The organism is Candidatus Margulisiibacteriota bacterium, assembly GCA_041650635.1.
In the GTDB taxonomy this organism is placed as follows: Bacteria; Margulisbacteria; WOR-1; order JAKLHX01; family JBAZKV01; genus JBAZKV01.
The window spans coordinates 1-51980 of sequence record JBAZKV010000012.1; the positions used below are offsets into that span (position 1 = coordinate 1).

Below are 51980 nucleotides of genomic sequence, written 5' to 3' on the forward strand. Positions count from 1 at the left end.
CGGTCTATCTTTTGAGGAGCGGAAATTTTGCGATCGGGATACTGGAGATCGAAAAACTTGCCAGAGGCCTTCTTGAAAACCTCTTTGCTGTCCGTCCCAGGACCAAGGAATTCCTCATAGGTTATCCCGCACTATTTCTCGGAGCAGCTTATTATCTTAAAGGCGGCAGGACCTGGCTGTGGCCGCTGCTCTTGATAGCAACTGTCGGGACCGTTTCAACTCTCAATACTTTCTGCCACGTCCATTCTCCTCTTTTGATCTCGCTTATCAGATCGGCATACGGGGTCATCCTGGGGATAGCTGTCGGACTTCTCTTCTATTTACTCTATCTGGCCTTTGTTAAAGTGTTCGGGCAAAAAGACACCCCTCTGCGCTCATAAGATGAAAGTTGTAATATCCGGTTATTACGGGTTTGGCAACACCGGGGACGAGGCTATACTGGAGAGCCTGATCAACGGTCTTAAAAAGGGCGATCCGGAAATAACCGTAACGGTCCTGTCCGCTGATCCTGCCAAGACCTCGAAGGCCCACAACGTCAATGCCATCGGCAGGCATGACATACCAAAGATCGTAAGGGCCCTGAAAGGGGCAAATGCCTTCATAAGCGGGGGGGGCGGGCTCCTTCAGGATTCAACAGGTCCTTTCAGTGTCATCTATTACCTTTCCCTGTTTTCTCTCGCAAAACTACTCGGATGCAGGTGCGCCTTTCTGGGACAGGGCTTTGGCCCGGTAAAAGGGGCTTTTAACCGTTTTCTTTCGGCCTTTGTATTGAACTCCGCAGATGTAATAACGGTAAGGGACGAGGCTTCGCTTGAAGAAATGATGCGGCTCGGAATAAGAAAGCCTCCGCTTCTGCTGGCGGCGGACCTGGCTTTCCTTTTCGAAAAGCCCGGACGGTCCGAACTTGAAGAGCTGATCAGGGGAGAGGGTTTCTCTCTTTCCGCAAAAAATATCGTGGGAGTCAGCATAAGAAAGCCCGTACATGCCGTTAAAGGGTTCCATGAAAAACTGGCCGCTTTCCTGGACTCAGTTTCAGACCAGCAAAACTGTCAGGTGCTGCTTATCCCGTTTGAGGCGGCCGGGGACGGCGAGGAATCGCTCAAAGTCCTAAAATTGATGAAAACCAAGGCAAGGCTTTTGACGGGCCTCTATCCCCCGGAAGTCCTGCTGAAGATCATCTCAAGGCTGGACTGTTTTATCGGGATGAGGTTCCACTCGCTTGTTTTTGCCGCGATCAGTCATGTACCGCTGATGGGGATCTCGTATGATCCTAAGGTCTCTTCTCTTCTTAAAGCCCTTGGATCTGCTGAACTTGACATGAACTTCTCCACCGAAGAAGCCTGTTCAAAACTGGGACATCTCATGAAGAACGGGCATGAGGAGATAAAGAGGCTCGAAATTATGACCACCTCTTTAAAGGAAAAAGCGAGGCTTAATTTTTCCGCATTCTCAGAGTATGCTAATCCTCTAAAAGAGATCTCTCTGTTCGGGATAAAGATCAACAATCTGACGATAAGTTCTGCGGTGTCGATGGTGGATTCATTTATCAAGGACAGCAGGCCCCATTTTATCGCGACCCCCAATCCGGAGATAATTACGGCCGCCCAAAAGGACCCTGAACTCAGGCGCATCATCAATTCCGCTGACCTGTGCCTGCCCGACGGCATGGGGGTCCTGGCCGCATCCAAACTTCTTGGGATGCCGCTCATCGAAAGGGTGACCGGGATAGACCTGATGCTGGCTATATTAAAAGATACAAAAGAAAAAGGTTACAGGGTTTTCTTTCTCGGCAGCGCAAGGGGAGTTGCCAAGGAAGCAGCTAACAGGCTGCCCGGAGTAAATGTGGTAGGCACCCACCACGGTTATTTTGGAGAACACGAAGAAAAAGAAGTGTTGGACAAGATAAAGCACAGCCGCCCGGACATCCTTTTTGTGGGACTTGGGGCCCCACGGCAGGAGCTGTGGGCAGGAAGACATTACAAGGGACTGGGAGTCCCTGCCACGATGGTGATAGGCGGCAGCCTGGATGTGCTCTCCGGCAGGGCAAAAAGGGCTCCCGATCTGGTACAAAAACTGGGGATAGAATGGCTCTACAGGCTTGCAAAGGAGCCAAAACGCGTAAAACGCCAGGCAAGACTAATGCAATTTGCTTGGATGGTTGCAAAAAGAAGGCTGTTGCTAAAATAGTGATATAATAGACCCAAATGATACCCCGCAAAAAGACAAAAGAGGTAAAAGCCGGCCATCTTACCATAGGAGGCAATGCGCCCGTCAGCGTTCAGTCCATGACCAAGACCCGCACAGCGGACATTAAAGCCACCGTATCGCAGATACTCAAGCTTGAGGAAGCAGGCTGCCAGCTGATAAGAGCCGCCGTAAAGGACGAAAAAGACGCCGAGGCGCTCAAAGAGATCAAGTCCCTGATAAACATCCCTCTGGCGGCGGACATCCATTTTGACCACCGGCTTGCACTAAAAGCGATAGACAGCGGAGTAGATAAGCTAAGGATCAATCCGGGCAATATCGGAGAAAAGGACAGGATAGAGGCCGTGGTAAAAGCCGCAAAAGCGCGCAGGATCCCGATAAGGATAGGGGTCAACAGCGGGTCACTGGAAAAAGAAGTCCTGAAGAAATACGGCCATCCCAGCGCCGAAGCCCTGGTGGAAAGCGCTTTGAACCACGCACATATATTGAAGAGGCTGGATTTTGAGGATATTGTGATATCCATAAAATCCACAGATGTGCCAAAAACCATCCGGGCCTATGAACTGCTTTCCTCAAAAGTGAACTATCCTCTGCATATAGGGATAACGGAATCCGGCCTACCGGGCAAAGGAACTATCAAGTCCGCTGTCGGGATAGGAGCCCTTCTTTCCAGGGGGATAGGGGACACCTTAAGAGTATCTCTCACAGGGGACCCGGCGGAAGAAGTGCGGGTCGGTCTTGATATCCTGAGGTCGCTTAACCTGTATTCAAAAGGGGTTACGATAATATCCTGCCCCACCTGCGGCCGCCTTTCTTACGACTTGGTAAAAGTCGCAAAAGAAGTTGAAGAAAGGACGCGGCATATAGAAGTGCCGCTCAAGATAGCCATCATGGGCTGTGCAGTTAACGGGCCGGGGGAGGCAGCCGAAGCCGATCTCGGTCTTGCAGGAGGGCAGGGTGAGGCGCTCCTGTTCAGAAAAGGCGAGATAATAAAAAAAGTCAAAGAAGCAGATATGGTGGAAGAACTCCTCAAAGAGATCGAATCGATGGCTTACAAATTATAAACTCTAAATTCTAAACCCTAAGCTCTAAACAAATTCAAATCATAAAATCTAAAGGTAAAAAGCATTTTGGATTTTGCTCATTTGAATTTTGAAATTGTTTAGGATTTAGATCTTGGGATTTAGGATTTTTTTGCGATTATGTTATAATTATCCTGCAAGGGGACAGAAATGCTAGACCGCTATACACTTCCAAAAATGGGCTCCATCTGGAGCGAAGAAGCCAAGTTCAAGAGCTGGCTGGATGTTGAACTGGCCGTCTGCGAAGTATGGTCCGAACTCGGGAAGATACCTTCAGCCTCTCTTAAGAACATAAAAGACAAGGCCTCTTTCACGGTCAAAAGGATAGAGGAGATCGAAAAAGAGGTGGAGCACGACCTTATCGCTTTTACAACGGCCGTGGCCGAATCGGTGGGGGAGGACTCGCGATTTATCCATATGGGGCTTACCTCATACGATGTGGAGGATACAGCCCTGTGCCTGAGGCTTAAGGCTTCTTCCGACATCCTTATAGATGACATAAAAACAGCTATTAAGGCCCTAAAAACACTGGCAAAGGGGCATAAGGATTCTATTATGATGGGCAGGACCCACGGCATGCATGCGGAACCCATAACTTTTGCCTTTAAGCTCTGTGTCTGGATAGCGGAGCTGGAAAGGGGCCTGGAGCGCCTCAAGGCGGCAAAAGAGGAGATCAGTGTCGGCAAGATCTCGGGGGCGGTGGGCTCCTATGCAAATGTGGACCCTGCAGTAGAAGAAAAGGTCTGCGCAAAACTTGGCTTAAAGCCCTCGCCTGCTTCAACGCAGGTGCTTCAAAGGGACAGGTTTGCCGCTTATCTTTCCTGCCTGGCCCTTATTGCAGGCTCGCTGGAAAAGTTCGCCACAGAAATAAGGAACCTTTCAAGGACAGAACTGCTGGAAGTTGAGGAACCTTTCAAGAAAGGACAGAAAGGCTCTTCCGCAATGCCTCATAAAAAGAACCCCATAATCTCGGAGAGGATAACGGGACTTTCCAGGGTTGTGCGCGCAAACGCGCTTGTTTCAATTGAGAACATCTCCCTGTGGCACGAAAGGGACCTTACCAACTCGGCAGCCGAAAGGGTAATCATTCCCGACAGCAATATTCTTTTGGATTATATGCTCAATAAGTTCATATATCTTATCGAAGGGCTTGTGGTGCATCCGGACAATATGAGGGCCAACATCGACAGGTCCGGCGGCATCGTCTTTGCCCAGAGGCTTCTGCATGCCCTTATAGAAAAGGGTCTTACAAGGGAAGCCGCCTACAAAATAGCTCAGCAGTGCGCTATGGACGCCAGGGAAAAAAAGATAGCTATGATCGAGGCTTCGCTGGCAAACACAGAGCTGCAAAAACACCTGTCAAAAGAAGACATCAAAAAGGCCTTTGATGCCGGTTATTTTGCCAGGAATCTTGAGGTTGTTTACAAGAGGTTTGGCATATAGACCGCACATAAAGGCACGCTATATGTAGCGCGGTTCCGATTGTCGCCATCAAGCAAAGAAGGAACGAATAAATGTCAGGAATTTTAGGCTCAAACAATAAAAAACTCATGTTATGGGTTACAATTGAAAGCTTAATCATAACCCCCTTCGGAACCGGTTGTTTTTACTCTAAAAAATAAAAGAAAGGATTTTATTATTTATGTATACGGCAAAAATTTTCGTCAGGCACAAGAAAGGCATCCTTGATCCTCAGGGAAAGACCATAAAGGACGCGCTGCATTCCATGAAGTATTCTAGCGTGGGCGAGGTAAAGATCGGGAAGCTCATCGACATAAGGTTTGACGCAAAAAATATGGACGAGGCAAAATCAAAGCTGAACGACATGTGCAAGCAGCTTCTGGCCAATCCGGTGGTCGAACAATATACTTTTGAAATAGAGGAGATCTGATGAAGGCGGGGGTAATAGTATTTCCGGGTTCCAATTGTGATTGGGACTGCCTACATATAATAAGGGATGTCCTAAAGCAAAAAGCGGAGTTCATCTGGCACCAGGAAGACAAGATAGGCAGGTTCGACCTTATAATTCTGCCGGGAGGATTCTCTTACGGTGATTACTTAAGGACAGGCGCTATCGCCAAGTTCTCTCCCGTTATGAACGCCCTGTTCGACTATGTAAAGAAAGACAGGGGGCTGGTCCTGGGGATCTGCAACGGCTTTCAGATCCTAACTGAGTCAGGCCTCCTTCCCGGAGCCCTGCAGAAGAACCGCCGCCTGAAGTTCCTTTGCAAGGATGTCTATATCAGGGTCGAGAACGAAAAGACCCCTTTCACCAATCTTTGCAAAAAGGAGCAGTCATTAAAGGTGCCGATCGCTCACTTTGAAGGCAACTACACAGCGGATAAGGCCACAATTGAAAGACTCAACAAAAAGAAGCAGGTGGTCTTTAGATACTGCAGCAAAGAAGGTTCCGTCTCAGACAAATACAACCCAAACGGCTCTATCGAGAATATCGCCGGCATCTGCAACGAAGCCCGCAATGTCCTTGGCATGATGCCCCACCCGGAAAGGGTCTCCGAAGCTGTCCTGGGAGGGGAGGACGGACTCTCGATATTCAGGTCTATTCTGAAGTCATAAGCTGTATTGCTTGTGCCATTTTATCCGCAAGATAAGCCGGCGGCCTGCCACTGAGCAGTTCAACTGCCAAGTCTATATCAATTACAGCGATCTTTATTGACGGGTCATGCAGATCTGCCCCTCCCGGATTCACGGATACTATGTCATGGAACCTGCCCTGCCAGACATCAAAAATCCTTCCTGCTGCGTCCGGAGCATTGTGGACATGCCCTGTGAGGTGCAGATATGGTGATTGCCAGAAAACCAAGTCGCGTATGCCAAAAGCACCTTGGTTCATTTCCTTATAAATGTCCATATGGCCATGTGCGGGCATATGGGTCAGCAGTATATGGCTTCCCGGGATATAGAATCCCTTTGAAGGATTTATTCCCCCATACCACGGGTTATTAGTTTTTATAAGGGATTCATCTCCTTCACCAAGAGGAATACCGACCATGCCTCTTACCGTCATATCCCTGTCAGTGCTTGTAATCCTAAAATTATCGTGCAGATCATCCATGAAAGTAAAATAAGGGGCAAATGCTGCCGCCATATACCTGTAGCCTATATAGTCAGCATTACCGGATATGGCTACGCGGGCTAATTCCGGATCAGCTTCTATGACCTGCGGGATCACTTCGTCAACCAGGCCCCTCGTATAATCAAACATCACCTTATACTCACCGGGTGTCACGTGACGGGTTTTTAGCACATCCCAAACACGTTCTCCTGCCTCATTTATTTGAAGGCTGCCGGTAAGACCGATAAGATCGCCGCCCATAAAAAGATGTCTTACGCCAAAGTCTTTTAATCTGGCCGTTGCATTCACAAGCCCTGCTATCCTTGGGGATCCATGCGTCAGATGCAGATCGGTAACATAAGCTATTTTTGACATAAAACTGCTCCTTCTGAGTATCTAACAATACATCGATATTGTTTCCAAAGGATTTCAAAAAAGTGAAATTCCGAGAAAAATCACCCGACAAATTGCAGAGATCAGAACAACAAAGGAGAAACAAATGGCAGAAATACTTATAGGCTCGAGCTATCCAAACTACAGGAAAGCGCTTCTGGCAGGAGATGAGGCCGGCAACAGGAACGGCAGGATCGACTCGCCTGCAGAGGCCAGATCCGCAGCGATCGCTTTCAATAGGGATATCCAGAAGCCTGAAGACAAGCCTTCCTATTCTCCTTCTCTACACTCTTTCCTGATATTTCTTGATGCTTCCGGGTTTAACCAAACCGAACTGGCAAAAGAAAATATTAACCGCCTTAAACAAACGCTTGAAACGGGAACTCCCGAAGAAAAAAGACTGGCAGCCGTCAGCATATCAGAAATAGCCAGGAACAGGCCCGACCTGATTGAGGACGGGATATTGGAATTGCTTGCGTCCTCCCTGGGAGATTGTGATTACTTTTGGGTCTACGGGCATGGAACCGCGGCAAGAGAAAGGTCTTTTGACAATAAATTTGCAACTGCCCTGTCAAAATTCGGAAGTAGAGCCGTTCCGTTCCTGAAAAAGGCGCTTGCTTTTGCGGCAAAAGGCGCTTTTGATGCGCTAAGGATAATGGACCCCGCGTTTTACGATGAAGAGATCCTTAAAGCAGCGGCAGAAGGGTCCTATCTTTACGGGACCTATGATACAAAGTCTGTAAATTATGCCATTGATATCCTTAGGCGGGCAGGGAAAAGGTCTCTGCCGTTTCTGCTGGAAGCTCTAAAAAGCGAGAGTGCCGAGGTTAGGTACGGAGCCGCGGGGGCTGTATATTCCCTGAATGTGCCTGCAGAAGAGTATAGCGAAGAACTGATCGAATTGCTCGCAAGAGATCTCGCTAACAGCAAGAGGGAATTGTGGCGGATTTCCAGAGGACTTCCAATGAGCTATCCAAGCGAATGGATGAGCTACTCTCAGTCGCGGAACAGGTATAGCGCCGCCGACGCGCTTTCCAGAATAGGAAAAAAAGCCGTTCCATACCTGTCAGAAGCTCTCAAAAGCAAAGACACGAAAACCTCAGGAGAAGCCGCTTTTGCTCTGCTCACAATAGCCAAAGGATCCCCCGAACTGATATCTGACGAGATGATATCTTTGCTAATCCCTTTTTGCGATGAGCTCAGATTGGACGGTTCTTTTGAAAAGATCGGAGGTCGTTCTATACCTTTCCTGCTAGAGGCGGCAAAAAACCATGTTTTAGGGGCTTATATCGGTCTTTGGTCGATCTGCAAAAATGATAAAACGCTCATAACAGACGAGATGGTATCGGTGCTGTTATCCGCGCTCAAAAACCCGCAGAGATCCGGATGGAGTTCTCTTTTGGGCGATAATGAAATACATCAGATATGCATAATTCTCGGGAACTCAGGAAAAGACCTTGTCGAGCATATAAGAACAATGCTGGTTTCAAACGATCCACAAATCAGGAATAAAGGCATTTATCTTTTGCACAGCTATACCTTTGGCTACACCGAAGGCAAGACGGAGAACCGCAGCTCGATCCCGGAAGAATTTATCCCGTTATTAATAGGCAATTTCTCCAATCCCTCTCTCATATTGAACGAACATATCTCTGATGTGGCGGCAAAAACTGTGGGACAGATAGGGGAGAAATCGATCCCTCATCTTCAGGAACTTGCAAGATCACTTCCATTTCTAGAAAAATATGCGGATACCAAGGGAAGATTCTTAAGCCGCGAAGAAGCGTTAAGAAGAAAGATAACGCTTGCCTTGAACGGGATACCCGGCGACAAGATCCCGGAAGATCTCATTCATTTCCTGCTGGAAGAGCTGTCGATAAATGAATCGTCTTACAATTACACGACAAGCGATGCATATAGAAGGACCGGGGAAAAAGGCTTCCTGAAAGCGATCGGCATACTTAAATTGCAGGAAAGCCCGTTAAGGCTGGCAGCGATTAAGGCCATTCATGCCTACAAATACCACTCGGATCTTTTTACTGAAAACATCATTAGAACGCTCGTAGAACTGCTTCCGGGGGAAGGCCTTTCGTATTATCTGAATTGGACACTGACCGAACTTGGCAAAAAAGCGGCGCCTTTTCTCGAAATTGCCGCAAAAGACCTTGATCAGAAAGTCGCAAAAGAAGCGCAAGCTATACTGGACAGAATAAAGAAATAGATCCAGGGATCGAATGCTTCGGGTCAATGTCCGGACAAAACCCCGATTATCTGAGCCTGCCTGGGATACAGCGCCACCAGAAGGCCGTTTGCATGCACTTCGCTTGCCCGAGGTTTTGCAAGTATTGAATTGGTGGCCATGTCCACAAGTGTAAACTGCCCGTTTCCCGGAATGCCAAGCCCTCGCACATCAAGATAACCCCAGGTCCTGTCGCTCATGTGGTCGGGGCCGCTTGCCAGGTTGGCCGCAATTACAGCCGTTTGATCTTCCCATTGCCTTGCAAAGGCCGAGATATTGGGGTTGCTTGAGCCAACGAACATAGATCGCCCCTGCCTGAACAATGGCAGCTTTGAAAGGTCCATCAGCTCAAGGTAGCGGTAGGCCATCTTTATATCGACCAGGTCCCAGTTGATCGGGACTACCCTGCCTCTAAGATAAGGGTATCCCAGAACCGCTTCGAATTCTCCGTTAAAGAAGGCCGGAACTCCAGGCATAGCCACCATCAGCGCTGCAGCAAGCAGGGATTCGCCTGCATCAAGATTTCTAGGTTTTCCAAGCCCGTCGCTTGAGTGCTCGGGGTCCCTGATATCGTGTCCGTCCTTAAAATGCACCGTCTGGTGGAGTAGGGGGCAGGACAGAGAGTCTCTGAGGTATTCCCCAAAGTCTCCCGGAGTTTTTCCGTTCTGCCCCAGCAAAACATCACAAAGCGTAAAGATAAAATTTCCGTCAAGCGCAAGGTCTATTCCGCAATCCCAAAACCTCTGGTGCTGGTCCAGGGCTTCTGCAAGAAATGCCGCCCCGGGATGCGCCTGCCTCATTGAAGCCGTGAATTCCTCCAGGAATTCGGAGGGGTACAAGAGGTCCAGGTCCCCGCGGCGCCCGTTGTACCAGTTGTATTCCATCCGGTCCTTAAAAAGGGCAAATGGCGCATCTATCCTGAGGCCGTCGAACCCGAAATCCAGCCAGTGCCTTCCCAGACGAAATAGATAGTCCCGCACCTCCGGGTTTAAAAAATCTAGCTGGTAGGTGTCATCAAAGCTCCATGCGCCTCTAAGGTCGGTTCCGGTGACAAGGCTGCCGCGCTCATCCCTTAAGAACCATCCCGGGTGCAGGTCCACATACGGGCTTTTTTGGGACAGATGATTGCCTATATAGTCGTTTATCACATAGATACCGTGGTCGTGAGCCGAATCTATCAGCCGCCTCAGCTCAGAAACGGTCCCATAAGCTTCTTCCACCGCAAAAGGATCGATTATACTGTAGGGAGTGGTCCCAAATGCCTCGTTTTTGGCGACCCCGCTTAGCCAGATGGTCTGGACGCTGGCTGCCTCACGCGCCTCAAGATGTCTTGCTATGAAGGCAAAATTTGAAAGCCTTCCTTTGGGGTCGACCCAATCCTTTGTCACGACCTGATAAAGAGGCCCGCGTTTTATCCAGGAAGATGAAGCTTGAACATTCATCATATGCTTAATATCGAATCAGTATGTTTGAGATTTCAGAATTAAAGTAAACCGGTGAAAATACATATGAATATCGCTCGCATTTCGTTATTTTCTGTCCACATATCCCCCTTCTTGGAACTTGACATAAGATATATTATGCGACATTGATAATAGGCAGTTGGGGATAAGTAATTAACCTTTTATATATTGGGATTATCTATGGAATTTTGAGGAATACGATAGAAACACAATACAAATTCTATTGAAATACATTGCCCGGAAATTTCTACAGTATTTCTACTGTATTTCAACGAATTTCAAATGTATTTAGGTCCCCTAGTCCCCTGCCGCTTTCACCCTTACGCCTATGGAGTAGTTGCCGCTGCCGCTGTTTATGAAGTCGTCGGCTTGAAGGATCATATTGACGAAATCAGAGACCCTGTAATAGGTCGTAAAGCGAAGCTTTGGATTGTTCGGCTTTGGGTTGTTAAAGTCGTAGATATCGCCGCTTAACAGCCAGTTGTTGTTTGGCCTAAAGTCGATGCCGCCGCCTAGATGGGTGTTTATCATGCCAATCCTTAGTGCTCCGGTCTTTGATACAGCACTGGATATTTGAAGGTCAAGCAGCGCAAGGTTGCGCGTAGGCCCTTCGCCAAGGGCTATCATCCAGGTATTGCGTTCGTTCTGGCTGATATCAAGATTACCCTTGATCTGGTTGGAACGCCCCCCAAAAAGCACATCCGCACTGGGTTTGAGCCTTATCTGACCAAAATTTTCAAAAAATTCATTGGCTGAAGTCAGGGTCTTGTTGGTAGAAGCTATCGTTCCTTTCACATTCTCCTGAAATCCTTTGTCGGCAACGATCTTGTTTATCCCGGCAGTTGCCATCTGAAGCTGTTCGGTGAGCCGGTTTATCTCGACCGTTGCTTTTTCCACATTAAAGACCGCGTTGGTAAAAGCCTCCCGTATCTTATTGTCCTCAACAAACTCCCTTATTGCCATAAAGATCCTTTTGGTCTCGACCAGGTTCTGTGCTCCAATATCGACAAAGTCAACTATGCCTGATGTTTTTTTGCCGTAAAGGACCTGGTCGGGGTTATAGACGGTTTCTGAAACTCCGGGGGTTATTTCCAGGTATTTGAGCCCCACAAGACCGTCAAAAGCCACCCTAAGCTCAGAATCCGCCGGAAATTTAATGTGCTTGTCTATGACCCCGTAGATGCGTATTTCCTGCGTTCCGGGATCGATCCGCATTACCTTGCCCACCTTAAAACCTCTGTACCTTATCTCGGAACCGACAGTCAGCCCCTCGATATTCTGGAACGATCCCGTCAATTCATAACCGCTAAACTTGAGGAATATAGCGCTTTTCCAGCTGACCAGCGCCGCCAAAAGGACAAGCGCCGTGACCAAAACCGCCCCGACCCTTGCTTGAGTTGACATTTACAGACCTCCTTTAATGAAATTGCTGACGACCGGATCAATGGAAGCTATCGTTTGCTTGACATTCCCGGTCTCGATAAATTTGCCTTCATGAAGCATAAGGACCCTGTCGCAGGTGCGGTACACAGTGGTCATCTGGTGGGTCACTATTATTGAGGTGGCTTTGAACCTTACCGCAAGCTTGTTTATAAGGTCTTCTATAACGGTGGAAGTGATCGGGTCCAGTCCCGTTGTAGGCTCGTCATATAGTATTATCTTGGGATCGGTCGCGATAGCCCTGGCCAGGCTGACCCTTTTTTGCATCCCTCCGGAAAGCTCGGAGGGCATGAGTTTTTCTGTGCCGCTGAGGTCGACCATCTCCAGCCTTTCTTTTACTATCTTTGAGATCCGGTCCTCTGTTAATTCATTCTGCTGGCGCAGCCCAAAAGCGACATTTTCGTAGACCGAAAGAGAATCAAAAAGGGCGGAAGTTTGGAACACAAAACCAAAGGCCTTTCTTGCCTTTATGAGAGGGTCCCCCTCAAGAAGCGTGACATCCCTGCCGTCCACAAAAATAGACCCCCTTGAAACACGCGAAAGCCTTACAAGAAGGCGAAGGAGGGTGCTTTTGCCGCAGCCGGAAGGGCCTATAACTGCAAGTTTTTGACCGTCCGGTATCTCCAGAAAAACATTGTCCAGCACTTTTTTTCCGGGGAACTCTTTTGTTACTCCTGAAAGTTTTATCATATTACTTAAAAAGCATCACCGACATGAAATAATTAAAGATAAAAACGGTTATGAGCGAAGACACGACCGCGCTGGTGGTAGACTCCCCTACCCCCTTGGCGCCGTTCTTTGCCTTAAGCCCCTTATAGCAGGAGATCGAGGCAATTATCATGCCAAAAACAAATGCTTTAAAGACCCCTCCCACCACATCTCCAGTTTTAAGAAAAGCCCCCGCGGTCTCAAGAAAACCGTAAGGATTTATACCTACCAGAAGTACCGACACCAGAAAGGAACCAAGAAACCCTATCACATCGGCAAACAGGGTCAGGACAGGCAGCATTACAGAAAGAGCTATCAGCCTCGGGATCACCAGATAGCGGACATGGTTGGTCCCCAGCATGTTTATAGCATCGACCTGTTGGGTCACTTTCATGGTCCCGAGTTCAGCCGCAATGGAAGCGCCAACCCTGCCCGCGATGACTACTGCGGTAAGCACCGGGGCTATCTCTCTTGCAACAGCAAGAGCCATAACGCCTCCGACCATCTTTCCCGCACCGAACTTAACAAATTCATTGGCTATCTGTACGGCAAAAACCATGCCGACAAATATAGCTGTAGTAAGCGCAACCGGGATAGAGTCAATTCCGATACGGCTCATCTGGTCAAAGGAGTTACGGACATCAGCCCTCTTGCTCAAAATGCCTGAGGCGGCTTCCCAAAACAGCAGAAAGACGCCTCCGATCTGTTCCATTGTTTTCAGATAGCCGTCTTTGAACACTTGCGACAAATTTTGTTTCATGCCGTCCCTGTCAATGAATTGATGACAAAAGGTAACGCATCAATTATATCAGAAGCTATAATTCCCCTATAACCTTTGTTAACTGCTACCGTGTCCGCGCACAGTCCATGGACAAAGACAGCGCATGCCGCAGCAAAAAAAGCCTCCATGCCCTGAGCAGCAAAGCTGCAGATCATGCCGGTAAGCACATCTCCCGTTCCCGCTGTCGCCAACCCGGGATTTCCTGTACGGTTTACCAAATGCTTACCGGAAGGGTCTGCTATCACGGTATTGGCGCCTTTTAGGACAACGACGGCATCCAGGTCCTTTGCAGTGCGAATGGCTGTGCCGCTACGGTCTTGCTGCACTTTTTCAACAGTGATCCCCAGAAGCCTGGCCATCTCTCCAGGATGCGGGGTCAAAATAATTGGGTTCTTTTTTTTGAGCAGAACAGCCGTATCGTCCGCTATAGAGTTCAGCCCGTCCGCATCTATTATCAGCGGGCAATTTAGGTCGGTCTTTATTAGGTCTTTTAGAAGGCGCTTTTTACCTTTACCTATGCCTGGCCCCACGCCTGCCGCTTTCAATTTATAGGATGCTGCTTTTTTGGGGGCAACATCCGCCAGTGTTATGATCTCCGGAACAGAGACATTTATGTAGTTCTGTATCTCGGCCGGGACAGAAAGATAAACAAGTCCGGCCCCGGAACGAAGCGCAGCCATGCCCGCCAGCATTGCAGCGCCGCTCATGCCTTTTGACCCCGCAAATATCATCACCCTTCCATTGTCGCCTTTATTGCAGTCGAACCTTCGCTCCGGAAGGCATCTCTTCACATATTCGACATCAATAACATTTGGTCCATTTTTTGATCGGGAATTGGAAATTTGACATTGGAAATTATCGTATGGTATTCCTATATCCGCGACCACAAGCTTGCCGATCTTTGATGGCGCAAAGTCCTTGACCATTCCAACTTTTGGCAGATGAAAGGTCACGGTCAGGTCAGCCTCAACACATAAACCCCTTGGGTTTCCGCTGTCGGCATCAAGGCCGGAGGGTATGTCGACCGCCACCACTTTGAATCCCTCAGTACGCTTTCCGCTATTGATCAAGGTTATAACCTCGGCATAAACACCTTCGGGATTCCTATCTAGGCCAATACCAAACAAGCCGTCTATAACCAACCTGCAGCCCTTAAGCATCTGAGGAAGCGCGCTTATGTTGTCTTTTTCGGCTTCAAACATCCTTACTTCCATACCGCTATTTTTAAGGTATCTTGCCGCGATCCTTGCATCCCCTCCGTTATTCCCTTTTCCGCAGACTACACAAACGCGTTCCGGGCTGCCGATATTGTCCTTTACCGCGTCAAAGACCTTTTTGCCCGCATTTTCCATAAGCACTGGCTGCGGAATGCCAAGCTCTTCTATGGCCCACCGGTCCAGGGCCTTCATTTCTTTGGAGGTTATTGGTTTGCAGTATTTGTTTAACACAATAATGCTTGGGTCAAGGGTGTAGGGGCAATGGTATAGTAGACGGGTTTCCGACTTGACCCTTGCCCCTTGACCCTTGGCTCTTTAATCAATATATATTCCGCACCTGTGTTTGTCAATAAGTTTTAATATGCTATTATAGTGATATCACAATGTAAGTGAAAGGAACATGAATGGAAGAAAGCAAGAAGGACCATCTTATCCAGAAACTCCGCGATAAGTGTGACGCGAACAACAATATAAGCCAGGACCTTTTTAAGAAATACAACGTCAAAAGAGGACTGAGGAACGAGGACGGCTCCGGCGTTCTTGTGGGCCTCACCAAGATCGCATCTGTTATCGGCTATGAAAAGATCGATGAGGACCTTATCCCGGTGGAAGGCCACCTTTCTTACAGGGGTATAGACCTTTTTGATATAGTCTCGGGTATCCAGCAGGAGGACCGATTCGGCTACGAAGAAGTGGCCTACCTTCTTCTGTTCGGCGAACTGCCAAAAAAAAGGGAGTTCAGGGACTTTCTTGACGAGTTCTCCCTCCAGCGCCATCTACCCGAGAATTTCACGCGGGATATAATCCTTAACTTCCGCTCAAGGAATATAATGAACAGCCTGGCAAGGGCTGTCCTGGCACTTTACAGCAGCGACGACAATGCTGACGACCTGTCGCTGGAAAACCAGATAAGGCAGGCCATTTCCCTTGTGGCCAAATTCCCGGTCATAATAGCCCATGCCTATCACGCAATGCATTCAAAGTTCAGCGGGGCCACTCTTTTCATCCAGCCGCCGAATAACGAACTGATGACCGCCGAGAACTTTTTCTACATGCTAAGAAAGGACCATGCCTTCACAAAAACGGAAGCAAGCGTTCTTGACATTGCGCTCATCCTGCACGCTGACCACGGCGGAGGCAACAATTCAACATTTGCCACAAGAGTCACCTCCTCCAGCGGAACGGATGCTTATTCGGCCATAGGAGGTGCTATTGCCTCGCTAAAAGGTCCTCTTCACGGAGCAGCCAACCTCTATGTCATGAACATGATGGACGACATAAAGAAGAACGTGAAAGACTGGAACGACAAGGACGAAATAAAGAATTACGTGTCTAAACTTATAAGATGCGAAGCCGGGGACAGGGCCGGGAAGATCTACGGGTTTGGGCACGCGGTATACACAAAGTCCGACCCGAGGGCTGTGATATTAAAGGAATACGCAAAGAAGCTCGCAAAAGAGAAAGGGATGGAAAAAGAGCTTGCTCTTTACCTCAATCTCGAAGAACTGGTACCCGCGACTTTTGCCGAAGTCAAGCAGTCAGCAAAGATAATCTCTCCGAATGTGGACTTTTTCTCCGGGTTCGTCTACACCTGCCTGGGGATCTCGCCTGACCTCTACACTCCCCTCTTTGCTATGGCGCGCATTTCCGGCTGGATGGCGCACAGGATTGAAGAACTGATGATCTCAAAGCGCATAATCCGCCCGGCCTACAAAAGCGTCGCTTCCAAAAAGAAGTATCAGACGATGGAAAAGAGAAGATAAAAGGAGCCGACCTTTTAAGGTCGGGCCTTCAGCCCTACTGTTTCCACTCCGTAAAATGCTCTTTCCTGCTGTAGGCAGCGTATTCGTGGTCGCTTAACATTGACAGTGTCTTTGTCGGGCACACATCAACGCACTGCCCGCAGCAGATGCAACGGTCAAGGTATATGTGGAGAGTGAACTTCTTTTCTGGGGTGTCCTGCTTAATGACCTTTATGGCATCCGCGGGGCAGTCCCGCGAACACATTTTGCAGCCTATACATTTTTTTATATCCGCCACCAGCTTGCCCCTAAAGTCCGCGGGAACAGGGAATTTTTCCGCGGGATAGAGATTAGTTGCCGGCTTATTAAAGAACTGCCTCAGCACTTCCGGGACCAAAGAACCTAGCATTGATCTCTCCTTACATCCAGATCTTGGCGGCCGCTATCAAAAGGTACTGCAGGACCGCAGCCGGCACCAGGTATTTCCAGCAAAAATCTATCATCTGGTCTATCCTTATCCTGCCAAAGGACGCCTTTACCACTGCCACAAACGCCACTACTGCAAAGGTCTTTACAAAGAACATAAGCGCGCTGAGGAAAATATTTCCGTATGAAAACCCGCCCAGATAAAAAAGGCTTATGAGGGAAGCCACAATAACGAGTTCTATATCGAACATCAAGCGGAAAATGGCCAGTTTTCTGCCGGTGTATTCGCAGAAAGGCCCGTCAACGATCTCTGTCTCGGCCTCCGGAATGTCAAAAGGTATCCTCTCCAGTTTTCCGACCAGTGCCACCAAAGCCACAATAAAACCTATCGGCTGGTAAACTGCTATCCAGACATGGCTTGCCTGAAAGGCCAGAATAGAAGAAACGCTCCAGCTCCCCGCAAGGATCGCCGGGCCCAGAAGCGACATAAGCAGCGGAACTTCGTAAGAAAAAAGAAGCAGTGTCGCTCTCATGGCACCTACCGAGGCAAAATAATTGACGCTGTACCAGCCTCCCAGAAAGATAGCAAAAGTGGGAACCGTTAGCAGGTAGGCAAGAACGACCAAATCCCCTTCAAAAGAGAAGAGCGCCGGCACTGTCAAAGGTAAAAAGATAACAGTGGTCAGAACTGCAGCAAGCGCTATTATCGGGGCGGCCGCGAACATGAAACGGTCAGCCTTTTCGGATGTAATGTCCTCTTTTGCGAACAATTTTATGAAATCGGCAAAAGGCTGCATCCAAGGCGGCCCTACCCTGTTCTGGAGCCTGGCAACTATCTTTCGGTCGGCCCACTCAAGGAGAAGTCCGTATATCACCAGGAATGCAAATCCCGGAAAGACAAGCAGATAGAATATCTTATATAGTTCGTTCATTTATCCTTATACCAGTTTATTCCATAGGCCCTTAACTGCTGCCAGTTCATTTCCCTGTTATTTCTGGCGCCTTCAATCCTTACCATCCTGTCCGCACACGAGAAGCATGGATCTATCGCGGCAAGGATTATAGGGATATCCGCAATGTTATAGCCCTCCAGCATATACTTGACAGGCAGCACATTTCCCAGAGACGGGGCCCGCACTTTTACTCTTTCCGGCTTTTCGGTGCCGTTGGATTTGATGTAGTGCACCAGTTCCCCCCTGGGTGTTTCGTACCTTGCAAAAACCTCGCCTTCAGGAACTTTTCTTGGAGCTTTTACCGCTATAGGGCCTTCCGGCAGATTGTCTATGGCATACTTTATGATCTTACAGCTCTCCAGAACTTCGCCGATCCTGACCAGGGTCCTGCCAAGGACATCGCATTTGTCGGAAGTGACCACCTCAAAAGGTATCTCCCCGTAGGCCGCATAAGGATCGTCCCTTCTTGCATCAAGCGGCACTCCCGAGCCTCTGGCAGTGGGTCCGCAGGCCGCCAGTTTTTCGGTCACATCTTTCGGTATGACACCCACATCTTTTACCCTCATCATGAAGGTTTTTTCCTGTATACCAACATTCAAATAATAGATGACCTTTTTTTCAAGCGCGTCTATACCTTCTTTGAGTTTCTGTCCCTGGTCCTTTGTAATGTCCCTTCTTACTCCTCCAATGGTATTCATCGAGTAGTTGACCCTGTTGCCCGTGGCAAGTTCCAGCAGGTCCATTACGATCTCCCTGTCCCTCCAGCTATACATGAACATTGTGTCGTAGCCGACTTCGTGGGCGGCAACGCCCAGCCAGAGGAGGTGTGAATGTATCCTCTCTAGTTCTCCGACAATGGTGCGTATATACAGAGACCTTTTGGGGACTTCCAGCCCCATGAGTTCTTCTACCCCCTGGCAAAAGACCGTTGCATGGGAATGCGAGCAAATACCGCAGATGCGCTCCACCAGATAAAGCGCCTGGATATAGGTCCTTTCCTCGCAGCCCTTTTCTATCCCCCTGTGGCTGTAGCCCAGCCGGATGTCCGCGCTAACCACCTTTTCACCGTCAACATCGAACGAAAAGAACTCGGGCTCCTTAAGCGCGGGATGCTGCGGGCCTACCGGAAAAGTTATGTCCCCTGTGTGATGCATGATATTTTTACTCTCTCCATTTTCTTAACAGGCCGTCATTGAATGATTCCGGCAGCATGCTTATATTCCAGTCTTTCCTTAACGGGTACTGGTCCTGCGGCCAATTCTCTGGGATTATGAGCCTTCTGCCGTCAGGTATATTGTTCACCTTTATTCCCATCATGTCCTGAATTTCCCTTTCGTGTACCAGGGCTCCCGGCACAATGTCCGTGATCGTATCTATGCGGGGATCGCTGCGGTCAACCTTGACCGCCATAGAAACACCCGTGTTCTTTCCAAAAAGATTATAGATCACTTCAAATTCTGTCCTGTTATCGATTGCGGTAAGAGTGCTTAAATGGCTGTAGCCAAGGTCCTTCATCAGGTAGACCAGAACATCCTTGAACTGGCCGCCTGTCAGCCTGAAATATATCCTTGCTTTACGCGGGCTCTTAAAGTCCGCTATCACTGCCGGGAACTTTGCTTCCAATTTTGCCAGAATATCTTCGTTCATCTATGCCCCCTGTATCTTTTTGAGCAGTTTTACCACTCCGTCAATTATCGCATCAGGCCTCGGAGGACAACCGGGTATATAAACATCCACCGGCACCACCGAGTCGATCCCCTGCAGGTTATTGTAGCAGCCGCGGAATACGCACCCGGAGCAGGCGCAGCTCCCTATTGCTACGACAAATTTCGGCTCCGGCATCTGGTCATAGACCCTTTTGAGCCTGCTTTTGCTGTGGTGGTTGACCGGTCCTGTTGCCAGCATCACATCAGCGTGCCTGGGGGTCCCTTTTAGCACTATCCCGAACCTCTCGACATCAAACCTCGGGGTCAGCGCCGATACTATCTCTATATCGCAGCCGTTGCAGGAGCCGGAGTTGAAATGGACCGCCCACGGAGATTTGATCCTTGCCCACTTTATCAGGTTCTTAAGCATTTATTTTAATTGAAGCGCCGCAACAGCCAGCGCCACTCCTCCTATATAAAAGAATACGGGCAGCGGAGAGACCCCATGCGAAAGCGTAGCTATCGTCAGGGCCGCGACATCTATTATCGTAAAATAGAGCGCGATATGAAAGAACATAGCCGCGTTCGGATTGTGCTTTTTCTGCGGGAGGTCTTCGCCGCAGGCATACATTTTTATTTTACCACTTTGGCCCCCCGGTTTTGGAGCGATAAGTCCCGCACCTTTATAAATGAGCCAGGAAAGACCAAGAAAAAAAACAAAGATCCCTACAGGAGAAAAGACTGTCTCCATCATTTAAGCACCCCCATAAGACCGTAGGCATTGCCGACCGCTCCGTTAACAACGAACAAACCCAGGTCCGGCCACAGACCAAGAGCTAGGACAGAAAGTGCAAGCAGCACCAGCGGCGCCATTACGGATACCGGCGGGTGTTTTGCCGATGCCACGAACTCGCTCTGCCTGCTGCTGTACATTCTGTTTATCGCGGGCAGATAATACCCCAAAGAAAGAACGGAATTAAAGATAGCGAACGCCGAAAGAAGATAGCCTTTGCCTCCCGCCGAAATTCCGGACAAATATATCATCCATTTGCTCATAAAACCTGAAAGCGGAGGAACACCCGCAAGGCCAAGGCACGCCACAGCAAACGCCAGGGCCAGAACTGGCATCTTTTTTGAGAGTCCGCTCAGGTCATCAAGATAGACGGTCCCGCAATAATGGATAGCGGCTCCGGCCGCAAGAAAGGCCAGCCCCTTCATTCCCGCATGTGTTATTACATGGAACAGCCCGCCCTCCATCCCGGCAACCGACAGGTAATGCATCCCTATCCCGATACCAAGAACAATGTAGCCCATTTGCGCTATAGAGGAATAAGCCAGCATTCTTTTTATCCTCTTTTGCGGAAGCGCCATCAGGTTCCCAAAGAACATTGAGATCACTCCAAGGACTATCAGTACCGAACCCGTATCAAGCCCGAGGAAATAAAGCGCAAAGAGCGTTTTAAGCAGTGCAAAGAGCCCGGCCTCGATCACGATCCCGGAAAGCATTGCCGAGATACCGGACGGGGCCTCGGAATGGGCATCCGGAAGCCAGCTGTGGAACGGAACAAGCGCCGCTTTTACGGAAAAGCCTGCAATGAACAGAACTGCGGCAAAGGCAAGAGGGATGCCGGAACCTATCATAAGGCGTGTCTTTAGAGTGAGAAGGTCAAGGGAGCCGGTATAGCCAAAAACGATCGCAATACCAAGAAGCACGCACATGGAGCCGGTAGCGCTCATCACTATATATTTGAACCCTGCCTCAAGACTTTCCCATCTTTCTTTTCTGAAAGAAACAAGGATATATGAGGCAACGCACATAAGTTCAAAGAAAACCCACATATTGAAAAGATCGGTCGAAGCGCCCAGCCCCACGATCGCGCCCGTCATTATTAGGAGAAGCGGATAGTATTTATCCTGCGACAGGTCATGCTCCATATATCTGTAGGAGTACACCGCTACCATTAGGGCCAGCGTAACCGCCGTAAAGCCAAGCAGCAGGCTGAGGTGGTCAAACCTGACCGCGGCAAAATAATAAAAGAGGTTGACCGGATAATGCACCGCGGCACCCGAACTTAGCATGACAAAGATAATGGCAAGGCTTGCCAGAGCAAGAACAAGAGACACACATGCCGTTATGCAGCCCGCAAGGCCTTTATTGGGACTAAGCCTGGAGATCAGGAATGTCAGAAAAGCCCCGCAGAACAATATCATCAAAGGCATTAGTGCCGCCATATTATACTCCCAGCATCTTTATGGAAAGTCTTACAAAAGATGAGACATAACCCGGGAACAATCCTATTAACAATGTCGCAAGAGCAAGAAGAACCATCGGCACATAGACAAGATATCCAGGCCTTTCCCCTGCTGCCGGCTCCTTTTCACCAAAGAACACAGCTGCGACAAACCTTAAGGCGTATGCCGCCGTCAGCACTATCCCCAGGACGGAAAGAGCGGCAAGCCAGGGATATGCGCTCATAAAGCCGCCTGCAAAGATCATCCACTCGCTCTGGAACGCTCCAAAAAGCGGAACCCCTGAAATGGCCAGGCAGGCAACAGAGCCCAGCAAAGCCAGAAAAGGCAGAGCCCTTGCCAGCCCGCCCAGCTGCTCGGTATTTTCGTTTTTTGCCGAAAAGAAAACAGCACCCGCCGTCATGAAGAGAAGGGCTTTTATTACACTGTGATTAACAAGATGGAATGCCGCCCCGGAGATCCCCAGGGCCGTAGCGGTGGCCGCGCCAAAAAGCACATAGCCCATCTGCGAGATGGAGGAATAAGCGACGAGTTTTTTGATGTTCTTTTCCACATATGCCAGCGAAGCTCCGTAGAGCTGGGAAATGACCGCCAGGGACATCATAAGAAGCAGGTACGGCTCAACAGAGACCCTTGGCATCACTCCAAAAAGGAACCTCAAAAGACCGTAGATACCCGCATTCATCATGACCGCGGACATGAGCACGGTTGCAGGATAAGGAGCATTAACATATGTTTCCGGAAGCCAGCTGTGCATCGGGAACACAGCCAGTTTTACAGCAAAACCAAAGAAAAGCAGAAGAGACGCTATCTTAAGCGGGAACAGCGCTACTGCCGGGAGCATATATTTTATGGAAAGCATATCGGTGGTCCCGGTAAGGGAGAACAGCATAAGAAAAGCGAACAAAAGAAGTACCGCTCCCAGATGGGTAAAAATGAAATACTTTACCGCTATGGCGAACGACCTTGCTTTATCTGCCCCAAAGTAAGCGACAAAAGCAAAGGTCGGAAGAAGCATCATCTCCCAGAACAGGTAAAAAAGGATAAGGTCGGAAGAAAAGAAAACCCCGGTAAGGCCGGCAAGAAAAAGCATGACCAGGGAGTAAAATGCCCTGGAATTGAAGTCTTTTTCGTTCTTAAAATAACCCAGCGAATATATGACGGCTAAAAAGGCGACCACGGATGAGACTGCCGCCGCCATCATCGAGAGCCCGTCGCAATAAAAGCCTCCCTTGATGCCGACCAGTTTTATCCACTCCCCCGTTATAGAGACGGTCTTATCAAAAGGAGGAAAAAATAGAAGCAATAAAGCTGCGGCCATCGACGCAAAAGCAAAAACACAGGCCCATACCCCGGAAGAAAAGAACCCTCTGTCCCTGCCGAAAAGGAATATCAGCACGCTCCCCAAAAAGGGAAACAGAAGCACAAGGGATGTAAGAACAAAAATATCCATCACCGCCTCCACACTATCATCCAGACAACCAGGGCAAGGCCAAGGACCATTCCGGAAAGGTTAAGATTAAGCTCTCCGGTCTGCACTTTCCTGAGACTGGAAGAAAAGGAATAAAAAACGCTTCCGACAGCATAATTGAACCTGTTCAGGATGCCTTCGTCCAGGATCCTTGAAACAGACGCGGAAACGGAAATAAAGCTCCCTATCAAAGCCCCGTAGAGGTCATCGAACCAGAAGCCCCGTCCGGCAGCATAAAGATAAGGTCGGGCAGCAAAACCCAGCAGGGATAATATCCTTCGTCTGAAATAATAAGCGGCAACCCCCGTGGTTATAACGGCCAGAGAAAGTATAGTTATGCTGCTAAAAAATATCTCGCGCATGAACTCCGAAAAAGCAAGATGCTCGACATGAATGCCGGACAGATGCAGGCTGCTTGAAAAAGCCGGCGCCAAAAGCCAACTAACGAAAGAGGCAAGCGCCAGCAACGCCAGCGGAAGGCTCATCTGCCACGGAGCATCATGGCCATGGGCTTTAGAGCCGGCACCGAGAAAAACTTTTGAATAAGTGCGAAGTGTATAAAGGATCGTAAAGACCGCGGCAATGCATATAAGGATAAAAGGAAGGGTCTCTTTGGATGCATAACCCGCCGCCAGGATAAGGTCTTTGGAAAAGAAACCGTTAAGGATGGGAATGCCCATAAGAGCAAGGGCGCCGGCGCCGAAGCAGAGCGCTGTCAACCTCATCCGGCCAAAAAGGCCTCCCATGGAATCTATGTTCCTTGTGCCGACGGCATGGATAACGGCGCCGGCGCACAAAAAGAGAAGGGCCTTGAAGATGGCATGGCTCATCAGATGGAACTGCGAGGCAAACAGCCCGCCCGCCCCTATAGAGAACATCATAAAGCCTAGCTGGCTGACGGTAGAATAAGCAAGTATCCTTTTAAGGTCCTTCTCGGAAAGTGCCATGGAAGCAGCAAGGATGGCGGTGAGCGCTCCCACCCAGGCCAGTGAAGTTGTCCAGTAAGGAACTTCATGAAAAAGAGGAAATACCCTTGCCATAAGATAGACGCCTGCATTGACCATGGTGGCGGCATGGATTAGAGCCGAGATCGTGGTGGGAGCCTCCATGGCATCGGGCAGCCACACATGAAGCGGCGCCTGAGCCGATTTGCCTATCGCCCCCAGCATAAAGCCGAAGGCTGAAACGGCAAGAACAGCCGAAGGCAGCATCCCTAGTTTTGCGGCTACCTCAGCCATATTGAAAGTGCCTGTATATACATATAATAGAAGGATGCCGATAAGAAGTCCGATATCCCCCACCCTGGTCGTCATAAAGGCCTTGATGCCTGCGCGGACGGCTTTGGGGTCCCTGTAGAAAAAACCTATAAGGGCATATGAACACAGCCCAACTATCTCCCAGAAGATGTAAAGAGTGAGGAAGTTATCGGAAAGCACGAGCCCTATCATCGAGCCGATAAAGAGCAGTACCAGGCTGTAATACCTGAGAAGGCCGTCCTCTTTTTCCATGTATTTTACAGAATAAAGCACTATCAAGGCGCCGATCACGGCTGCAACGCACACAAGGTTGACCGATAATGCATCAAGGGTGATGCCGATATTTATGCCCGGCAGCCATTCGAAAGAAAAAGCGCTTCCCTGACTTATCTGCGGTATAAGCATCAGCGAAAACACGGCAGTTATCATGGCCGCAAGGACAGCAAAAGCATTCCTGAACCCGCCTCCAAAGAGCTGGGCCGCCGGCACCAGGGCCGCTGACAAAACTGGCACTAAAATAACAAGCGCGCCAAAAACCATATTATCCTTTCAACTTATTAAGATGCTTGACATCCAGGGAGCGGTTCTGCTTAAAAAGGTTCATTATCAGAGCCAGAACAATGGCCGTGACCACCACTTCAATCACTATAATAGTGACGACCAGGGACTGGGTTATCGAGGTGTTGCCGTGAAGATAGCCGAAGCTGATAAAGGCAAAGCTCGCCGCCCTTGCCATTATCTCTATTCCTATGATCATCCTGATCATGTTGGAGGTCCTTAGAACACTGGCAAAGCCGATAAAGAACAGGACAGCAGAGCCCGCAAGATTAAGGTCTATATTGGGAAAAGGCAGGTTCATTGCTTGTTCCTTTCGGCAAAGAAAACCAGTATGCCCATTGCAGCAGTAAAGATCAGCACTGCCTGGACTATGGTGTCGAGCTTCCTGAAATTCCAGAGGACATGGTGAAAATCGCCGAGGTTGATTATCGCAAACGGAAGGGCCGGGACCGAGTAAAGAGATAGTCCTATAACAAGGAACGAGAGCAGCAGCAGTACCGCGGACAAAAGGAGAACAATGTTCTTCACGCTCATTTTCTTTGCCCGTCCTCGTCATTGGTCATGCTGACGACCGTAGAGAACATTACGGTGATAAGGCCTGCGCAGACAGAGAGCTCAAATACGGCGGCATAGGGGGAGTTCATCTTAAAAAAAGCTATCGAGAGAAGTATGCTCAGTATCCCGAGACAGATACCGGCCTTGAGAAGGTCCTTCAGCAGGACCGCGCCTGCCGCGCTTAAGACTAACCCTGTCAAAAGTATAAGGTTCATTTCGTCCTTTTCAATAAAAATCCGCCTCCGTCGGCGGACTACACTGGAATTATAACGGAAATAGAATTTGTATTCAAGCCGGTCGGGGTTCTTTATGCCGGGGCGGACAAAGAGTCTGCTATGATCAGCCCGGCTTTTTCAAAAAAATAGGCTTCAAACGAAAGCCCCAGTTTATCAGTTCTAAAATAGTGCGCCCCATAGTATGGAGCCCCCGCATCACAAGCACCAGAAACATACCTCCGACCATTTTTTAGCCATGAGGAAACAAGAGCGTCTCCCGTTCTTTGAGCAAGAGCTCCGTTGGCAAACACCATAACAGGAGGGAACAATTCTGCTATCGGATAAAATGCTCCGGGACTAAACTCTAAAAGGGGAACTGTGTCATCAGCATTGAATTCTTTGGGTCTTTCTATTGCCCCATTTTTGTCATACGCATAATTTGCACCTTTATTGTAGACTACGAACGAATATGGGCTAATAGAAAGATCTCCCCTTTTGTTCAACAGCTCAATATAATCCCTATACCCGCGATAAGCTTGTGGAACATGCCCAATGGGTGTGTTGTCGCGTGTTGTATCCAGAACAACCACAATATGTTCTTTTTGGACAAATCCCGCGGTACTTTCCCTCAATATCCTAAATACATCGTCATAAAGGCAGTTGGAGCTGACCTTTTCGCTATAATGCACAACTCCCGCGTCATCAAGAACATGTTCCATGTTCCGCAAAAGATATCCCCCCTGGGTCAGATTAGCTATAACATGTATGGGGACCCCCAGATCGTTCGCCCTTTGGACCGAAGGAGCTATAAGGTGTGAACACAAAAGGCGTGATTCCATTGCCACACAAAGCGCGTTATCATGCGCGATCCTTGCATATTTATTGTCAAACGGAACACAGGCTTCCACAGTCCGCACCTGCCGCATTGTCACTCTTGGCCTCAGATTTAATGGCACACCTTTCATCGCCAGGACTCCTTTGAAAGTTTATCTTCAGATTTTTACGGGGATTTCAGCAGCGCGGCTATTGCAGATTTATGGCCCGGATCATCTTACGCAAGGCTTCTTCAACTTCCCGAGATATGCCGTCTCCCGCTCTCATGCTCTTTGGCTGGATCCCGAACAATACCACCACTGCTCCGGTCTCTTGTTCTAAATAATCAACAAATACCGACAGCGGAAAAGAATGAGTGGAAAACCCGGCACCTTCTATCTGTTCCTTATCCAATATTTTTGCACCGCCAGGCTCTCCTCCAAAGTCTGCGGCATCAATTATCAAGATATGGGAAGCTTTTGTCTTTTTTATCGGCCCCGTAAGGTTTTCGGGTGTTGTTCCGCCGAGAAAGACCTCAACCTTAGGATTGTTCAATGTTTTTTGCAGCTCTTTGGCAATAAACATCCCTGCGGCATCATCCCCGTTCATTTCGTTGCCGACGCCTATAACGACAAGTTTTGTATAGCCTGTTATTTTATTTTTGAGTTCCTGAACTGACACTGCTTAACACCTTATACATCCTTTTAAGGATGTCTTTAAGTTCGCTCTCCCTGGTTGAAAGCGGCAGATACAAATACACCACATTTCCTATGGGCCTCAGGATCAGACCGTGCTTTAGCCCTTCCTTATAGATCCGTTGTCCTATCCTATCCTCAAAAGCAAATGGTGTTTTTGCGGTTTTGTCCCTGACAAGCTCAACTGCCCCGATCAGGCCTTTACATCTGACATCCCCGACAAAAGGAAGGCTTCTTAATCGGGAAAGTCCTTTCTTGAGTAGTCCGGAAAGTTTTTTTGCCTTTTGCAGGGTCTTCTCCTGCCTGAAAAGCTTTAGGCTTGCCAGAGCCGCGGCGCAGCCTATGGGATTTGCCGTATAAGTATGCCCGTGATAAAAGGACTTGCGTTTTTCATAGTCCGCATGGAATGCCATGAATACCTTTTCTGTTGTAAGAGTTGCGGCAAAGGGCAGGGTCCCGGAGGTTATCCCCTTGGAAAGGCACAGAAAGTCGGGTGATACTTTGGCCCATTCACAGGCGAACATTTTGCCGGTGCGGCCGAATCCGGTAGCCACCTCATCCAGGATAAGATGAACATTATATTTTTTGCAAAGTTGCGCGGCTCTTTTCAGGTATTCATGAGGATAAATGATCATTCCTCCCGCGGCAAGAACGATGGGCTCCATTATTAAAGCAGAGATCTCCTTTGACCTTCTTTTCAGCAGAACTTCAAGAGGCTTAATACAGTCTATAGAACACGATACCCTTTCTTTCTTCATAGGACACCTGTAACAATAAGGGGTGGGCGCGCTGAAGGATCTAAAGAACAGAGGCTTGAACAGTTTATTAAAAACATCCACTTCGCTTACGCTCATAGCCCCTGCGGTATCGCCGTGATAACCCAGCTCAAGGCAGACGAACTTTTCTTTGGTCCTTACCCCCCTATTCTTCCAGTATTGGAACGACATCTTAAGCGCGGTCTCGACAGCTGTTGAGCCGTCATCCGAATAGAACACCCTGGCCAGTCCTTTTGGAGCAATTGAGATCAGCTTTTCCGCAAGTTCAACCGCCTTTTTATGCGTGAACCCCGCGAACATTACATGGTCCAGCTTCTTTATCTGGGACTTTACCGCTGCGATTATTTTTGGGTGGCAGTGCCCGTGGACATTGCACCACCAGCTTGAGACCGTATCGTAATAGAATTTTCCCTTTTCGTCAAAAAGCTTTACACCCTTTGCCTTTTCGACCAATACAGGAGGAAGTGTTTCATGGTCCTTCATCTGCGTAAAGGGGTGCCAGTTGTATCTTAGATCGCGTTTGATCCATCCGCTCATGTTATTGCAGTTCATCCTTTATATGGCAGCGTTCCAAGGACCGGGACCCCGGCCAGTTCACTTATTATTAAGGGATTATCCTTAAGTATCTTTGGGTCCTGGTCCTCCTGCATATTGTTGAACACTATCCCAAGTATCTTTATCTTTCTTTTTTTCAATGCTTCAACTGTCATAAGCGTCTGATTTACCGTGCCAAGCCTGTTTGCCGCGACAATTACGGCCGGCAATCCCAACTCTTTTACGACATCGATGACCAGGGTCTTTTTGTTCAACGGCACCAGAGCGCCCCCCACCCCTTCCACTATCACATGATCAAACATTTTTGAAAGTTTCTTAAATGAGGTCTTTATCTTCTGCACATCTATTTTTTTCTTCTCGAGCCTGGCCGCAAGATGGGGGGACGAAGCATGCTTAAAACTGTAGGGATTGACCAGATCAATGATATCCTTAACAGCTCTTTTGGTTTTTCCTGCCATCTTAAGATGCTGCGCTATGTCAGGAGAAAAACCTTTGGAGCCGGTCTGCACCCACTTCTGCGTGACCGCGTTGATGCCTTTGTCCAGCAGTTCGTTATAGATTTTTCCCGTAAAATAGGTCTTGCCCACAGCGGTATCCGTCCCGCAGATAAAAACAGCCTTCATATTTGAGCCTCGCAAAAGAAGATCTGGTAAGTTGCCTCGAGCCCCTTATGTTTTTCTTTATAGAGCTCCTCCATTTTTTTCAGCGCCTCCTTGCCAAGGTACCTCGTCCCCATAACTCCCTGTCCCTGAGTCCCGGTGTATTTGATCTTAGTCAGAAGGTCCTTGAGAGACCTGTTCTTTTCTTTCAGTATTTCTTCTTTTATTGCCGTTTTTTTGAACACCCGTGCCAGGATCTTCGCCAGTTCCGTCTTTCCGTGGAACGCTTTTGAACTTATAAAAATGTTCTTTTGCAGGCAGGACCGTAGCGTCCAGTAGAGCTCGTGGAATGTCAGGGGGCCAAAGATCGAAAACATCATCCTTCCGCCCGGACCAAGCAGTTCCTTAAAGGACAGCAGCGCTTTTTCCAAGTCCCTGAACCACTGGAAAGCCGCATTGGATACAATGAGGTCAAAAGGAGCTGCCGAGGAGAATTCTTCCGCATCAGCAACAATGTACTCGGCATCGCCCACCTTTTTCTTCGCCTCCAGTATCATTTCGTCTGATATGTCCAGAGCGTAAATGCGCGCCGATCTATATTTGCCTCTCAGCATTTTTGTAAGCAGCCCGGTCCCGCATCCGATATCAAGTATCTGATGCGCGCTCTCCGGAAGCATCCCGATCAGCTTCTGTGCAGCCTGCTGCTGAACTCCGGCATACCTGTCATAGGTCTTGGCATACCTGGAAAAGTTGCGTTTAACAGTCTCTTTTGCCGTCTTGGGCATAGAGATAATGATAACAAATCGCAGGCGATCTATGGGAACGGTATATGTCCTGCCCCTTCGACAAGTTCAAAACTTGCTCCGGGCAGCTTTTTCTTTAGTTCTATAACTTCTTTGGCCGGCACTATCCGGTCATTGAGGCCGTAGATAAAGGACGCCTTGGTATTTTTTAGCGCTTCCGTATCAAGCGGGTTTGCGACCAGATAGTCCAGTCCCGCATACAATTCTTCAAGAGAGAACATTTCCAGATATTCTTTCATCAATTTATCCTTGAACCATTTAGAAGCCTGTTCTTTTCCTCCGGCAAAGCATTCAAGGTAGAACTTATAAAGATATGCCTTCCTGCTTTCTTTTAGGTATCCTTTGACCTTTTCTATTCCGTCTTTTTCATATTTCTTTTTTATACTAACAAGGATCAGCTCCTCAATCATCTCCGGATGCTTGACGGCAAAGTCTGCCGCGCAGTATCCCCCAAGAGACCAGCCGAAGAGGGAGACCTTTTTAATATTGTTTTGGACGGCATACTCAAGAAATTCGGCTTCAAATGTGTTTGGGTTGAATGGCGCGGGCAGGATGTAGTCATAGGGCAGATCCAGTTTCTCGAAGATCCGGTGGTCCGTTGCCCAGCCGGGAAGAAGGATGAGGGAGGTGTCGCAGCGATTATTGGTTATCTTGAACATTTGGCCCTCACCCTACCCTCTCCCAGAGGGAGAGGGATATTATCGTACAGTTGCCTTATCCTATCAAATAATTTGTGAATACTTTGGTTTACTTCCTTATTCGTCACCCTAATAAAAGTGTAACCCTTTGATTCTATGATGTTTTGTCTTTCTTTGTCATATTCTTTTTGCTTAAGATGGATCGGACCGTCAATCTCAATAACCAGCTTCAACTCGCGGCAGCAGAAGTCAACGATAAATCCTTCTATAACAAATTGTCTTCTGAATTTGAGTTTTAAAAATTTGCTGTCCCTTAGATATTGCCATACCTTATTCTCTTCCCATCTGTGTTCTTTTCTAAGTTGCCTGGCAAATTCCTTTTTTATCTGTCTCAAAATAAGTCTCCCCCTCTCCCATCGGGAGAGGGACGGGGTGAGGGGGTATCAAAGGACCTCCGCCACCCTCTTTAACATCTCTCTGCTGTGCCCGAAGTTGAGAGAAAACCTCAGCCTCGCGCTGCCCTTTGGCACGGTAGGATGCCTTATCGGAAGGACCCAGAAGCCGTTCTTTTTAAGAGAGTTAGAAAGCTTGACCGCCGCAGCGTTCTCTCCTACAACTACAGGAACGATCTGCGAACTGCCCAGGACTTTTAGGCCTTTTTCACTTAACAAGGACCTGAAATAAGAGGAATTTCCAAGAAGTTCCCTGGCCCTTTGTCTTTCTTTTTTGACCACATCTATCGCGGCAAGATCGGCTGCCGCCACCGCGGGAGGCAGAGAAGTTGAATAGATAAAACTGCGGCAGGTGTTTATAAGATAATTCTTCATGTTCCTCGAGCAGGCAAGATAGGCGCCAAAGCTACCCAGGGCTTTGCTGAAGGTCCCCATTATCAGGTCAATTTCTTCCGACAACTTTTCCTGCTCCACAAATCCCGCCCCGGTCTTTCCGAAAACTCCCGTGGCATGAGCCTCGTCAACAAAGAGAAGAGCGTTGTATTTGTTCTTGATCCTTACAAGGTCCTCAAGGGGAGCCAGGTCGCCGTCCATGCTAAAAACAGACTCGGTTATTACAAGAGCGTGCCTGAAGTTTTTTCTGTGCCGCTTCAGGATATCCTCCAGATGCTGAATATTGTTGTGTCTGAACCTAAAATGCGAGGCGCCGGAAAGCTGGACTCCGTCTATTATGCTGGCATGGCTTAGCCTGTCCGAAAGCACCAGGTCCTCTTTGCCGCAGAGCGCGCTGATGATGCCAACATTGGCCTGGTAACCGGTATTGAATACTAGAGCAGCCTCTTTTTGCTTGAACTCGGCTGTCTTTGTTTCGAGCCCGTCGTGGACATCAAAACTCCCAGAAAGAAGTCTGGAACCCAAAGAACCGACCCCGTATTTGTCCAGGGCATTTTTTGCAGCCTCGACCAAAGCGGGATGGCTGGAGAGCCCCAGATAATTGTTAGAGGAAAAGTCGATGTACCTACAGCCTTCGATCTCTATCTCGACCTCGTTCCTTGACGAAAGATGGGTTAAAGCCCTGAAGGCGCCTTCTTCCTTTCTTGTCTTAAGGAATTCCTTTATCCGGTCTTCCACAGTTGCCCTATCTCTCTTATGAATTTTTTGTCCTCTTCCACAGACCTTCCTCTCGTGGTTAGGTATCCCCCGATCAGCATCCCGTTGGCGCCTGCCGCAAAACACATCGCCTGGTAATCCTTCATAACTGTTTCCCTGCCTGCAGCCACTATTATAGATACATCTCCGAGCATTATCCGGAAGATCGCAATTGTGCGCACAGCATCAAAAGGCGTAATGAAGTCGGCCTTTCCCATTGCTGTGCCCTTGACCGGAACAAGGATATTTATTGGGACCGAATCCACTTCGAGTTCTTTTAATGTGGAGGCCATGTCAAGCCTGTCCTGCCAACTCTCCCCCAGTCCGATTATCCCTCCGCTGCAGACCTCAAGTCCCGCCGACTTAGCAGCTTTGATCGTTGCGACCCTTTCATCAAAAGTATGTGTTGAAACTATTTTAGGATAGAAATTCCTTGAGGTCTCGATGTTATGATGATATCTGGAAAGCCCGGCAGCCTTAAGTCTTTTCAACTGTTTTTCTGAAAGAGCGCCCAACGATGCACACAATCGTATTTCTATTGCTTGCCCCGAGCGAGCGTCAGCGAGTCGAGGGGTATTTCTATGTATTTCCCTGTATGTTTCTTCAATAGTTTTGAGTTCATCTTCTGTAAGAACATTTCCGCTCGTAACTATACTGAATCTTTTAGCTCCGTTCTCCTGCGCGTGCAACGCCTCATTAGCCATGGTTTCTTTTGTCTTAAGCGGGTACACTTCTATATCGGCGCTGTGAAAGGACGATTGGGCGCAAAATTTGCAGTCTTCCGTGCAGAGACCGGACTTGGCATTTGTGATCGTACAGACATCAAGAGGCAGAGAAAGGCCCCTGCGCTTTTCGTCTGCTTTCTTGATAAGGTCCGCTATCGGCAGCTCAAGCAGTTCGCCGTAAGAGGAGTTCATACGAGCTGATCCCGATTAAACAAAAAGACGCTTACTTCTTTTCGTTCTCCGCGACAAATTTCTTGATCTCCTCGATATTCTCGAGTATCAGTTTTGCTTTTGACATCCCGAACTGGAAAGGATACTGGTCATCCTCGTTCCTTTTTAATACTATCATCGGCTTACCCTTGAACTCGGACCTTTCAACTACCATTAGTTTTTCTCCTTTAAGAACATAATATCAGAGATGCTCTCTGTTTTCAAATTGCGCTCGTCAATTGTTACCGATAGGATAAAGTCCGGGGTTTTTAGGCGGAACAAGCGTGGAAGGAACTTCAAGGTCGTTTTCTTCAAGCAGGATCACATCCCTGAGTATATCAGCCGCGGGGCCCTGTTTAATTATTTCACCGCCGTTGATCAGAACCACTTTTGAACAGGTCTCAAAGGCAAGCTCAGGGTCGCAGGTCGCTATAAGTTTTGTGCCTTCTTTTTCTCTGATCAAACCGACCAACTGGTCCTTGTGCCTTGCGTCAAGACCGGTTATAGGCTCATCAAGGCAGATTATATCTATGCCCGACACAAGAAGCTGTTCTGCCGCGGCATAGCGGTTTTCGCCCTCACTCAAAGGCCCGTGGACCTGCTGATGCAGTATTCCGGGAGATGAAAGGACCCTGACAAATCCTTCTCCGCTAAGAGAACCTTCTATTATTTTGATCAGGGTCGATTTGCCGCTGCCGTTAGGCCCTATAATGGCGACAGCTTCTCCCTCAAGGATTTCCAGACTTATATTTGAAAGGGCTGCTTCCTTGCCAGGGTAAGCATATGAAACCTCTCTCAACTCTACCGCCGTATTCATTTTTCCCAGACCTCCGCATCGTACTGTCTTACCATCCTGTGGGTAGAAAAGAAAGCGGCCTCCCCTATGCAATTGATCATCATGTCAACCCAGGGGGAGTCCTCAAGAGAGGTATTTCCAGCAGAAGTATCATAATAGAGCTTTGCCATTTCGCCTAAAGCCTTGTAGAGTTCTTTGGAGTCCTGCTCCAGGCGCAGATCGCTTTCACTTCCCATCTGCCCTTCTTTAGGAACATATCCAAAGATACGCCCAATGTTCTTGTCCTTTGCCTCAACCACCCAGCCGTCAAGAGTGCTGAGCTGAAGGACCCCGTTAACAATGGCCTTCATGCCGCTGGTCCCGGAAGCCTCAAAAGGAGGTATAGGATTGTTGAGCCAGATGTCGCTGCAGCTGGTAAGGAGCTTGCCAAAATATGTGTCGTAGTTCTCAAGAAAATAAACTCTCAGGGACTTTCTCTGCCCTCCAAGGTGCGTGATCTTTGACATCATTTCTTCTATCTGCACCGAAGCAGAAAGGTCTGCAGGATGCGCCTTGCCGGCAATTATGATCTGAAGGCCTCCCGCCTCTTTTGCTATTTTCACAAGTTCTCCGGGGTCCTGAAAAATAAGGGTAGGCCTCTTGTATCCTGCAAACCTCCTTGCCCACGAAACAGTAAGGACCTTGGGATCAAAGAACCAGGCTTTTAAAAGAGAGGCTAGCCTATTCTTGTTCTCCTGATGCGCATCCCAGAGCTCTTTCCTGAAAGCGGGGTCTTTTTTAAGCTGCATGACATTCCTGAGGAGTTCCGGGTCGGATTCTATGTCGCCAAGCTCTGCCTTGCGGTTGGCGAGGACCTTTTTTATGGGTTCCGACATCCAGGTAAAAGTATGGATGCCGTTCGTTATGCTCTTGATCTTGTCCTTGAACTGAGGGAACTGTATGTGCATCACCTCGCCGTGCTTTTTGGAAACTCCGTTAACCTTATCGCAATGCCTTATCAACAACTGGGTAAGATTTGCTACCCCGGGATTTTTGTCATCGGATCCGAGTCTTACCGTCAGACCCGCCCTTTCGCTGCCCATGGCCGCCTCTACCTCCTGCAGGCCGAACCTGTCATGCCCGGCCTCCACCGGCGTGTGGCAGGTATATCCAAATGAAGAGGACAATTCCTTTTCCGGGACCTTTAGTGCTTTTTCTATCATGGCAAAGGCAGCATGTCCTTCGTTGAGGTGGTATCTGCCGATCTTGTAGCCCAGAGCTTCCAGCGCCGCCATGCCGCCGGCCCCAAGTATCATCCTCTGTACGATCTTGGTCCAGGCATTGGTGCTGCGGTACAACTGGTCGGTATACTCTCTGAGATATTCCACATTTTCGAAAGTATTAGCGTCAAGAAGCACCAGAGGTACGACATTCTTAAGGTCGTACGAATACACATAGTATTTCCACAGTTTGAGGACAAGTTTCTGTCCGCTTAAAGCTATATCGACTTTCTTCTTGAGAGGGACCAGCCCGGGATAGGTTTCGGGGTCCCAGGTAAGCTCCTCCGGGAACTGTCCGCCGCCCTTGAACCAGAATTTTTGGCTGAAATAACCTTTGTGCCAGAGGACACCCACCGCCACCAGAGGTAGCGCAAGGTCAGCAGCTGACTTAAGCGTGTCGCCCGCAAGAACGCCCAGGCCTCCGCTGTAGATGGGAAGGTCGATCATCCTGTCCACATTGAGCCGATGAAAATAGTCCATTTGCGTCATATTGGAAAAAACTTCGTGCTCCTTGACAAAATTTGAAGGAGAGATCTTCCTTGTTGTCTTAAAAGCATGGTACACAGAAGGCGCCAGCCCGTACTCCATGGAAAAATAAGCCACGGACCTTGACGATCCTGACACCAGTTTTTCTTCCGCCTCGATTATAGGCTCAATAGGATAACCGAACCATGAGGCCTGAATGTCGGCAGAAAAACCTCCCCTTTCTTCTATCCCCGTCAGATCAACAAGCCGGTTCTTCATGTCCCTTACTGTCCCCTTTCTCTACTCTGCTCAGGGCAGCTGAAGCCAGCTTGACAGCTGCTTCCACTGTTCTAAGGTCTTTTAGATCGTTCCCGAATATGGGGATGATTATCACATTCCCCAAAAGTTTGCCCTCCCTGGTCAGCCCCATTGCATAAAAGTGCCTGACTTTGAAGAACTGATCTATGTCCTCGGCTATTTCCATAGGCACTTTACCAAGAGAGATCCTGTGGATGCCGCCTTCCACTTTCTTGAGCCGGCCGCTGGTCAGTATCTGCCGGGCTTCGCCATCAAGCTTGAACACAGTGTTCAAATAGTCCCTGCCCAGCATCTGCAGGGCTTTTTGTACCAAAGGCCCCACACCGCTGATAGCCCTGGAAGAGAACTGGTCATACATGTTGTCAAAGGAATTGACAAGGACAAAAGAATCTCCGCTGACCTTGTGCAATTCTTCTGCAATGGCCCCGTAGATATTTGCGCTCCTATCAAGGCTCATCAGCCTTTCTGCAGCAGAGGAGAACATCTCCGCTATGCTGGCATCGGAAGCAACAACAGACCGTTTTCTAAGCACAAGAAAGAAGACCGCCGCAGAAGTTGCCAGGACAAGCAGAACCAGTGCTGCAGATAGATATACCATGAAGCTATTCTATCAAATTAATCCCGCTTTACCAAATTTGATTTATCAGGGGGATAATAATAGAATGATCATGGAGAACAACAATTAACGCCTTAACCCTTCTCATTATCGCTCTCTGCGTTTTTGCCCTGGCCTACAGGTATTACGGTGCGTTTCTGTCGGCAAAAGTGCTTGTTCTTGACAAAAACAGGCAGACCCCCGCCTACGCACTGAGGGACGGGCATGATTATCACCCCACCAACAAATGGGTGCTTTTTGGCCATCACTTTGCCGCCATAGCCGGCGCCGGGCCTCTGATAGGGCCGGTCCTTGCCGCGCAGTTCGGCTATCTTCCGGGGGCCGTCTGGATAATAATAGGAGCCGTTCTTGCCGGAGCGGTCCACGATTATGTCATCCTTTTTGCTTCGGTACGGCATAACGGGCTTTCCCTGCACAAAATCGCAAGGGACTATATAGGAAAGACCACCGGGATAGCAACAGCAATAGCAGTGCTTTTTATTATCATAACCGCGCTGGCTGGGCTTTCTATCGTGGTGGTAAATGCCCTTTCCCACAGCGCCTGGGGAACTTTTGCCATCGCCGTGAGCATCCCAGCTGCCCTGTTCGTTGGGCTATATATGTATGTACTAAGAAAAGGCGATATTGTCGGGGCATCTTTAATAGGGACACTTCTCCTTCTGGCGGGGGTGTTCTTTGGATACTATATCCAAAACTCTCCTGCGGCCATGGCCTTTACTTTTTCCAAACAGCAGCTCTCGATAATCCTTCCGGTATACGGCTTCATTGCTTCCGTACTTCCTGTATGGATGCTGCTCTGTCCCAGGGATTATCTTAGTTCCTACCTTAAGATAGGGACTGTTGCTCTCTTGGGGGTGGGGATATTTTTTGTGAGGCCCGAGCTCAGCATGCCCGCCGTTACTCCGTTCATACACGGCGGAGGGCCTATAATCCCGGGCAGGGTCTGGCCATTTGTGTGCATCACTATAGCCTGCGGCGCCATCTCCGGGTTCCATGCCCTGATCTCCTCCGGCACAACGCCAAAAATGATCTCAAGCGAAAAAGACATCAGACTGATAGGTTACGGAGCGATGCTGGTGGAAGGGTTTGTGGCGTTGATGGCGCTGATAGCCGCAACCACCCTTATCCCCGCCGATTATTTTGCGATAAACTGCTCTCCGGAGGTCTTTAAGACCCTGGGAATGCAGGTAAAAGACCTGCCCGTTTTGTCCGCTATGGTGCAGGAGAACATTGCCGGGCGGCCCGGAGGCGCGGTATCGCTTGCTGTCGGCATGGCACAGATCTTTTCCGGCATACCGGGGATGAAAGGCCTGATGGGTTATTGGTATCACTTTGTCATTATGTTCGAAGCATTGTTCATTCTGACCACCGTTGACACAGGCACCCGGGTGGCAAGGTTCATTACGCAGGAGATACTGGGAAAGGTCTCAAAACCTTTTTCTGACATAAAATGGAAGCCCGGAATAGCAGTTTCGAGCTTTTTGGTGGTTTTTTCTTGGGGATATATGGTTTACAACGGGGACATCGCAACTATCTGGCCGATGTTCGGGGTGGCAAATCAATTGCTGGCTACTGCGGCTCTGATAATAGGAACAACTATAATCCTTAAGAACAGCAGAAAAAAACTCTATGCCCTGGTCACGTTCATCCCTATGGTCTTTATGCTTGCCACCACAGCGACCGCAGGCATAGAGAACATATTCTGGAACTATCTGCCGAAACAGACCTTTAACGGCAGATTGAACGCCCTGCTCTCCTGCGTGATGCTTATACTCGTCCTTATCATAGCCGTTGACGCGTTCATAAAATGGGCCGCTTACTTAAAAGAGCACGGGCTATCAGCTCAAAGCCCTGACAAAGAAGAAAAGACATCCGAAAAAGAGGAAGCATTGGAGCTTGATATATAGCAATGAGGAAGTTCCGGCCAATATTAGCATTAACTTTAACGGTCCTTGCCTTTACAACAGGATCGGCTTTTGCTGCGGAAAACCGACCGGACCTGATCCAAACAAAACCTTATTCATCATTTTCCATCCGGTTAAGATCCAATCCTACCACCGGATATTCCTGGAAGATCTCAAAGATCTCGGATAAAAGGATCGTTAAAGCCTCGGCATCCAGGTATGAACCTGACCGGCCCGTTCTTTCGGGAAGCGGAGGACAGGAGATCTGGAGCTTCAAAGCTCTCAGACCGGGAAAAGCCAGGATAGAAATGTCCTATCAAAGGCCCTGGGAAAAAGGGGTCCCGCCCGCCAGGACAAAGACCTTCAGCATAAGGGTCAGGTAGCTGTCTATGACAAAGACGCAAAGGCCTCTTATCTCAAAAGGAAAGTACATCCACGGGATCCAATGCCTTAAACTGCTCTGGATTGAATACAACAACAAGAAAGCCATCCCCGCCCCCGCCGTATTTGACCTTGAGATAATGAAACAGGGTATCGCTGTGGGAAAACTGGCCAGAGAACTTTTCCCTAACGGCATAGAAATAGAGTGGTCCAAGGACCCTTTTGAAGTGGAAAGGGCGTCTCTTGCGGCCATTAAAAAAAGAAAACCTGTTTTTGAGGCCGGGTTCACGCACCGGCGCGGCTATGCAATAGCCGATATACTGGAGCCTTCCAAAGGCGGCAGTTGGAACATAATAGAAGTTAAAAGCACCACCGATGTAAAAGAGGACCATTTATATGATGTCGCCTTCCAGAAATATGTCTGCGAAGGAAAAGGGGTAAAGATAGATAAATGCTTTGTCATGCACCTAAACAGGGATTATCACAGAGGAAAGGACCTCGACCTTAAGGATCTGTTCGTCAAATATGATGTGACGGAAAGGACCGAGGAATACAGCGCCAACACAGACCTTTTCCTCGGCAAAATGGCACTGGTAATTGACGGTAAGGAGCCTGAGGCACAGGTCGGCAAGCAGTGCAGAGGCTGTGCGCTGGAGGAAAAGTGCTGGTCATTTCTTCCCGATGACCATGTTTTTATGCTCCGCAACAGAAAGGACGCTTCCTGGGCTCTGATGGAAAAAGGCATTTTGTCCATGAAGAATATTCCGGACGATTTTGAACTGAACGACAAACACGCAATCCAGGTGGCCTGCCATAAGTCGGGAAGCCCCAATATAAACAAAGAAGAGCTCTCCGCTTTCCTTGAGCGCATTGAATATCCTCTGTACCTGCTTGACTTTGAAACCGTTGCCCCTGCAGTGCCTATGTTCCAAAACTGCAGGCCCTATGAGGATGTCCCTTTCCAGTTCTCGCTCCATGTTATCGAAAGCGCGAGCTCCAAAGCACAACACCACCAATTTCTCTGGAAAGACCGCACAGATCCGAGAAAAGCACTTCTTAAGGAACTTAAGGAGCTGCTCGCCGACAAGGGTTCGATCATGGCTTACAATGCTGCTTTCGAGATCAAATGCCTTAAGAACTGCGCCGACGCTTTTACCGAATACTCGGACTGGTTCGAAACGATAAGAACAAGGTTCATAGACCTGCTCGAGCCGTTCAAAAAGCTGGACTATTATCATCCCCGTCAGCAAGGCAGCGCCTCAATGAAATATGTGCTGCCTGCCCTGACCGGCATTTCCTACAAAGGCATGGAGATAGCCGAGGGAGGGATGGCAAGGATAGAGTACATGCGCGCCGCCTATGATGAGAACACGGCTGAAGAAGAAAAGAAAAGGATTTACGGAGCACTTGAAAAATACTGCGAACTAGACACAAAGGGGATGATCGATATCCTGGGTGTCCTACAAAAATCTGTTGGCTATCAGCCCTAGAATAATTGTCTGAGGCACCGCCACGGCAGGCAGCCAGAGAGCGGTTCTCCAACCGATATTGGCCCACAGCAGCCCTATCTCGGTGTAGTCGGTAACAACACCGGCCATTAAGAACACAAAACTGTTGCCCAGCGCGCCTGTCTGCCTAAAGATCTCAAAGGCAAGCGGCGCAGAGCCTTCCGAGCAGATCTCTATCACCGTGGCCAGCAGCAGCGTTGCCAAAAGCCCTGCAACAGTGGGCCCCATATAGTTTTGAAAGATCCCGCTCGGCACATAAGCTGCCGCCAGGCTGGAAAGAAAAGCACCAAGCATTATCCACCAAAGCACCATATCCGCCAGCGCAAGGGTTCCCTTCCACACAGCTTTGGCCCCTTCAAGAGCCGGCAAAAGACCAACCTTGACCCTGGAAAGCCTTAAAGCAGCGTCCTTCAGAATTGAAAAAGAATCCTCGACCTCTACCGTGTTAGGATTGCTGTCCACAAGGTTTCTGCCTTCAAGGAACATAAAAATGTATCCCGATATCAGGGCGATCACTACTGCGCCAAAGATTATGAACAGGGCCCTTATCCCGAAAAACCCGAACATTATCATGGTTAGAGGCAGATTGGCCCACGGGCTTGCCAGAAGGAACGCCACAACAGAAGGCGTGGAGGCTCCCTTTTTGTAAAGCTGGATGGAGATGGCCAGTATCCCGTGGCTGCAGGCAGACATCAGGAACCCCGAAATGACGGCGTAAGGAATGGTCCTTTTTTTCTTCCGTGCCAGCAGTTTGGAGATGTACTCTGACGGCACCAGCCAGTCTATCAGCCCTCCTATGAGCAGCCCAAGCAGCACCGGCAAAGCGATGACGCCTGAATACATCCACAGCGCCATGCTCAGAGGGGAAAGGGCCCCTACAAAGTTCCCAAAATAGAAAACGGCAAAATAGACAAGCGTAATGATAAAAAGCCTGTTCTTCCACAGCGGCTGCGGGGTTTGGACTTTGCAGCAGCAACCCTCTTTTTCGGGCACGCAATGTGTGTGTTCCATAAAATGCCCCCTCTCACGGTATATGATATCATGACAAAAAGGACAATTATGAAGGCGATAAAAAAGACCCTCATGGTCTTTGTTCTTGCGGACAATTTTCTCACCAACCTGATAAAGAGCCTCTTTTTTACGCCAAAATACCGGCTGACCGGAAAATGCCTCAAATGCGGCAGCTGCTGCAGGAGGATCCTGCTAAAGGGGACCCCGGCCCAGCTAAATTCGCCCCTTTTTCGATTTGTGGCAGTAAAATGGATAGAGTGGCTGTTCGAGTTCCGTTTTATAGAAGTGGACGAGGAAAGCTGCTGCTTAGTGTTTTCATGCTCAAACCAGAATGCCGACGGCACTTGCGGCAATTATTTCTGGCGCCCCAATATCTGCCGCAATTATCCGCTGATAGATCATTTTAAAGAGCCCGTCTTCCTTCCGGGCTGCGGTTTCAACTTTGAGAACTGTGATAATATATTTACGGTGCCCACCAAAAGAAAGGGAAATTAAATGCCTAGAAGAACTGACATCAAGAAAGTGCTGGTTATCGGATCGGGACCAATCATCATCGGACAGGCCTGCGAGTTTGACTACTCGGGGACCCAGGCCTGCAAAGCGCTGAGGGAAGAAGGTTATAATGTGGTGCTGGTAAATTCCAATCCGGCCACGATAATGACCGACCCCAAGATAGCCGATGCCACATATATCGAGCCTCTCAATGCCGAACATCTGGAAAAAATAATAAAAAAAGAAAGGCCTGACGCGCTTTTGCCTAACCTTGGCGGACAGACAGGGCTTAACCTGTCCTCGGAACTTCACAAAAAAGGCATCCTGGCCAAATACGGGGTCGAGCTCATCGGGGTAAAAGCCGATGCCATAGAAAGAGGCGAAGACAGAAAGGCCTTTAAGGAATCAATGCACAAACTCGGCATAGAAATGCCCAAGAGCGAGCTGGCCTACAGCGTAAAAGAGGCCGAAGAGATCGCAAAAAAGATAGGTTTTCCTTTGATACTGAGGCCAGCCTACACAATGGGAGGCACCGGAGGAGGAGCGGTCTATAATATAGAAGAATTGAGGACAGTAGCCGCCAGGGGTCTTTCGTCAAGCCCGATAGGCCAGATACTGGTGGAAGAGTCTGTTCTTGGCTGGGACGAGCTTGAACTTGAGGTGGTGCGGGATGCAAAAGGCAACAAAATAACCGTCTGTTTTATCGAGAACATAGACCCTATGGGTGTGCACACCGGCGACAGTTTTTGCGCCGCTCCAATGCTGACCGTGCCCGAAGAGACCCAGAAAAGACTTCAGGAAATGTCCTATAAAGTGGTCGATGAGATCGAGGTGCTGGGAGGCTGCAATGTCCAGTTCGGCCACGATAGAAAGTCCGGCAGGATCGTCATAATAGAGATAAACCCAAGGACCTCAAGGTCCTCCGCCCTGGCGTCAAAGGCGACCGGATTCCCTATCGCAAGGATCTCCACCAAATTGGCGGTAGGCATTACTCTTGACGAACTGCCCTACTGGAAAGAAGGCACTCTGGACAAATACAAGCCGGGCGGCGACTATGTGGTGATAAAGTTCGCCAGATGGGCTTTTGAAAAGTTCACGGAGGCCGAGGACAAACTGGGGACACAGATGCAGGCCGTGGGCGAAGTGATGAGCATAGGCAAGAACTTTAAGGAGGCCGTGCAAAAGGCTATCAGGTCGCTCGAGATAAAGAGGTACGGGCTTGGGGTCCCCAAATTCGGGTCGCTGGACCTTGCGCAGCTTAAAGCAAGGATGGCAAACCCGTCCAGCGAGCGGGTGTTCTACATATATGAGGCGCTGAAGAAAGGAATGGGGGTAGAAGAATTGTGGCAGATGACCAGGATCAACAGATGGTTCCTGGAACAGATGAAGGAACTTGCGGAGTTCGAAGCAAAAATTAGTTCATATAAAGGCGCCTTGGTACCTAAGGAGCTTTTTCTTAAGGCAAAGGAAGACGGGTTTTCCGACAAATATCTTTCGGAATTGACAAAAACCCCCGAGAAAGAGATCAGAAAGCAGAGACTTTCTTGGGGCAAAGCGGAACAGTTTGAACCCGTCCCCGTGAGCGGAGCAAGCGCAGCCTATTATTATTCAACCTACAACGGCAAGGACAATGTTCCGGTCTCGAACAATAGAAAGATCATGATACTCGGCGGAGGCCCCAACAGGATCGGCCAGGGCATAGAATTTGATTACACCTGCGTGCATGCCGCTTTTGCCCTAAGGGAAGCCGGCATAGAATCGATAATGGTCAACTGCAACCCCGAAACGGTCTCGACCGACTACGATACTTCGGACAAACTCTATTTTGAACCCCTGACGGTGGAAGATGTCCTTAGCATTTATGAAAAAGAAAAGCCGGAGGGCGTAATCGTACAGTTTGGCGGACAAACACCGCTGAACATAGCAAAGGACCTGGTGGATGCGGGAGTCAAACTGCTTGGCACCAGCTGGGAAAGCATACACACCGCCGAGGACAGGGAAAAGTTCAAGCACATCATACAGAAGCTCGGGATACCTCAGCCCGAGAGCCATACCGCGCTGTCCGAAAAGGAGGCCGTCGAAAAAGCAGGAAAGATAGGCTATCCCCTCATGGTAAGGCCGTCATTTGTACTCGGCGGAAGAGGCATGAGGATAGTTTATGACGAAAAAATGCTGATCGATTATGTAAAAACCGCAATAGAAATAACCCCCGAGTTCCCGATGCTTATCGACAAATTCCTGGAACAGGCGCTTGAAGTGGAAGTGGATGCCATCTCCGACGGACAGGATGTTTATCTGCCTGCCGTGATGGAGCACATAGAACTGGCGGGGATACACTCTGGCGACAGCGCCTGCGTGGTGCCGTCAAGGAGCATAAGCAAGGAACACCTTGCGGTCATAGAGGACTATTCAAGACGCATCGCAAAAGAATTGAAGGTCGTTGGGCTCATGAACATCCAGTATGCCATAGCCGACGGAAAAGTATATATCCTGGAGGCCAACCCCAGGGCTTCAAGGACAGTTCCTCTGGTAAGCAAGGTTATGGATATCCAAATGGCAAGGATAGCAACACAGATAATGCTCGGCAAAAAACTCAAAGACTTGATCCCCTCTTCAAAGAGGACCGTGTCTCATCTGGGCGTAAAGGAAGCGGTCTTTCCGTTCTACGCTTTTCCCGCTGTAGACCCTGTGCTCGGCCCTGAGATGAAAGCCACCGGAGAGGTTCTCGGCATGGCGAGGTCTTTTGGGCTTGCCTACTATAAATCGCAGGAAGCCGCAGGCCAAAAACTGCCGTCAAAAGGCTCCGTCTTTATCTCCGTCATTGACAGGGAAAAACCTCTCATACTGGAAACCGCAAAAAAGCTTTCAAAACTTGGTTTTATCATCAAGGCCACAAAAGGCTCAAAAGAGTATTTTGAAAAGAACAACATCAGAACCGAACTTGCAGTTAAACTTCACGAAGGCCGGCCCAACATAGCGGACGATATAGCCAACGGCAAAATTGATCTGATAATAAACACCCCTGTCGGGCGCGAAGGCAAATACGACGACAGCTACATCCGCAAAGCAGCGATCAAATATAAGATACCTTACATCACCACCATAGCGGCCGCAAATGCCGCCGCCGAAGGGATAGAAGCAATAAAAACAGGCGGCATTGAAATAAGATCCCTGCAGGAATACCACAAAAACAAAGATCAATGAATGAAAGACTGGATAAAATAAAGGACCATTTTGACGCAGAAGCAGGCATCTTTGACTCACATGTGATCAGGGTCGTACCCTATTACCTTCAAATGCTTGATGCTCTGATAAGCAACATAACCTTTACAAATGAGCGGGCTTTCTCCGCGATCGATATGGGCTGCGGCACTGGGGCTCTTACATATCTCTTAAAAAAGAAGTTCCCCAAAGCAAGCGTGTCCTGCGTTGATTTTTCGCTAAAGATGCTTGATATGGCAAAACAAAAGCTGAGGGGTCTTGAACACATAGCTTTTGAACAGGCCGATATATCAGGTTATAATTTCAAAGATAATGTTGATGCGGTCATATCCTCTCTTGCGCTGCATCATCTTGGAACGGACAGGGATAAACTGGCATTTCAGAAAAGATCGTTCGCCGCGCTGAACAGCGGCGGCGTTTTCATTAACGCCGATATAATCCTGGCATCGGACGACGATCGGCAGCAGGTTTGCCTGGACAAATGGAGAAAGTTCAAAAGCAAAAACCTTACAGAGGATCAGATAACGGACAATATCCACAAGTACGAAGCGGAAGACCGTCCCGCGGTCCTGATGAGCGAAATAGAGAACCTAAAAACTGCAGGTTTTACAAAAGTCGAGGTCTTTTGGCGCTATTATAACTTTGCGGTGTACGGGGGCGTTAAGCCCTGACCTGCTTCCTGCCCTCTTCTAAAAAGCCTTGCCGAAAGAAAATGAAACGGAATTCTGGTTATTGATCTCGTTGGTCTCGTTTATCTTGTTGTCATAGTCCGCCGTCATCTTAAAAACAACATTCTTTTTTGAAGTGACCTTGTACACTGCCTCCCCCACATAGGTGGCACCCGGCGAAAGCGACGGGACCGAAGGGGTGCTGTGCACTCTGTTCTTGTCAGACTTTATGCTCAGCTTTGCCAGCGAGGCCGGAGCAGCGGCTTTGCCGATGTTCTTTACTTCGTAGATTATCTTTACCTCTCCCGTCTTTGCTGTTTTTGAGCTGTCCACTCTCAGTTTTGATACTGTAAGATCAGGCTTTTTGGCAACGGCAGAAAACACGCTCCCTGTGACAAGCGCCAACACAAGAAGACTAAGCAGCGGTTTTAGCTTCATTTGATCCTCCCATGGAAAAGATTATACCATACGTCCGGGCGCACATTGTATTTATTCCGGACGGAATATATAATCAACTAGGCGGAAAAATAATTGAAACTCATCTTAAAAGCCTTGCTGGTCCTGTTCCTTGTATCCGCAACATCTTTGACAGCAGCCTTTTATCTGGCGGTCAATTATGTCATTCCTTCTATCCTGGCGCCCCGGCTTGTTTCCTCTATTAACAGAACTTTTAAAGGAGCAGCCTCTCTTAGTGTGGGCAGGGTCGCTTTTAACTTTCAAAAAGGCCTTTTCCTTGAGGAGGTTGAGTTGACAGCAGGCTCCGCACGGCTCTTCAGTGTAAAAGAGGTCGACATAGCTCTTGACCTCAATGCTCTGATAAAAAGAGAACTGATAATTAAAGAAGTCCTGATCAAGGACACGGAATTGACCGTAGCCAGGAACAGCAAAGGCAACTGGAATTTTTCGCCCTTGCTGCGTTATTATGAGGCTTCGGATGCCGGAAAAGGGCCGGAACTCTCTTTCAAAACGATAAAATTCTCCGGTTCCATTATCCGCTTTGCCGACAATCTGCACAAGCATAACTCCATAGACCGCTCCTTTGTCAACGGAAAGGTAGTGATCGAAAATGTTGACAACGCGGTATATTTTGCCAAAATATCAGCAAATGACCCTGCAGCCTCACACGAGGCAGTGGAGCTGAAGCTCAAATATGATGCCAAGAAAAAAGCGATAGAAGGAAAGATAAAAGCCAACACCAAATATCTGGAAAGGTACTGGGCCTATTATCTTGACGACCTGTTCTTTCCGTGGCACCTTAAAGCAGGGGATGTAACTGTTGACGGCGGGTTTTCCCTGGCCAATGATACACTTACCCTTGACGCAAGATATACGGTCAAAAAGGGAGCCCTTCGCTACGGGACAATAGAAGTATTCTCTGATGCCGTGATAGATCAAAAGCTCAAGCTGGTAAAAGGCAATATCTCAAAAGACAGTAGTTCTCTTAATATCCGCCTAAAGAAAGCCGTTGTCCCGCTGGATGGCGACAAACTTACGGTCAATGACCTGACTTGTTCTGCGCAGGTAACAAACAAGGGGATCGTCTTCAAAAAGATCCACGGAAGAGCGGGGCCAAAGGCGTTCATTCTTTCCGGCAGATATACATTTGATCATCCCAGAAACATCTATCTTATGGGCAAATACGGTGATGCTTACGGAATGCTCGGGATAAGGCTCTTCTCGCTTAACACCGCAGAAGCCTTTGTCAAAGGAAAGACCAAGGGAGCCGCATTTGAGATACATGGGTATATCCCCGACATCAAAGAGCTTCTTGTCGACATTAAAATGAAAGCCCTGCTTTCTCTTCCGGTATCAAGCGAGACCGTTAACGCAAGCATACAGATAGGAGATTACGATATAAATGTCCGGGTGGATTTTTCGGCCTCCCTGAAAGGTTATCTTAAAAAAACATCTACCTTGAACGGAGATGCCGATGTCAAAGTCGCATATCTGTCGGCACTTAGCCCGGATACCGGGACTTTTAATTTTAAGATGACCGTAGTGGACGGTATGTTCGAAGGCACTTTGCCAAAGACACCTTTCTACGGCGGATCAATATATGGGCTGGCCAGGACTGACATAAAAAAATGGGGGGTCGAGACACATATAGATAATTTTGATCTTTCAGACTTTTCAAGGATCTCGCCAAAATACAAGAACCTAAAAGGCAAATTTGACGGCAGCGTCGTCTGCGTTGCCGACTGGAATGACCATAAGACCGCAAGGGGCGGCGGATATGTGGATCTTAGAAAAGCCAACCTTCAGAATGTGCCCATCTTTTCAAATGCCGAAGCAGGAGTAGCAAGTCTTGAAGCCGGTTTTACGATGCCGGAAATAGAAAGCATAATCGGCAATTTTGAAATAAAGGACGAAAAGATCACCCTGCAGAACATGCTGTGCAAGGCGTATAAACTTAGCTTATACCTTGCCGGATCCATCGACTTTGACATGGATACGCATGTCACAGCGGGAGTAAAGTTCATTGCCGGCTTCTGGAAGACCTTGCGACAGGTGTTCATTCCCGTTACGATCCCGTTTGACATCGCCGCAAGTTCTGTAAAGATCAGCATCAGCGGAAAATATCCCGACCTTAAACAGACCACATCCATTCAGGAAATGCAGTGGATGAACAGCTTCTTTGATGCGCAATCCGGGCCTGATCCGCAAAGATATAAGCTGGATGATTACTGGCTCCCTCATGATTTTTCTGAGTCAAACAGATAATGAAGTTTTTCGCGGAGCAGTTTCTTGTCCGGCAATTTTAATGAATATTCGGAAACCATGGCTGGAGAAAGAAAACGGTTTAGCGCATATTCCACAACTTCTGAATCCTTTCCTTTGCACAGCAAAATGCCTATGCTTGGATTTTCATGCGGCTTTTTAACATCCCTATCGAGAGCTTCCAGATAAAAATTAAGTTTGCCAAGGTGTTCCGGCTTGAAGTCCGTTATTTTTAGTTCAAAAGCAACAAGACATTTCAATTCCCGATGAAAGAATAGCAGGTCAATATAATAATCATGCGTGCCCACCTGAATTCTAAACTCTTCACTAATGAACAGAAAGTCTTTTCCCAATTCAAGAAGGAACAGTTTAAGGTTCCGGATCAGTCCCTTTTGCAGGTCGCTTTCGTCGTGGCCTTCCTGTAAGCCAAGAAATTCAAACACATAGGAGTCTTTTAAATTTTGCCTTAATTCAACTTCACCTGATTTGCTTGGCGACATCAATTTTGATGATAGCAGAGTCCTTTCGTAAACAGCGCTATCCAATTGCCTCTCCAGTTCCTTCTTGGAATAGTTTTCTCTGATCGCGAGCTGGATGTAAAACTCCTTCTCTTCAATGCTTTTTGTTTTGGACAGAATAAGAAGATGTTTGGACCAGCTCAATTGTGTCACCAGTGGTGACACAATTTCATTGTTTTGATAGGTTTCATAAAATTGGCGCATCCTGTACAGGTTCCGGCGATTAAAACCTTTATAATCAGCTCCATGGCCGTTTAGATACTCGGCAAGCTGATCTATAGTCTTTTTTCCCCACACGGCAGTCTTCATGCGCTTACTGATAAAGGACCCTATATTCCAGTACAAGGAAACAAGCTCTGAATTGACTGATTTCAAAGCATTATAGCGTGCCTTGTCTATCAGTGCCTTGATTTTACCGAAGGATGGATCGGGATAACTGTTGGATTTTTCAACACTTCGACTCCCCCTCGACTCTCCTTCGACTCGCTCAGGATTCGCTCGGGGTCGCTCAGTGCAGGCACCCCCATCACTATTTCCGGCTCTTTTCATGATAAAACCTCCTTTATAAGACAATTTTTGCCTCACAAAGTGGTATATAGCAATTTCCCCGCCTGTGGCATCAAACATTCTTTAATAGGCGATTGCCGTTGCGGGCGACGACACATAGACGAATACAAGACATGTCAATTTTCTGTGCACAATTCAGCAACGACGCCGAGGAGTTGAGATGAGCAAGTCGGGAGCTTACCTGCCCGCGGCAGGCGGGCGGCAATCGCGGGGGAGCTGGGGGCGGCTTGTCCCGAGCGGAGCCGAGGGAGAGCCCCCGCGAGTTTCTTTTGCGGATTTTATCCCGAGCCTGCGAGGGATTTCTTGTCGATACAAGAAAAGTAGGAGAAGAAATGTCCGGAGAGTTGATTTGGATATTAAAGAAAGAAAACAATACTAATAAGCGGCGATACTATCGATCTCCTTCATGACCCTATCCGTCTCCACCAGCGCGATGATGAGCTAAGGTTATCTGATTATTAGGAAATTGGTGGGGAGAAAATCAGGAGATTAGGTCATCAGGGACAGGAATGAAATGATCTACTCAGTTACAAAGCCATAATCAATTATTTCAGGTAATAATTTATCTTTTAGCTTATCTTGCGCTTCTGCTAATTGCAGGAACAATTCATTGCCAAGATTTTGGTCCTGAAGCGCTTTTTTTATCTGCCACCAACCCGCGTCCCACCATTCTATTTTAAACTGTGCGGTTGCTAATTGATTAAAGCTTTCAAAATACAGCTTGTAAATGCTCCTGCCTATCTTAAGCACTTCTTTAGCCTCTTTTGATAAATGATGTTCTGAAAGCCAGTTAGCGACAAATCTATCAGTTTCATCTTTTTTTATGGATTCGATAATATCCTTATCCGGAATGTCCCATTTTAATATTTCACTTAATGTGAATGGGAAGAATTGGTTAATTATTTGATGCCTTTTCCCTTTGTAAAGAACATTTCTTAGTGAAGAAGTTTCATTTGATCTGCTAAATAAAGACCATACAACACAATCATTGATAAATTCTTGTGATAATTTCTTAATTGGCTGCATAAACTGATCTCTGTCATTTATCCAGTTCGCTTTTGGAATTCTTCTTACAGCGTGAACAACCATTGACTGTTCAAATATCTTTGGCGTAATGGAATGAGACCCGGCGCTTGCTTGTGGCGCAGAATATATTGCAGTTAGGTTTTGTTGCTGAAAATCGTTACCGCAACACATTAACGATCCAATAAAGTTAGCACATATTCTATGTCTTATATCTTTATTAGAGTCTTTGATTTTAATCGCTCCCCCTAATGGGGGCAAGATATTAGCCCTGCTATTTTGAGGTCTATCTATCCATTTATTCAGAAAACCCTTCCTATTTTTTGTGGATATGACCTTTTCAGCAATTTTATATCCATCTTCATCCAGCAAATCCAACATTATTCTTTGTTTTTCAATAACATCCTTTTTATGTATATCCCAAATTAAAAAGCCCACCGGAAATTGACTTGCCTTTGATGTTCCGGAAAAGTTTGCTGATGAAAAAGCAAAACCTCTTTCGTATTTAAAGAGAAATACACTATCCCTCAACTTTTGATCATTATTCGAGTTCAGGTATTTAATTTTAGAGAACATACAAAGCAAGGCTTTCTTATTTTCAAACTCATTAGCTATTCTATACAAGAATTGCGAAAATAGTTCTCTTGAAACCTCGCCATAATTACATCTTTCCATTACCTTTTGAATTTTATTCTTACTAATATCATTTTTGTATTTTCCGGTTTGTAGTTTGCCAGGTTGCGCTGTTCCAAACGGGGGATTAATAAATATTATCCATTTGATATCCGGATTATTCAGATCTTTAACCAGATTATCCGGCAAACTGTATGATTTGCCTTTTGAGAACATATCACCAAACAAGTAATCTATATCATCATTAAGATAATCATATTTAAAAGATGTCGCTTCGGGGAATAATCTTTTGCAATAATTTACATCATCCTGAAGCAAAGTCGAGAGATAGATTTGCTTGTGCGCTTTTACCGGCAGCAACCACTCCAAATTGCCAGTTCCGGCTGCCATATCCCACAGGCGGACATTCGGATCGTTCCACCATTTTTTGCCGGCCACCTTTTCTATATACTTAATAGCTTTGCCGGCAAATCTTGGAGGAGTAAAGTATTCCCCTGTAAAGCGCCTCTCATCTTCTTCGGTAAGGCAGTCTAATTTAGTGATTATCTCTCTGATCACATCCGGATCGCTGACTCTTTCATATAATGACCAGAATCTTTCATACTTGTTTTTGTCTATCTTCTTCGTTTTCTTTTCATTGTTTGACAAATGGAATATAAGTTTTGGCATGTACCCCTTATACTAGACAAGTAGTTTCAGTATAATCTGACTAGTAGAAAGGGGTGAAGGCACATGCCAAAAGGTTTCCCAACACTAACGGCCGAGCAGAAACAGGAGATTATTAAACGCA

Annotated in this window: 50 protein-coding genes; 15 read left to right on the forward strand and 35 right to left on the reverse strand. The window is 48.1% G+C overall.

Translation table 11 applies throughout. The annotated features are described in order from the left end of the window. The 6 genes from WC490_04465 to purQ all read left to right on the forward strand — a co-directional run. A partial coding sequence (locus tag WC490_04465; protein ID MFA5097861.1) for a DUF5693 family protein occupies positions 1-380 on the forward strand: 380 nt, incomplete at its 5' end. A 1-nt stretch (position 381) separates the two neighbouring features. Next, positions 382-2187: a polysaccharide pyruvyl transferase CsaB gene (gene csaB / locus WC490_04470; protein MFA5097862.1), complete on the forward strand. Its 1806-nt coding sequence runs from the start codon at positions 382-384 to the stop codon at positions 2185-2187. Between the two features lie 17 nt (positions 2188-2204). Next, complete coding sequence (gene ispG / locus WC490_04475; GenBank protein ID MFA5097863.1) at positions 2205-3269, forward strand: flavodoxin-dependent (E)-4-hydroxy-3-methylbut-2-enyl-diphosphate synthase; 1065 nt, start codon at positions 2205-2207, stop codon at positions 3267-3269. Positions 3270-3437: 168 nt separating this feature from the next. Beyond that, positions 3438-4730, forward strand: a complete 1293-nt coding sequence (purB, locus tag WC490_04480; protein MFA5097864.1) for an adenylosuccinate lyase — start codon at positions 3438-3440, stop codon at positions 4728-4730. A 199-nt stretch (positions 4731-4929) separates the two neighbouring features. Further along, a complete protein-coding gene (gene purS / locus WC490_04485; GenBank protein MFA5097865.1) occupies positions 4930-5178 on the forward strand; it encodes a phosphoribosylformylglycinamidine synthase subunit PurS in 249 nt (82 codons plus the stop codon). Next, positions 5178-5864, forward strand: a complete 687-nt coding sequence (purQ, locus tag WC490_04490; GenBank protein ID MFA5097866.1) for a phosphoribosylformylglycinamidine synthase subunit PurQ — start codon at positions 5178-5180, stop codon at positions 5862-5864. Before purS ends, purQ begins: the two co-directional genes overlap by 1 nt. Here the strand turns inward: purQ and WC490_04495 are convergent. Continuing rightward, the gene (locus tag WC490_04495; protein ID MFA5097867.1) at positions 5848-6738 is read right to left on the reverse strand and encodes a hypothetical protein; all 891 of its coding nucleotides are present in this window, start codon (positions 6736-6738) and stop codon (positions 5848-5850) included. The two genes, purQ and WC490_04495, sit on opposite strands and share 17 nt — an antisense overlap. A gap of 124 nt (positions 6739-6862) precedes the next feature. On the opposite strand from WC490_04495, the gene WC490_04500 reads away from it, so the two are divergent. Next, on the forward strand, positions 6863-8977 hold the full coding sequence (locus WC490_04500) for a hypothetical protein (protein ID MFA5097868.1): 2115 nt from the start codon (positions 6863-6865) through the stop codon (positions 8975-8977). A 23-nt stretch (positions 8978-9000) separates the two neighbouring features. Here WC490_04500 and WC490_04505 read toward each other — a convergent pair whose 3' ends face one another. The 5 genes from WC490_04505 to WC490_04525 all read right to left on the reverse strand — a co-directional run bounded on the left by WC490_04505 (position 9001) and on the right by WC490_04525 (position 14835). Further along, positions 9001-10440 carry an alpha-amylase family glycosyl hydrolase gene (locus tag WC490_04505; protein ID MFA5097869.1) on the reverse strand — a complete coding sequence of 480 codons (1440 nt, stop codon included), beginning with the start codon at positions 10438-10440 and terminating at the stop codon, positions 9001-9003. A gap of 315 nt (positions 10441-10755) precedes the next feature. Then, on the reverse strand, positions 10756-11862 hold the full coding sequence (locus tag WC490_04510) for an MlaD family protein (GenBank protein ID MFA5097870.1): 1107 nt from the start codon (positions 11860-11862) through the stop codon (positions 10756-10758). Further along, positions 11863-12588: an ATP-binding cassette domain-containing protein gene (locus WC490_04515; protein ID MFA5097871.1), complete on the reverse strand. Its 726-nt coding sequence runs from the start codon at positions 12586-12588 to the stop codon at positions 11863-11865. Between the two features lies 1 nt (position 12589). Beyond that, the gene (locus tag WC490_04520) at positions 12590-13366 is read right to left on the reverse strand and encodes an ABC transporter permease (GenBank protein MFA5097872.1); all 777 of its coding nucleotides are present in this window, start codon (positions 13364-13366) and stop codon (positions 12590-12592) included. Continuing rightward, positions 13363-14835, reverse strand: coding sequence for an NAD(P)H-hydrate dehydratase (locus WC490_04525; protein ID MFA5097873.1), 1473 nt, complete (start codon positions 14833-14835; stop codon positions 13363-13365). Before WC490_04525 ends, WC490_04520 begins: the two co-directional genes overlap by 4 nt. A 173-nt stretch (positions 14836-15008) precedes the next feature. Between WC490_04525 and WC490_04530 the strand changes: the two genes are divergently transcribed. Next, positions 15009-16367: a citrate synthase gene (locus WC490_04530; protein MFA5097874.1), complete on the forward strand. Its 1359-nt coding sequence runs from the start codon at positions 15009-15011 to the stop codon at positions 16365-16367. 34 nt (positions 16368-16401) lie between these two features. Here the strand turns inward: WC490_04530 and WC490_04535 are convergent, their stop codons facing one another. The 25 genes from WC490_04535 to WC490_04655 all read right to left on the reverse strand — a co-directional run bounded on the left by WC490_04535 (position 16402) and on the right by WC490_04655 (position 36527). Then, positions 16402-16755, reverse strand: coding sequence for a 4Fe-4S dicluster domain-containing protein (locus WC490_04535; protein ID MFA5097875.1), 354 nt, complete (start codon positions 16753-16755; stop codon positions 16402-16404). Positions 16756-16765: 10 nt separating this feature from the next. Continuing rightward, positions 16766-17704 (reverse strand): complex I subunit 1 family protein, encoded by a 939-nt coding sequence (locus WC490_04540; protein MFA5097876.1) that lies wholly within the window; start codon positions 17702-17704, stop codon positions 16766-16768. After that, entirely contained in the window at positions 17701-18879 is a 1179-nt protein-coding gene (locus tag WC490_04545) for a nickel-dependent hydrogenase large subunit (GenBank protein MFA5097877.1), read from the reverse strand. The genes WC490_04540 and WC490_04545 overlap by 4 nt, the downstream gene beginning before the upstream one ends. Positions 18880-18886: 7 nt before the next feature. Beyond that, the gene (locus tag WC490_04550) at positions 18887-19372 is read right to left on the reverse strand and encodes an NADH-quinone oxidoreductase subunit C (protein ID MFA5097878.1); all 486 of its coding nucleotides are present in this window, start codon (positions 19370-19372) and stop codon (positions 18887-18889) included. Continuing rightward, complete coding sequence (locus tag WC490_04555; protein ID MFA5097879.1) at positions 19373-19801, reverse strand: NADH-quinone oxidoreductase subunit B family protein; 429 nt, start codon at positions 19799-19801, stop codon at positions 19373-19375. Beyond that, on the reverse strand, positions 19802-20125 hold the full coding sequence (gene ndhC, locus WC490_04560) for an NADH-quinone oxidoreductase subunit A (GenBank protein MFA5097880.1): 324 nt from the start codon (positions 20123-20125) through the stop codon (positions 19802-19804). Then, positions 20122-21603, reverse strand: coding sequence for a proton-conducting transporter membrane subunit (locus tag WC490_04565; protein MFA5097881.1), 1482 nt, complete (start codon positions 21601-21603; stop codon positions 20122-20124). The genes ndhC and WC490_04565 overlap by 4 nt, the downstream gene beginning before the upstream one ends. Before the next feature lies 1 nt (position 21604). Next, positions 21605-23074, reverse strand: a complete 1470-nt coding sequence (locus WC490_04570) for an NADH-quinone oxidoreductase subunit M (GenBank protein MFA5097882.1) — start codon at positions 23072-23074, stop codon at positions 21605-21607. Further along, positions 23074-24888 carry an NADH-quinone oxidoreductase subunit L gene (locus tag WC490_04575; protein MFA5097883.1) on the reverse strand — a complete coding sequence of 605 codons (1815 nt, stop codon included), beginning with the start codon at positions 24886-24888 and terminating at the stop codon, positions 23074-23076. Before WC490_04575 ends, WC490_04570 begins: the two co-directional genes overlap by 1 nt. 1 nt (position 24889) lies before the next feature. Next, positions 24890-25207, reverse strand: coding sequence for an NADH-quinone oxidoreductase subunit NuoK (nuoK, locus tag WC490_04580; GenBank protein MFA5097884.1), 318 nt, complete (start codon positions 25205-25207; stop codon positions 24890-24892). Continuing rightward, positions 25204-25434, reverse strand: a complete 231-nt coding sequence (locus WC490_04585) for a hypothetical protein (GenBank protein MFA5097885.1) — start codon at positions 25432-25434, stop codon at positions 25204-25206. The genes nuoK and WC490_04585 overlap by 4 nt, the downstream gene beginning before the upstream one ends. Before the next feature lie 2 nt (positions 25435-25436). Further along, on the reverse strand, positions 25437-25676 hold the full coding sequence (locus WC490_04590; protein MFA5097886.1) for an NADH-quinone oxidoreductase subunit J: 240 nt from the start codon (positions 25674-25676) through the stop codon (positions 25437-25439). Positions 25677-25768: 92 nt separating this feature from the next. After that, entirely contained in the window at positions 25769-26632 is an 864-nt protein-coding gene (locus WC490_04595) for a hypothetical protein (GenBank protein ID MFA5097887.1), read from the reverse strand. A 67-nt stretch (positions 26633-26699) separates the two neighbouring features. Then, positions 26700-27170, reverse strand: coding sequence for a hydrogenase maturation peptidase HycI (gene hycI, locus WC490_04600; GenBank protein ID MFA5097888.1), 471 nt, complete (start codon positions 27168-27170; stop codon positions 26700-26702). After that, positions 27145-28497 carry an adenosylmethionine--8-amino-7-oxononanoate transaminase gene (bioA, locus tag WC490_04605; GenBank protein MFA5097889.1) on the reverse strand — a complete coding sequence of 451 codons (1353 nt, stop codon included), beginning with the start codon at positions 28495-28497 and terminating at the stop codon, positions 27145-27147. Before bioA ends, hycI begins: the two co-directional genes overlap by 26 nt. An 11-nt stretch (positions 28498-28508) precedes the next feature. Next, complete coding sequence (gene bioD / locus WC490_04610) at positions 28509-29138, reverse strand: dethiobiotin synthase (protein MFA5097890.1); 630 nt, start codon at positions 29136-29138, stop codon at positions 28509-28511. Then, on the reverse strand, positions 29135-29899 hold the full coding sequence (gene bioC, locus WC490_04615) for a malonyl-ACP O-methyltransferase BioC (protein MFA5097891.1): 765 nt from the start codon (positions 29897-29899) through the stop codon (positions 29135-29137). Before bioC ends, bioD begins: the two co-directional genes overlap by 4 nt. Before the next feature lie 29 nt (positions 29900-29928). Next, positions 29929-30576, reverse strand: a complete 648-nt coding sequence (locus WC490_04620; protein MFA5097892.1) for an alpha/beta hydrolase — start codon at positions 30574-30576, stop codon at positions 29929-29931. Continuing rightward, the gene (locus WC490_04625; protein ID MFA5097893.1) at positions 30564-30950 is read right to left on the reverse strand and encodes an endonuclease domain-containing protein; all 387 of its coding nucleotides are present in this window, start codon (positions 30948-30950) and stop codon (positions 30564-30566) included. Before WC490_04625 ends, WC490_04620 begins: the two co-directional genes overlap by 13 nt. 48 nt (positions 30951-30998) lie before the next feature. After that, a complete protein-coding gene (gene bioF / locus WC490_04630; GenBank protein ID MFA5097894.1) occupies positions 30999-32138 on the reverse strand; it encodes an 8-amino-7-oxononanoate synthase in 1140 nt (379 codons plus the stop codon). Then, on the reverse strand, positions 32123-33073 hold the full coding sequence (gene bioB, locus WC490_04635; GenBank protein MFA5097895.1) for a biotin synthase BioB: 951 nt from the start codon (positions 33071-33073) through the stop codon (positions 32123-32125). Before bioB ends, bioF begins: the two co-directional genes overlap by 16 nt. Positions 33074-33104: 31 nt before the next feature. Further along, positions 33105-33266, reverse strand: a complete 162-nt coding sequence (locus WC490_04640; GenBank protein MFA5097896.1) for a hypothetical protein — start codon at positions 33264-33266, stop codon at positions 33105-33107. A gap of 60 nt (positions 33267-33326) precedes the next feature. Beyond that, positions 33327-33908 (reverse strand): ATP-binding cassette domain-containing protein, encoded by a 582-nt coding sequence (locus tag WC490_04645; protein ID MFA5097897.1) that lies wholly within the window; start codon positions 33906-33908, stop codon positions 33327-33329. Further along, positions 33905-35890, reverse strand: coding sequence for an alpha-glucan family phosphorylase (gene glgP, locus WC490_04650; GenBank protein MFA5097898.1), 1986 nt, complete (start codon positions 35888-35890; stop codon positions 33905-33907). Before glgP ends, WC490_04645 begins: the two co-directional genes overlap by 4 nt. Beyond that, positions 35871-36527 carry a hypothetical protein gene (locus WC490_04655; GenBank protein ID MFA5097899.1) on the reverse strand — a complete coding sequence of 219 codons (657 nt, stop codon included), beginning with the start codon at positions 36525-36527 and terminating at the stop codon, positions 35871-35873. The genes glgP and WC490_04655 overlap by 20 nt, the downstream gene beginning before the upstream one ends. A gap of 83 nt (positions 36528-36610) precedes the next feature. Between WC490_04655 and WC490_04660 the strand changes: the two genes are divergently transcribed. From WC490_04660 to WC490_04670, 3 genes are read left to right on the forward strand one after another with little or no spacing between them, the layout of a single operon-like run. Further along, positions 36611-38452 carry a carbon starvation protein A gene (locus tag WC490_04660; GenBank protein MFA5097900.1) on the forward strand — a complete coding sequence of 614 codons (1842 nt, stop codon included), beginning with the start codon at positions 36611-36613 and terminating at the stop codon, positions 38450-38452. Positions 38453-38454: 2 nt separating this feature from the next. Continuing rightward, complete coding sequence (locus tag WC490_04665) at positions 38455-38832, forward strand: protease inhibitor I42 family protein (GenBank protein ID MFA5097901.1); 378 nt, start codon at positions 38455-38457, stop codon at positions 38830-38832. A 6-nt stretch (positions 38833-38838) separates the two neighbouring features. Next, a complete protein-coding gene (locus WC490_04670; protein ID MFA5097902.1) occupies positions 38839-40320 on the forward strand; it encodes a DUF2779 domain-containing protein in 1482 nt (493 codons plus the stop codon). Here the strand turns inward: WC490_04670 and WC490_04675 are convergent. Continuing rightward, positions 40291-41349, reverse strand: a complete 1059-nt coding sequence (locus tag WC490_04675) for a permease (GenBank protein ID MFA5097903.1) — start codon at positions 41347-41349, stop codon at positions 40291-40293. The two genes, WC490_04670 and WC490_04675, sit on opposite strands and share 30 nt — an antisense overlap. A 30-nt stretch (positions 41350-41379) precedes the next feature. Between WC490_04675 and WC490_04680 the strand changes: the two genes are divergently transcribed. The 3 genes from WC490_04680 to WC490_04690 are packed head-to-tail and all read left to right on the forward strand — an operon-like array spanning position 41380 to position 45734. Next, positions 41380-41844 (forward strand): hypothetical protein, encoded by a 465-nt coding sequence (locus WC490_04680; protein ID MFA5097904.1) that lies wholly within the window; start codon positions 41380-41382, stop codon positions 41842-41844. Beyond that, positions 41845-45045, forward strand: coding sequence for a carbamoyl-phosphate synthase large subunit (gene carB, locus WC490_04685; protein MFA5097905.1), 3201 nt, complete (start codon positions 41845-41847; stop codon positions 45043-45045). Then, complete coding sequence (locus tag WC490_04690) at positions 45042-45734, forward strand: class I SAM-dependent methyltransferase (protein ID MFA5097906.1); 693 nt, start codon at positions 45042-45044, stop codon at positions 45732-45734. The genes carB and WC490_04690 overlap by 4 nt, the downstream gene beginning before the upstream one ends. A gap of 18 nt (positions 45735-45752) precedes the next feature. On the opposite strand, the gene WC490_04695 is transcribed toward WC490_04690, so the two are convergent. Continuing rightward, entirely contained in the window at positions 45753-46169 is a 417-nt protein-coding gene (locus WC490_04695) for a CARDB domain-containing protein (GenBank protein MFA5097907.1), read from the reverse strand. Between the two features lie 93 nt (positions 46170-46262). On the opposite strand from WC490_04695, the gene WC490_04700 reads away from it, so the two are divergent. Beyond that, a complete protein-coding gene (locus tag WC490_04700; protein MFA5097908.1) occupies positions 46263-48452 on the forward strand; it encodes a hypothetical protein in 2190 nt (729 codons plus the stop codon). Here the strand turns inward: WC490_04700 and WC490_04705 are convergent. Next, positions 48425-49516 (reverse strand): PDDEXK nuclease domain-containing protein, encoded by a 1092-nt coding sequence (locus tag WC490_04705; GenBank protein ID MFA5097909.1) that lies wholly within the window; start codon positions 49514-49516, stop codon positions 48425-48427. The two genes, WC490_04700 and WC490_04705, sit on opposite strands and share 28 nt — an antisense overlap. Positions 49517-50053: 537 nt before the next feature. Then, a complete protein-coding gene (locus WC490_04710; protein ID MFA5097910.1) occupies positions 50054-51859 on the reverse strand; it encodes a hypothetical protein in 1806 nt (601 codons plus the stop codon). Positions 51860-51980 lie beyond the last annotated feature (121 nt).

Bases quoted from the DNA above. Each gene is read 5' to 3' on its own strand.
- csaB (MFA5097862.1), top strand. From the start codon at position 382: ATGAAAGTTGTAATATCCGGTTATTACGGGTTTGGCAACACCGGGGAC.
- ispG (MFA5097863.1), top strand. From the start codon at position 2,205: ATGATACCCCGCAAAAAGACAAAAGAGGTAAAAGCCGGCCATCTTACC.
- purB (MFA5097864.1), top strand. From the start codon at position 3,438: ATGCTAGACCGCTATACACTTCCAAAAATGGGCTCCATCTGGAGCGAA.
- purS (MFA5097865.1), top strand. From the start codon at position 4,930: ATGTATACGGCAAAAATTTTCGTCAGGCACAAGAAAGGCATCCTTGAT.
- purQ (MFA5097866.1), top strand. From the start codon at position 5,178: ATGAAGGCGGGGGTAATAGTATTTCCGGGTTCCAATTGTGATTGGGAC.
- WC490_04495 (MFA5097867.1), bottom strand. From the start codon at position 6,738: ATGTCAAAAATAGCTTATGTTACCGATCTGCATCTGACGCATGGATCC.
- WC490_04500 (MFA5097868.1), top strand. From the start codon at position 6,863: ATGGCAGAAATACTTATAGGCTCGAGCTATCCAAACTACAGGAAAGCG.
- WC490_04505 (MFA5097869.1), bottom strand. From the start codon at position 10,440: ATGATGAATGTTCAAGCTTCATCTTCCTGGATAAAACGCGGGCCTCTT.
- WC490_04510 (MFA5097870.1), bottom strand. From the start codon at position 11,862: ATGTCAACTCAAGCAAGGGTCGGGGCGGTTTTGGTCACGGCGCTTGTC.
- WC490_04515 (MFA5097871.1), bottom strand. From the start codon at position 12,588: ATGATAAAACTTTCAGGAGTAACAAAAGAGTTCCCCGGAAAAAAAGTG.
- WC490_04520 (MFA5097872.1), bottom strand. From the start codon at position 13,366: ATGAAACAAAATTTGTCGCAAGTGTTCAAAGACGGCTATCTGAAAACA.
- WC490_04530 (MFA5097874.1), top strand. From the start codon at position 15,009: ATGGAAGAAAGCAAGAAGGACCATCTTATCCAGAAACTCCGCGATAAG.
- WC490_04535 (MFA5097875.1), bottom strand. From the start codon at position 16,755: ATGCTAGGTTCTTTGGTCCCGGAAGTGCTGAGGCAGTTCTTTAATAAG.
- WC490_04540 (MFA5097876.1), bottom strand. From the start codon at position 17,704: ATGAACGAACTATATAAGATATTCTATCTGCTTGTCTTTCCGGGATTT.
- WC490_04545 (MFA5097877.1), bottom strand. From the start codon at position 18,879: ATGCATCACACAGGGGACATAACTTTTCCGGTAGGCCCGCAGCATCCC.
- WC490_04550 (MFA5097878.1), bottom strand. From the start codon at position 19,372: ATGAACGAAGATATTCTGGCAAAATTGGAAGCAAAGTTCCCGGCAGTG.
- WC490_04555 (MFA5097879.1), bottom strand. From the start codon at position 19,801: ATGCTTAAGAACCTGATAAAGTGGGCAAGGATCAAATCTCCGTGGGCG.
- ndhC (MFA5097880.1), bottom strand. From the start codon at position 20,125: ATGATGGAGACAGTCTTTTCTCCTGTAGGGATCTTTGTTTTTTTTCTT.
- WC490_04565 (MFA5097881.1), bottom strand. From the start codon at position 21,603: ATGGCGGCACTAATGCCTTTGATGATATTGTTCTGCGGGGCTTTTCTG.
- WC490_04570 (MFA5097882.1), bottom strand. From the start codon at position 23,074: ATGGATATTTTTGTTCTTACATCCCTTGTGCTTCTGTTTCCCTTTTTG.
- WC490_04575 (MFA5097883.1), bottom strand. From the start codon at position 24,888: ATGGTTTTTGGCGCGCTTGTTATTTTAGTGCCAGTTTTGTCAGCGGCC.
- nuoK (MFA5097884.1), bottom strand. From the start codon at position 25,207: ATGAACCTGCCTTTTCCCAATATAGACCTTAATCTTGCGGGCTCTGCT.
- WC490_04590 (MFA5097886.1), bottom strand. From the start codon at position 25,676: ATGAACCTTATACTTTTGACAGGGTTAGTCTTAAGCGCGGCAGGCGCG.
- bioA (MFA5097889.1), bottom strand. From the start codon at position 28,497: ATGAGCGGATGGATCAAACGCGATCTAAGATACAACTGGCACCCCTTT.
- bioD (MFA5097890.1), bottom strand. From the start codon at position 29,138: ATGAAGGCTGTTTTTATCTGCGGGACGGATACCGCTGTGGGCAAGACC.
- bioC (MFA5097891.1), bottom strand. From the start codon at position 29,899: ATGCCCAAGACGGCAAAAGAGACTGTTAAACGCAACTTTTCCAGGTAT.
- WC490_04620 (MFA5097892.1), bottom strand. From the start codon at position 30,576: ATGTTCAAGATAACCAATAATCGCTGCGACACCTCCCTCATCCTTCTT.
- bioB (MFA5097895.1), bottom strand. From the start codon at position 33,073: ATGAACTCCTCTTACGGCGAACTGCTTGAGCTGCCGATAGCGGACCTT.
- WC490_04640 (MFA5097896.1), bottom strand. From the start codon at position 33,266: ATGGTAGTTGAAAGGTCCGAGTTCAAGGGTAAGCCGATGATAGTATTA.
- WC490_04645 (MFA5097897.1), bottom strand. From the start codon at position 33,908: ATGAATACGGCGGTAGAGTTGAGAGAGGTTTCATATGCTTACCCTGGC.
- glgP (MFA5097898.1), bottom strand. From the start codon at position 35,890: ATGAAGAACCGGCTTGTTGATCTGACGGGGATAGAAGAAAGGGGAGGT.
- WC490_04655 (MFA5097899.1), bottom strand. From the start codon at position 36,527: ATGGTATATCTATCTGCAGCACTGGTTCTGCTTGTCCTGGCAACTTCT.
- WC490_04665 (MFA5097901.1), top strand. From the start codon at position 38,455: ATGAGGAAGTTCCGGCCAATATTAGCATTAACTTTAACGGTCCTTGCC.
- WC490_04670 (MFA5097902.1), top strand. From the start codon at position 38,839: ATGACAAAGACGCAAAGGCCTCTTATCTCAAAAGGAAAGTACATCCAC.
- WC490_04675 (MFA5097903.1), bottom strand. From the start codon at position 41,349: ATGGAACACACACATTGCGTGCCCGAAAAAGAGGGTTGCTGCTGCAAA.
- WC490_04680 (MFA5097904.1), top strand. From the start codon at position 41,380: ATGACAAAAAGGACAATTATGAAGGCGATAAAAAAGACCCTCATGGTC.
- carB (MFA5097905.1), top strand. From the start codon at position 41,845: ATGCCTAGAAGAACTGACATCAAGAAAGTGCTGGTTATCGGATCGGGA.
- WC490_04690 (MFA5097906.1), top strand. From the start codon at position 45,042: ATGAATGAAAGACTGGATAAAATAAAGGACCATTTTGACGCAGAAGCA.
- WC490_04695 (MFA5097907.1), bottom strand. From the start codon at position 46,169: ATGAAGCTAAAACCGCTGCTTAGTCTTCTTGTGTTGGCGCTTGTCACA.
- WC490_04705 (MFA5097909.1), bottom strand. From the start codon at position 49,516: ATGAAAAGAGCCGGAAATAGTGATGGGGGTGCCTGCACTGAGCGACCC.
- WC490_04710 (MFA5097910.1), bottom strand. From the start codon at position 51,859: ATGCCAAAACTTATATTCCATTTGTCAAACAATGAAAAGAAAACGAAG.